The 45,676-nt window shown below is 58.2% G+C and carries 39 protein-coding genes, 1 other RNA gene and 1 pseudogene (1 of these 41 running past the window's edge); 33 read left to right on the forward strand and 8 right to left on the reverse strand.

Annotated elements, in window-relative coordinates:
* From RISK_RS19640 to trxA, 15 genes are all read left to right on the forward strand, one after another.
* Positions 1-10, forward strand: the final stretch of a protein-coding gene (locus tag RISK_RS19640; protein ID WP_047816025.1) for an SPFH domain-containing protein. It extends 1,115 nt beyond the left edge of the window; only the last 10 of its 1,125 coding nucleotides appear in the window; its start codon lies off the left edge, out of view; it ends in the stop codon at positions 8-10.
* A 59-nt stretch (positions 11-69) separates the two neighbouring features.
* Positions 70-510, forward strand: a complete 441-nt coding sequence (locus RISK_RS19645; protein WP_047816067.1) for an S-adenosylmethionine decarboxylase family protein — start codon at positions 70-72, stop codon at positions 508-510.
* A gap of 62 nt (positions 511-572) precedes the next feature.
* Positions 573-2,090, forward strand: coding sequence for a DUF4178 domain-containing protein (locus tag RISK_RS19650; RefSeq protein WP_083435063.1), 1,518 nt, complete (start codon positions 573-575; stop codon positions 2,088-2,090).
* Complete coding sequence (locus RISK_RS32680; protein WP_053061238.1) at positions 2,090-2,257, forward strand: hypothetical protein; 168 nt, start codon at positions 2,090-2,092, stop codon at positions 2,255-2,257. The genes RISK_RS19650 and RISK_RS32680 overlap by 1 nt, the downstream gene beginning before the upstream one ends.
* A gap of 107 nt (positions 2,258-2,364) precedes the next feature.
* Positions 2,365-2,637: a DUF350 domain-containing protein gene (locus RISK_RS19655; protein WP_047816027.1), complete on the forward strand. Its 273-nt coding sequence runs from the start codon at positions 2,365-2,367 to the stop codon at positions 2,635-2,637.
* Between the two features lie 944 nt (positions 2,638-3,581).
* Complete coding sequence (locus RISK_RS19660) at positions 3,582-4,403, forward strand: flagellar hook-basal body protein (RefSeq protein WP_047816028.1); 822 nt, start codon at positions 3,582-3,584, stop codon at positions 4,401-4,403.
* A gap of 40 nt (positions 4,404-4,443) precedes the next feature.
* Positions 4,444-5,250, forward strand: coding sequence for a flagellar basal-body rod protein FlgG (gene flgG, locus RISK_RS19665; RefSeq protein WP_047816029.1), 807 nt, complete (start codon positions 4,444-4,446; stop codon positions 5,248-5,250).
* A 6-nt stretch (positions 5,251-5,256) separates the two neighbouring features.
* Positions 5,257-6,717 carry a flagellar basal body P-ring formation chaperone FlgA gene (gene flgA / locus RISK_RS19670; protein WP_047816030.1) on the forward strand — a complete coding sequence of 487 codons (1,461 nt, stop codon included), beginning with the start codon at positions 5,257-5,259 and terminating at the stop codon, positions 6,715-6,717.
* Positions 6,714-7,604 carry a flagellar basal body L-ring protein FlgH gene (locus RISK_RS19675; RefSeq protein ID WP_047816068.1) on the forward strand — a complete coding sequence of 297 codons (891 nt, stop codon included), beginning with the start codon at positions 6,714-6,716 and terminating at the stop codon, positions 7,602-7,604. The genes flgA and RISK_RS19675 overlap by 4 nt, the downstream gene beginning before the upstream one ends.
* On the forward strand, positions 7,604-8,743 hold the full coding sequence (locus RISK_RS19680; RefSeq protein ID WP_047816031.1) for a flagellar basal body P-ring protein FlgI: 1,140 nt from the start codon (positions 7,604-7,606) through the stop codon (positions 8,741-8,743). The genes RISK_RS19675 and RISK_RS19680 overlap by 1 nt, the downstream gene beginning before the upstream one ends.
* 86 nt (positions 8,744-8,829) lie before the next feature.
* Positions 8,830-9,195 (forward strand): rod-binding protein, encoded by a 366-nt coding sequence (locus RISK_RS19685; protein WP_047816032.1) that lies wholly within the window; start codon positions 8,830-8,832, stop codon positions 9,193-9,195.
* A gap of 108 nt (positions 9,196-9,303) precedes the next feature.
* Complete coding sequence (locus RISK_RS19690; RefSeq protein WP_047816033.1) at positions 9,304-9,807, forward strand: hypothetical protein; 504 nt, start codon at positions 9,304-9,306, stop codon at positions 9,805-9,807.
* Between the two features lie 141 nt (positions 9,808-9,948).
* A complete protein-coding gene (locus RISK_RS19695; protein WP_047816034.1) occupies positions 9,949-10,728 on the forward strand; it encodes a sugar phosphate isomerase/epimerase family protein in 780 nt (259 codons plus the stop codon).
* A gap of 19 nt (positions 10,729-10,747) precedes the next feature.
* Positions 10,748-11,587 (forward strand): NUDIX hydrolase, encoded by an 840-nt coding sequence (locus tag RISK_RS19700; protein ID WP_047816035.1) that lies wholly within the window; start codon positions 10,748-10,750, stop codon positions 11,585-11,587.
* A 250-nt stretch (positions 11,588-11,837) separates the two neighbouring features.
* Positions 11,838-12,164: a thioredoxin gene (trxA, locus tag RISK_RS19705; RefSeq protein WP_047816036.1), complete on the forward strand. Its 327-nt coding sequence runs from the start codon at positions 11,838-11,840 to the stop codon at positions 12,162-12,164.
* Positions 12,165-12,291: 127 nt separating this feature from the next.
* Here the strand turns inward: trxA and RISK_RS19710 are convergent, their stop codons facing one another.
* Positions 12,292-13,779: a DUF1501 domain-containing protein gene (locus RISK_RS19710; RefSeq protein WP_047816037.1), complete on the reverse strand. Its 1,488-nt coding sequence runs from the start codon at positions 13,777-13,779 to the stop codon at positions 12,292-12,294.
* Positions 13,776-17,036, reverse strand: coding sequence for a PSD1 and planctomycete cytochrome C domain-containing protein (locus tag RISK_RS19715; protein WP_102017635.1), 3,261 nt, complete (start codon positions 17,034-17,036; stop codon positions 13,776-13,778). The genes RISK_RS19710 and RISK_RS19715 overlap by 4 nt, the downstream gene beginning before the upstream one ends.
* 325 nt (positions 17,037-17,361) lie before the next feature.
* On the opposite strand from RISK_RS19715, the gene RISK_RS19720 reads away from it, so the two are divergent.
* The 9 genes and pseudogenes from RISK_RS19720 to RISK_RS33665 all read left to right on the forward strand — a co-directional run bounded on the left by RISK_RS19720 (position 17,362) and on the right by RISK_RS33665 (position 23,611).
* The gene (locus tag RISK_RS19720; RefSeq protein WP_047816038.1) at positions 17,362-17,880 is read left to right on the forward strand and encodes a gamma-glutamylcyclotransferase family protein; all 519 of its coding nucleotides are present in this window, start codon (positions 17,362-17,364) and stop codon (positions 17,878-17,880) included.
* Positions 17,881-18,130: 250 nt separating this feature from the next.
* Complete coding sequence (locus RISK_RS19725) at positions 18,131-20,266, forward strand: carboxy terminal-processing peptidase (protein ID WP_047816039.1); 2,136 nt, start codon at positions 18,131-18,133, stop codon at positions 20,264-20,266.
* Between the two features lie 28 nt (positions 20,267-20,294).
* Positions 20,295-20,699: RNase P RNA component class A (rnpB, locus tag RISK_RS28370), an RNA gene on the forward strand.
* 127 nt (positions 20,700-20,826) lie between these two features.
* Positions 20,827-21,867: a ThiF family adenylyltransferase gene (locus RISK_RS19730; protein ID WP_047816040.1), complete on the forward strand. Its 1,041-nt coding sequence runs from the start codon at positions 20,827-20,829 to the stop codon at positions 21,865-21,867.
* Between the two features lie 284 nt (positions 21,868-22,151).
* Positions 22,152-22,409 (forward strand): annotated as a pseudogene (locus RISK_RS33655) (hypothetical protein); the annotation flags it as partial.
* A complete protein-coding gene (locus RISK_RS32825) occupies positions 22,297-22,755 on the forward strand; it encodes a DUF1589 domain-containing protein (protein ID WP_236696488.1) in 459 nt (152 codons plus the stop codon). The pseudogene RISK_RS33655 and the gene RISK_RS32825, both read left to right, overlap by 113 nt.
* On the forward strand, positions 22,643-23,101 hold the full coding sequence (locus tag RISK_RS33150; protein ID WP_390173952.1) for a DUF1589 domain-containing protein: 459 nt from the start codon (positions 22,643-22,645) through the stop codon (positions 23,099-23,101). The genes RISK_RS32825 and RISK_RS33150 overlap by 113 nt, the downstream gene beginning before the upstream one ends.
* Entirely contained in the window at positions 23,014-23,274 is a 261-nt protein-coding gene (locus RISK_RS33660; RefSeq protein ID WP_390173953.1) for a hypothetical protein, read from the forward strand. Before RISK_RS33150 ends, RISK_RS33660 begins: the two co-directional genes overlap by 88 nt.
* A gap of 85 nt (positions 23,275-23,359) precedes the next feature.
* Complete coding sequence (locus RISK_RS33665; RefSeq protein WP_390173954.1) at positions 23,360-23,611, forward strand: hypothetical protein; 252 nt, start codon at positions 23,360-23,362, stop codon at positions 23,609-23,611.
* Positions 23,612-23,623: 12 nt separating this feature from the next.
* Here the strand turns inward: RISK_RS33665 and RISK_RS19735 are convergent, their stop codons facing one another.
* The 3 genes from RISK_RS19735 to RISK_RS19745 form a co-directional block, all read right to left on the reverse strand.
* Positions 23,624-23,977: a nucleotide pyrophosphohydrolase gene (locus RISK_RS19735; RefSeq protein WP_047816041.1), complete on the reverse strand. Its 354-nt coding sequence runs from the start codon at positions 23,975-23,977 to the stop codon at positions 23,624-23,626.
* A gap of 103 nt (positions 23,978-24,080) precedes the next feature.
* Positions 24,081-25,391 carry a tRNA (N(6)-L-threonylcarbamoyladenosine(37)-C(2))-methylthiotransferase MtaB gene (gene mtaB, locus RISK_RS19740; RefSeq protein WP_047816042.1) on the reverse strand — a complete coding sequence of 437 codons (1,311 nt, stop codon included), beginning with the start codon at positions 25,389-25,391 and terminating at the stop codon, positions 24,081-24,083.
* Positions 25,392-25,423: 32 nt separating this feature from the next.
* Positions 25,424-25,774 (reverse strand): ATP-dependent Clp protease adaptor ClpS, encoded by a 351-nt coding sequence (locus RISK_RS19745; protein WP_047816043.1) that lies wholly within the window; start codon positions 25,772-25,774, stop codon positions 25,424-25,426.
* Between the two features lie 183 nt (positions 25,775-25,957).
* On the opposite strand from RISK_RS19745, the gene RISK_RS19750 reads away from it, so the two are divergent.
* On the forward strand, positions 25,958-27,376 hold the full coding sequence (locus tag RISK_RS19750; protein WP_047816044.1) for a dipeptidase: 1,419 nt from the start codon (positions 25,958-25,960) through the stop codon (positions 27,374-27,376).
* Positions 27,377-27,443: 67 nt separating this feature from the next.
* Here the strand turns inward: RISK_RS19750 and RISK_RS19755 are convergent, their stop codons facing one another.
* Together RISK_RS19755 and thrS are read right to left on the reverse strand one after the other, a co-directional pair.
* A complete protein-coding gene (locus RISK_RS19755; protein WP_047816045.1) occupies positions 27,444-27,701 on the reverse strand; it encodes a hypothetical protein in 258 nt (85 codons plus the stop codon).
* An 88-nt stretch (positions 27,702-27,789) separates the two neighbouring features.
* The gene (gene thrS / locus RISK_RS19760) at positions 27,790-30,027 is read right to left on the reverse strand and encodes a threonine--tRNA ligase (RefSeq protein WP_047816046.1); all 2,238 of its coding nucleotides are present in this window, start codon (positions 30,025-30,027) and stop codon (positions 27,790-27,792) included.
* 354 nt (positions 30,028-30,381) lie between these two features.
* On the opposite strand from thrS, the gene RISK_RS19770 reads away from it, so the two are divergent.
* The 5 genes from RISK_RS19770 (at position 30,382) to RISK_RS19790 (ending at position 41,265) form a co-directional block, all read left to right on the forward strand.
* Complete coding sequence (locus RISK_RS19770; protein WP_083435067.1) at positions 30,382-33,027, forward strand: PSD1 and planctomycete cytochrome C domain-containing protein; 2,646 nt, start codon at positions 30,382-30,384, stop codon at positions 33,025-33,027.
* 62 nt (positions 33,028-33,089) lie between these two features.
* Positions 33,090-34,589: a DUF1501 domain-containing protein gene (locus RISK_RS19775; protein ID WP_047816071.1), complete on the forward strand. Its 1,500-nt coding sequence runs from the start codon at positions 33,090-33,092 to the stop codon at positions 34,587-34,589.
* Between the two features lie 308 nt (positions 34,590-34,897).
* Positions 34,898-35,950 (forward strand): exonuclease domain-containing protein, encoded by a 1,053-nt coding sequence (locus RISK_RS19780; protein WP_047816048.1) that lies wholly within the window; start codon positions 34,898-34,900, stop codon positions 35,948-35,950.
* 236 nt (positions 35,951-36,186) lie between these two features.
* Positions 36,187-39,438, forward strand: coding sequence for a carbamoyl-phosphate synthase large subunit (gene carB / locus RISK_RS19785; protein WP_047816049.1), 3,252 nt, complete (start codon positions 36,187-36,189; stop codon positions 39,436-39,438).
* A 162-nt stretch (positions 39,439-39,600) separates the two neighbouring features.
* Complete coding sequence (locus RISK_RS19790; protein ID WP_236696486.1) at positions 39,601-41,265, forward strand: SHD1 domain-containing protein; 1,665 nt, start codon at positions 39,601-39,603, stop codon at positions 41,263-41,265.
* Between the two features lie 128 nt (positions 41,266-41,393).
* Here RISK_RS19790 and RISK_RS19795 read toward each other — a convergent pair whose 3' ends face one another.
* Positions 41,394-41,795 (reverse strand): four helix bundle protein, encoded by a 402-nt coding sequence (locus RISK_RS19795; RefSeq protein ID WP_236696487.1) that lies wholly within the window; start codon positions 41,793-41,795, stop codon positions 41,394-41,396.
* Positions 41,796-42,016: 221 nt separating this feature from the next.
* Between RISK_RS19795 and RISK_RS19800 the strand changes: the two genes are divergently transcribed.
* The 3 genes from RISK_RS19800 to RISK_RS31005 all read left to right on the forward strand — a co-directional run.
* The gene (locus RISK_RS19800) at positions 42,017-43,468 is read left to right on the forward strand and encodes a sigma-54-dependent transcriptional regulator (RefSeq protein WP_047816052.1); all 1,452 of its coding nucleotides are present in this window, start codon (positions 42,017-42,019) and stop codon (positions 43,466-43,468) included.
* Between the two features lie 73 nt (positions 43,469-43,541).
* Positions 43,542-45,047 carry a leucyl aminopeptidase gene (locus tag RISK_RS19805; RefSeq protein WP_047816053.1) on the forward strand — a complete coding sequence of 502 codons (1,506 nt, stop codon included), beginning with the start codon at positions 43,542-43,544 and terminating at the stop codon, positions 45,045-45,047.
* Between the two features lie 117 nt (positions 45,048-45,164).
* Positions 45,165-45,676: DUF1589 domain-containing protein (locus RISK_RS31005; RefSeq protein WP_236696489.1), on the forward strand; the 512-nt coding region annotated here is incomplete at its 3' end.

Raw genomic sequence — 45,676 nt, forward strand, 5'->3', positions numbered from 1 at the left:
AGCCAACTGATCCAGGCACCTGAATCTTCACGGCCGCCGTGATGGAACAATGACAACGGAGTGAACTGCGTGCCCGCAACGCCCCTCAATGCACCAGAAAACGCGACAAAACAACGATCTGCGGCTGCGCCCTCGATCAGCGTCGGCGGCCAGTGGATCGTGGATGCATCCGGATGCGATTCGAAAACACTGCAGTCTCTGAGCACCATCCAGTCGGTTTGCCAGGACGTGATCGCAGCGCTGGAACTGAAAGTCATCGGGGATCCGCCAGCCCATGTCTTTGGTCCGCCACACGGCGTCACCGCGTTGTACCTGCTTTCCGAATCTCATCTGGCTGTGCACACCTACCCGGAACATGGCGTCGCCACATTCAACCTGGTCTGCTGTCGCGAGACGGCGGTCTGGGATTGGCAGTCGCAATTGCAGTCCCGTTTGAGCGCGGCCCACGTGCGAATCCGGCATCTCCGCCGAGGAGCCTGGGCAGAAGCAGGTGACGAGGTCAACGAATGAAGGTTCGCCGCGCATCATGCCCCGGTTGCGGGGCGCCCGTTGAATTCCGCTTTGGAAACTCAATGGTCAGCGTCTGCGAATTTTGCCACACCGCCGTCGCACGCGGCGACAAAGACATCGAGGACTACGGCAAAGTCAGCGACCTCGTCGAAACCGACTCGGTCGTCCAGCTTGGTTCCACCGGATCGTTTCGTGGCAAGCCGTTCGAAGTCATCGGCCGCGTTCAGTACGACCACGCCGCCGGCGGAGTCTGGGACGAATGGTACCTGCGATTCCCCGGTGACAAGATGGCTTGGTTGGCCGAGGCTCAAGGCCAATTGCACCTGACGTTTGAACGCCCCGTCCGCGTCAAATCACCGTTGCCCGACTTTGATTCGTTGTCGCTCGGACAAATGGTTCACTACGGCGGTCAAGACCTCACGGTCGCGGAGACCGGCGTTGCCAAAGCCCGCTCGGCTCAAGGTGAAATCCCCTGGCAATTCCGTCCCGGCGATGATCATCGCTACGTCGATCTGCAAGGTGCTGCTGAACCCGATGGAGGGGCCTGGTTTGCCACGTTCGATTATTCGCGTGGCGAACAACACACCTACGTCGGCCGCACCGTCACCCAAGAGAAGCTGAACCTGTCGACTCCTGATTGGCAGCCCGATCCGGGGTCGGGAACCATCGCGGTCGCCTCGCTGCACCTGAATTGCCCCAAGTGCGGAGGTTCACTCGACCTGCATGCTCCCAGAGAAACCTTGCGAGTCGGTTGCCAGCACTGTGGCGCCTTGCTGTCCAATGACGACGGACGCCTCAAACTGCTGACCATGCTGGAGAAGCGTGAACTGCACTCCTCCTTGCCGCTCGGCGTTCGGGGCACGATCCAGGGCACGGAATACATCGTCATTGGAATCATGGCTCGCTTTGTCCGCTACGCAGGCACCACCTACCCCTGGACCGAATACCTGCTGTATGCACCTGGGGTTGGCTTCCGTTGGTTGGTGGAAAACGATCGCCATTGGTCGTTTGTCCAACCCGTTACCGGTCACGCCATGGACCCACACTCGAACCGGATCCATCACGATGGCGATTCCTTCCGGATCTATGACCGCGCCACCGCGATCGTCCGCCACGTGATTGGAGAGTTTTACTGGAAAGTCCAGCAAGGCGATTGTGTCGAAACCGCTGACTTCATCGCCCCGCCGCGCATGCTCTCAATCGAAGACAGTTTCGCGGGCCAAACTCACGAGCGGATTGTGTCACTGGGCACCTACATGAAGCCAGATGAAATCGAAGCCGCTTTCGAGGTTGAGGATTTGACGCGTCCCTGGGGCGTGGGAGTCATTCAACCTCCACCGACGATTTCATTTGGAGTCTGGGTTGCTTGGGTGGCCTTTTGTTTTTACATGTTCATCATTTACCTGGGCAACCATCGACCATCGACATCGGCAACGCCCGCCGCCGATGGATGGATGCTGTTTTACGCGTTGTCATTTGTCTCCGCGATTCCGATCGGTTGCCTGGTGTTCAAATACAACTTCGAAGTCTCCCGTTGGAAAGACAGTGACTTCAGTCCCTATGCCAGCAGTGATGACTGATGAAATTACTCCGTCTCTATCTGATCCTTGGCACGCTCGTCTGCGCCTGGTATTCCGTGGCGGCCTTCAAAGGTTGGCAAGCCATCAACTTTGGCATTGTCGACAACATGGGCAGCAGCGGTGGCGGAGGCCGCGCGTACGGCGGGTCGTGGGGCGGCGGAAAATGATGCCATCCAGTTGATCCCTCGGCACGCAACAGTCGTCCCGCATCGGATGCCCCTTCAACGAACACTCGACCACTCATCGAACCAAACAAATCCAAAAGGCAGAAACCATGATTGATCACCTCCGCGGATTGGCACAGGCGACGGAAACGCTTCCCACCAGCACCGGTCTGGAACTGTTGCTGCAACACCTGGTCGCCGCTTGTGTGTTTTCCGTTGTTGGGATCGTGGTCTTCCTAGGCTGCCTGGTGTTGATGGAAAAACTCACACCGTTCTCGATCCTTCACGAGATTGGCGAAGAACACAACTTGGCCGTCTCGATCGTCGTCGCCGCCATTGTGCTCGGCATTTCAATCATCATCGCGGCGTCCGTCATCGGTTGAGCCATCTCGACACGCTTCTTCGCATCCCAATTCCGCGTCCAACCGCCACGCCAGCCATCCAGACATTGTCCCCTGTCCCCCCGAAACGCGTTTCGGGGGACAGGGCAAGCGTTGGGCTGCTTGAACTGAAGGGGCGACACGGAAAATACGGCGTTGGTTTCTGTTCTGCCCTGCACCCCAACGGGCAGCACCTCAGCAGGTCGGCAGGAATGATCAGGCATAATCATGTGAGTTAGCCTGGACTGCTTCACCCTCGTAGCAAGTGCGGCAAGCAAAGCGAGCGTCCAGCCGAAGAACCAATTCACCCTCTTGGCAGGAGGGTCGAGCAAAGCGAGGGGAGGTCGAACGCAAACACCCCCGTCCATTGAAAAGGTGAAATTGACAATTGCAAATTGCAAAACGACTTGCCACTCCCCTGTTCAACGCCGCCGCGCCAGCAAGTCGGCCGCTCGTAGGCCAGGTCCCACCTGGCACTGGTTCTTTGGGGACGCTCGAAAAAAAATGGTGGCGGGCGTTTGGTTTTCGCCCCGGATGGGGCCGTCGTGCTTAGCTCGGGGCGGAAGCCCCGAGAGACCGATGCCGAAAAACAAACGGTCGCCCCGGATGGGGCCGTCGTGGGAGTTGGGGGAGTCCCTCGCTCACGCGTCGGGTTGTGATGGGTGGTCTTGGCCGACTCTGACGGGCAAGAGTGCCCATCCTCCATGCGTTGAGGACTGAGTCGACAAGCCATCACCCTTTGGCGTTGTGATTGCGGATGCCGACTTTATTCCTGGATTGCACGGAGGAGTCCTCGTGGATCGCTCGGGTGGTCGCGCGACGCCGTTCAGGCGAACGCGACGGCTGAGGAACGAGTTCCGGAAGCACGGAAAACTCAACGCCTGGAACGAATTTGGACATTCGGTGAACTTTGGCTCAAGAATTGGGCTTGAGGTTGGCTCCTCCGATTGCGTACCCCCAAAGGAACGTCGAGCGGTTCGGCGGAAGCGGAGTCACGTGATCCAAGCGAGCGATCCATGCCTTACGGAGTCTATCTCTCTGCAGCGGGTGCCCAGGCACAAAATCATCGCCTGCAGCAGATCAGCCATAACCTTGCCAACGTCGACACGCCTGGTTTCAAACCCAGCGAAACGATCCTGCAGGCGCGGTTCTCGGAACTGATCGAAGAAGGCATGGTCTCCCCCGGCCTGGGCGGCGCCGACGACATCGGTGGTGGCGTCACCATCCAACCCGAACAGACTCAGTTCAGCGTGGGAGCGATTCGAACCACCGGCCGCGAAACGGACTTTGCGTTGCATGACAAAAAGAGTTTCTTTGTCCTGCAACGCGGCGATGAACAGCTGCTGACTCGGGCCGGTGACTTCCTGTTTGATTCCACTGGGACGCTGGTCAATTCCGGTGGCGATGCCGTCGTCGGAAAAGACGGTCGCCCAATCCAAATCGACCCCCGACTTCCGCTCAACGTTGGTCCCGAAGGCACATTCACGCAAGCGGGCGAGACTCAACAGTTGATGCTTGCTCAACCGGCCAGTTACGGCGACTTGGCCAACATCGGCGGCAACCTGTTTCGCCCCTTGGCCGGGTTCAATCTGGCTGCCGACAGCGATCGAAATGTCGTGGCCGGTTCGTTGGAACAATCCGCCGTCAGTCCCACCGGCACGATGATGGAAATGATTGAAACGTCGCGCGCCTATGAAGCCAACATTCAAATGATCAAGAACCAAGACAGCGTCTTGGGATCCTTGATCGGTCGCGTCCTCCAAGGCTAACCGCGATGCAGTTGTCGCTCTCTCACAAGGAAAATTTCGCATGAGTGTTCAAACGCTGTACACCGCCGCCACCGGCATGGAGGCGATGCAAACCAAACTCGATGTGATCGCCAACAACCTGGCCAACATCAACACGACCGGTTTCAAAAAGGACCGCGCCAACTTCGAAGACTTGTTGTATCGAACCGAGGTGTACCCCGGCGTGCAAGATGCAACGCAAACCCCCACCGCGGTCGGCACCCAAGTCGGCTTGGGAGTTCGCGTGACCAGCACGCAAACCGATCAACGGCAGGGCACCTTGCAACAAACGGGACGTGACTTGGATGTCGCCATCCAAGGCAGCGGCTACTTCCGTGTGGTGGATCCATCAAGCCAAGACACGATGTACACCCGGGCGGGCAACCTCGACATCAATGCGGATGGCCAATTGGTCATGGGGTCCGCGCAGGTCGGTCGTTTGCTCGATCCGCCGATCACGATTCCGAATGATGCCACCGCCCTCGTCATCACCAGCAACGGCGAAGTCATGACCCAGCAACCGGGGCAAACCGAACTGACCAACCAAGGCCAAATTCAGCTCGCCCAGTTCATCAACCCGGACGGGATGCTGAAGACAGGCGAAAATCTGTACATGGAAACAGACGCGTCTGGACCGGAACAAATCAACAACCCGGGAACCGACGGAATTGGTGTGCTTCGACAAGGAAACTTGGAAGCGTCCAACGTCGAACCGGTCCAAGAACTGATCGACCTGATCACGACCCAGCGGGCGTTCGAACTGAACAGCCAAGCGGTCCAGGCAGGCGATCAAGTCATGCAAAACATCTCTCAACTGCGACGGTTTTAAACCTTGATGGATTCGATCCCGAAAACGTCGTTCCGATCCGCCTTCGCAAGAGGGTGGTTGTTCGCGTGCGCAGCGGCGTGTTCGATTGGATTCTCCTTGCACCTGCCGGCACAAACACCGAGCGATGCCAACTCCATCGCCGACGCGGCGATGCGGACACCCTTCCATGGGGTCGACCCAAAGTTCAATCTCAATCCTGCACCGCGAATTTCGCCTGCCTCGATGCGGTCCTCCGACCAGCCCGAACAGCACGCAGGATTCCAGCCGACCAAGCCTCGTTCGAGCGGCCCACACAGCCAGACGATTGACGCGGACACACGTTGGCAATTCACCGCCATTGAAAACGCCAGCACGGATTCCCCTATCATCCGGCTCCGTGATGTCGTGCGTCCCTTGCATTCGAACATGGCGGCTTGGCCCCGCCTGGCCGATGCCACCGTGGGTCTGATGCCACTGGATGGAACGCCCGCCAGAATTTCTCGAGATCGATTGGCGGATTTGATCGTCGGCGGGCAAGCCACAGCGGGTCGCATCAAGATCTATGGGAATCCAACGATCTTGGTGCATGCCGTTCAGGACAGCAGTCCATCCCCAACGGGCAACACGCACTCCATGGCCGCACAACCCGTTTCGGCGTTTCGAGAGTCAATCGACAACACCTACGTTGCCCACGCGATGCTAGAAGCCCCGGCCGCCTCTGAATTCGCCTCTGCCCCAACCTCTGCCCCAACCTCTGCCCCGCAGGATGAATTGGATTTTGAAACGCGAGAGCGGCTCAGTCACTGGGTCCATCTCGGATTGAAAAACCAATTCCGCGACCTGTCCGACGCCTTTGACTACGAAGCCTTCTTCATTGCGCAGGAAGTGGGCCCGCTGACTGAAATGCAAGGCATTCGAGAGATTCGGTTCCTCGACCCGATCCCAACTTGGTCGGCCGAGAGTTCCTCTCCCACCACCTGCCGTGTCAAAATCGATGCACGCTCCAGGGTCGACGATTGCGAAGGCGTTGTCCGAGTCACCTTCACGCCCAAACCCGCCGTGGTCGTCGCGCGACGTCCGTTGCAACGCGGGCACCGAGTGGGTCCCGGTGACGTTCACTTGCAACCATCCCCCGTGACCGATCTTTCGGGCGACCAGGTCATGGACGTGAACGAAGTGATCGGGATGGAAGTCGTGGGGCTGATTCGAGCCGACGTGCCGCTTCGTCCGAGTGACTTTGCAGCACCACGATTGGTTCGCCGAGGTGACTTGGTCGAGGTTCAAGTGACCGGCGGCGGTATCCGCGTGACGACCACTGCCAAGGCTCTGGGCGACGGCGCCCAAAATGAACTGATCGAGATCGAAACACTCTCGCCCAAACGACGTCTGCTGGCCAAGGTCGTCGAACCGTCAGTCGTCGAAATCGTGACCCAGCCGAACCGCGTCCTCGCGAATCAACCCACTCGCAAATGGCAACCGCAACCATGACTTTCATGCCTCGCTCATTGGCCGCCACTGCGATGTCGTTGCTGTTCGCCAGCGGTATCGCCAGCGCTCAAAACTCTTCGTTGTTGCATGCCACGCCGCCGTGGATGCCCAACGCGCCCGCCAGTCGTCCCGGCATGGTGGCTCCCGCCAGCAACACACAAGCACGCGCGGTTCCCGGCGTGGGGGCGGACGCTGCCGTGATGCCACCGGAGTTCCTTCCACCGGGCATGGCAGAACGCGTCCCCAACGGTTCAGCAGCCAATGGCGGCGGTCCATCCGCTCCCAATCCGAACGCCGCCCAACCGGCCTACAACCAATCGCTTCCGCCTGCCGTTGGATTGGCAGGAGTCAGCTGGACGTACCAGCCCGCTCCTCCGATGCGAGCCTTTCGGATCCAAGACATCGTCACGATTCGGGTCGATGAAATCGCCCGCATGATGGCCGAAGGCGACACGGAAAAACGCCGCGTGTCGTTGTTCCAAGCCACCCTGGCGGACTGGATCAACCTTGGTAGCGGAGGTTTGATCCCCGACCCGCAAACCGAGGGTGACCCAACCGTGGACGCCCAAACCACCGCCAACTCACGAGCCGAAGCGTCGGTCGAATCGCGGGAATCGATGTCGTTCAACATTGCGGCTCGGATTGTGGACATCCGCCCCAACGGCAACTTGGTCGTGGAAGCTCGCAAGCAATATCGGGTCAATGACAACCTCTGGGAAACGTCGCTGTCAGGCATCTGCCGCGCCCAAGACATCGGGCCCGACAACGTCGTGCTCAGTCGTGACCTGATCGACCTTGAAATCAACAAACAAGACCAGGGCCAATTGCGAGACGGTTACCGTCGCGGATGGTTCCAACGTGCCTTTGATCGTTTGAAACCATTCTGATGAACAACCAATCCATTTCTCGAGCTCCATTTTTCTTCGCTGCGATCCTGTGGGTCGCCGCTTCGTGCGGTGTCTCCTCCTCGATGGCAGGTGGATTGAAACTGGGCGACCTGTGTCGCTTGAAGGGTCAAGAAACCAACACGCTGCAAGGCCTGGGTTTGGTCGTTGGCCTTCAAGGCACAGGCGATGGTGACGCCGCCCCCAAGGGTCGTGCGCTGGCTCGGATGATGCAGTTGATGGGTGGTCCCATGGCCGTGGACGCCGCCGGACGACTGAACATCGAAGACGTTGGCGACGCCAAGAACGTGGCCATGGTTTTCGTCAGTGCGACCATTCCAACGGTCGGTGCACAGCAGGGTGACGTGCTGGATGTGACCATCAATGCGATCAGTGCCAAAAGCCTTGACGGCGGTTACTTGATGCTGACCCCGATGCTTGGGCCTCGCGCCGACAACCCCACCGTGTACGGCATGGCCGAAGGGCGTGTGTCCGTGTCGGCGGATGCCCCGCCCACTTCGGCGAGTATCCAAGGCGGCCTGAAAATGGAAACCACCGTGCGAGCGTCCTACGTTGAAAACGACCGCATCACCTTGATCATCGACCGAGACTTCGCGGACTTCAACACCGCGCAACGGATCGAAGACGAGGTCAACAGTTTGACTTCCCTGACGATGGGTGACCGCAATGCTTCGCGTTTATCCAGCCCCAACCACAATGCCGGCGCCGACCTTCGCGAGCCCGCCCACGCGCGTGCCATCGATCAATTGCACGTCGAAGTCATGGTGCCGCCGCTGTACCGCGACAACCCGATCAAGTTCATCGCGTTCTTGTTGGACATCCCCATTCAGTTGGCCAATCGCAGCAAACGCGTTGTGATCAATGAAGCCGACGGCGTGGTGGTGATCGGCGAAGACGTTGAGATCGCACCGGTCTTGGTCACTCATCGGAACCTGCGAATCGAAGCCGGTGGCGGAGGCCAATTCGTCGAAGTCGGTCCGGACGGAACACCGTCGGCCGCCAAGCTCAAAAGTTTGGCGGATGCACTGGGCGCCTTAGACGTCCCCACGGAAGACTTGATCGCCATCATCAAAACACTGAAAGCGAAAGGTGACTTGTACGGCGAAGTCATTTTTCGGTAGAGACAACTGAGTCGTCACATTGACTGACACTCGGTTTTTGAGCCGCCCTCCCATCGCCGACTTTCGTTTCCGAGGTCGAACCTGCCATGTCACCGCTTTCGTCTTCCCGACTTTCATCCCTGCAAACACCTTCGTTGCAACTGGGGCCCAGTGCAGAATCGAAGTCCACCTTGGACGCCCTTTCAAACTCCTCGTCCAATGAGACGGGCACCGAAGAGGCGGAACCACTGAAGGAAGCCTTTGGCGATTTTGTCGGGCAAACCTTGTTCGGAAGCATGTTGTCGACCATGCGTGAATCGGTCGGCAAACCCGCCTACTTCCATGGCGGGCGAACCGAAGAGGTCTTCCAACAACAGATGGATCAGCACCTCGTGGCGGCCATGTCAGAAGCCTCCGCCGACACGATCGCCAATCCCATGTTTGAACTGTTTCAAATGCAACGTCGAGCTTGATTGAACCACCGGATCAGTACTCGCTCATTGCCATCCATCACTTGCATCCCCATCCGTCCCCAGCATCTTTTTTCTCAACCGTCTTCCATCTGAAATATGACCAACGCTATGTCTGCTCATGAATCTTGGACTCAACGGGTCTCCGATTATGTCGACGATCTGGTTCAAATCACCGAGGCGATGGACCTGATACTGGACGAAACTCGCGTCCGCACAATCGCCTTGCAGCCCAACCAAGTGGATGAATCCACTGTGAAATTGGCGGAAACGATTTCGCAATTGGAAGCCATGGTGGAACGCCGCGACGTTTTGCTTCGCGATCCCGAGGCCCCCGAGGCTGGGCTCAGCCTATCAGAGAAACTCCTGGCGTCTCGACGCATTGAGGACGCTCGCCTGGCACGACGCTGCGGCGAAGCGGCGGAGCAAATCAAAACCACACACCAACGCGCCAATGCGTTGTTCGTGTGCCAGTACCACCTTTCGCAGTTTCAATCCGAGATGCTCGACCGATTGGCTGGCGTTGCCGCCCCCCCCACCTACGAAAAACCCAATGCCAAGGGTGGTCAAAAATCAAACCGCGGTGGTGGGGAACTGTTCAACGAAGCTGCCTGAAGAAGCCGCTCAAAACGAATTGACATGGTGACTCTGCGAAGACTACACCAGTGACGCAGGCTTTCCTGAATAGGTAAACTTGTCGTGGTCCCACCGTGCGGCCACTGACTTCATTGATTTTTTTGTTGAAAGGATTCCCACGTGTTTGTTGCTGCTTCGACCCGATGCTGGCCAGACCTTGAATTGCAGGCCTCGATCGAACTGCTTCAGGATTTGGATTTCACCGCGATTGAGATCGCGATTCATGAATCGTCCGCTCACTGCCGTCCCAGTGACGTGTTGAGCGATGAAGACCGCGGCATTCAGTTGCTCCGGCACACCCACCGTTTAGAAATCAGTGGGTACAGCGTCGAGTTGGACTCCACCGGCGAACAACACTACACCGATTTTGAAGGCATTTGCCGGATCGCGAAGGCGACCAAAGTCGTCAACATCGCAGTGCCCTCCAGCGAAAAAGGCACCCCGTTCAACGAGGAAGTGGAACACCTGCGGCGATTGGTTGCCATCGCGGAAGGCGAAGGCGTGCGAGTCAACGTGCGGTCGATGCTGGGCTGCCTGAGCGAAGATCCCGACACGCTGCTGGTGCTTTGCAACAATGTCGATGGGTTGGGCGTGACGCTCGATCCCAGCGTGCCCTTGGTGGCCGCTCATGAAAATCCCGCTGCTGGCAAGACAATGGCCGGTGGAAAGGGCTTCGATCAAATCCTGAAGTTCGTCCACAACGTTCACCTTCGCGACACCCGCAAAGACGCTTTCCAAGTCAGCGTGGGCCAAGGCGAAGTCGATTACGGCAAACTGGTCACCCAACTGGAACGTGAAAAGTACACCCGTGCGTTGACCGTCGACATGACACCGATGGAAGATTACGACCACCGCGTGGAACTTCGAAAACTGCGTCGCTTGCTCGAAACGTTGATCTAAGCCACGCGACTTCACCCCCATGTCTGATCGCGTCCTGTCGCGATCCCCCCGGCCCACGGAGGTTTCGGTGCTGAGCCCCCAATCGACTTCCTGGACGACCGAACTTCCAACCGATGCCGACCAATTGGCCGATGGGCTGACCCGACATCTGCTGCCGAATGATTCGACGCCATCGACCACCCAGGCCCTCCCACCGTGGTCGCTCAATCGAGATTTTCGATGTGTGATGGCGCCGCATTTGGCATACGGTCGACACCGTGGCCCTCACCGTTGCCATTCGCGACACGCGGCTGTCGCGGTTTGCTTGTTCCAAGATCCCACCACGGGTTCATGGATGATTCCGTTGACCCGGCGTCCCACGACACTGCGTCATCATGGCGGCCAAATCTGTTTCCCCGGTGGCCGGATCGAACGCGGAGAAACTCCCTCGCGTGCGGCCCTGCGTGAGTTTGAAGAGGAACTGGGCGGCCCCGCTCACGTTCACCGATGCTGCGGTGATTTGCCGCGGCAGTACGTTTACGCCAGCGATAATTTGGTCACCCCGATCGTGTTCGTGATCGATCCGCCGGCCCCCGATTGGCACCCCGATCCCGCGGAGGTGGACGAAGTCATCGACTTCCCGATCGAAGCCGTTTTGAATCCCACGCAAGACGCGACCTCCCGGCAGTCGCAGGCTGAGAAAACATGTCAAATTGACATGATTCAGCAAACCAAATCACTGCGTTCAGGAATCCACCCGGACTGCGTCGCCGGCCACCTGACCTTCGCGGTGCCCGCATTTCGGCATGGTTCGGTGAATGTTTGGGGAGCCACTGCCATCATTCTGGGCCAATTGGCCCAGGCTTTGCATTCCCTTTAGCCTCCAGCCACTCCCATCGTTCAGATTCCGCTGGATCCCATTTGGCGAGACATTCTGCAAAACGGTCATTTCACTAAGAGAGACGGCCCCCTCCGGAAAACCGCATTTCGGCCGCGTTTTACCAATCAACTCGTCCTGAGCGGCAGGTTGTCCCACCGACTCCAAATCAACCGTTAGGCAAATTGACAGTTTCCCGACGGTTCCTAAAATCACTCTTCCAATAACACCGTAACGTTCAAGGACCTTGGCCATGGCCTCAGAAGCAGTCAAAGAATTCAACGACGACAATTTCGATTCCGAAGTCCTCCAAAGCGACGGCCCTGTGCTGGTCGATTTCTGGGCTCCATGGTGTGGTCCTTGCCGTCAAATTGCCCCCATGATCGACGAACTGGCTTCCGAGAATCCTGGCGTCAAGATTGGCAAAGTCAACATCGACGACAACCCAGGTGCCGCTCAGAAGTTTGGCATCAACAGCATCCCGACTTTGTTGCTGTTCAAGAACGGCGAAATCGCGGACACCTTCGTTGGCGTTCGCCCCAAAGCCGCTCTGCAAGACGCCCTGACCTCGGTCAGCTGAATTCAAAACCGAATTCAACTTGAACCATTCGATTCACCTCGCGTTCCTTTCGGGCCGCGAGGTTTTTCAATGCGCTGGTCCTGAGCGGGAAAGCACGGTGGGGCACACCGTTCGACTCCGCCTTCGCTCACGCCAGAATATCGTTCACCAATTCGCCGTGCACATCGGTCAATCGATAGTCTCGGCCCTGGAAACGATAGGTCAGTTGTTTGTGATCAAATCCCAGCAGATGCAAGATCGTGGCGTGCAAATCATGCACGTGCACCGGGTTCTCCGCGACATCGAAACCGAGTTCATCCGTCTGCCCGTAAGCCAAACCGGACTTCAATCCACCGCCAGCCATCCACATGCTGAATGAGTTGGGATGATGATCGCGACCGTCATTGCCACCTTGAACCATGGGGGTCCGACCGAACTCACCGCCCCAAATCACCAGCGTCTCATCCAGCATGCCTTGCTGCTTGAGATCTTTGACCAACGCGGCGCAAGCCTGATCGGTATCGGCACAGTTCCGCTTCAAGCCTCCCGTCAAACCACCGTGCTGATCCCATGATTCATGGAACAGTTGCACAAAGCGAACACCCCGCTGAACCAAACGGCGAGCCAACAAGCAATTGTTCGCGAAGGACATTTTGCCAGGCTCGGCACCGTACAACTTCAGGATGTGCTCCGGTTCCTTGGCGAGCGACATCGCCTCAGGTGCACTCGATTGCATCCGGTAAGCCATCTCATAGCCGTTGATGCGGGTCGCAATTTCAGGGTCCCCGACCACATCCAATCGCCTCCGGTTCAACTCGTTGACCGCTTGCAGCGAATGACGCTGCGACCAATCGCTGATGCCAGGCGGATTGGACAGGTACAGCACCGGATCGCCACTGCTACGGAACTCCACCCCGGAATGCAACGAAGGCAGGAAGCCTGAATTCCAATTCCCAGACCCGGCACTGGGGCCCTTCTGCCCGCTGTTGAAAACGACAAAGGCAGGCAGATCACGCGATTCGCTGCCGAGTCCATAAGTGGTCCAGGCCCCCATGCTGGGTCGTCCAAATTGCTGGGACCCCGTGCTCATCATCAACTGCGCAGGAGCATGGTTGAACGCGTCGGTCTTCATCGAGCGGATCAGACAAATGTCGTCGAGCACACCGCCGGTGTGAGGCAGTAATTCACTGATCGGAGTTCCAGCCGATCCCTTCTTTTCAAATTTGAATTTCGGTCCCAACAGTTTGGAGTTCGGATTGATGAACGCCGCTCGGTAACCGTCCAGCAATTCAGGCGGCGGCAGCGTTCCATCGAGACGCTCCAAATCCGGTTTGTAGTCGAACATTTCAAACTGGCTGGGACCGCCGCCCATGAACAACAAGATCACATTCTTGATTTTCGCGGGAAAGTGCGGGGCTTTGGGCGCCATCGGATCCACCTGGGACCGGTCCGTCTCGGCGACGCCCAATTCACCGGCATCGGCCATCAAGGACGTCAGCGCAATGTGGCCCAAACCGAGACCGCATTGCTGCAGGAACCAACGTCGCTTCATCAAATCCAACCCCTGCGCGAAGTGCGAGGGATTGGTGAAGTCAGAAGGGGCGGATTGCAAGAAAGGCATGTTGAAAGACTTCATGATTTGGTGATCGTTTCGTCCAGGTTCAAAATCGTTCGACTGACCGTCATCCAGGCCGCCAATTCAGCCGCCTCGAATCCGGTGAGTTGCTGGCACAATCCTGCGGGGACACCCAATAACTCCGGCAGATTCAAATTTCCGTCGGCAATGTGGTCGCGTTGTTGCTGAAGCAAACGCAGCAGGATTTGAACTTCCTCGGCATCGGGTTCGCGACTGGTGCACCATCGAAACGCAACCTGAATTCTTTGAGCGTCATCGGCGGATGCTTCCCGCAGAATACGTGCCGCCAAAGCTCGTGCCGCATCGACAAATTGAGGTTCGTTCATCAACACCAGCGACTGCAACGGTGTGTTGCTTTGCTCGCGACGAACACAAGCCGCATCGCCCTTGGGTGCATCGAAGACTTGCAGCGGCGGGTAGGGAACGCTGCGGTACTGATGCACGTACAGACTCCGGCGGTATTGGTCGGACCCTGTCGACGTGTTCCAGATCTTGGGCCCGTAGCTGGTCGGTGGTTGAAACAAAAACCCTGGGGCCGGCGGGTAAATGCTGGGGCCACCGACGGACGTGTTCAGCAAACCACTGACGGACAGCGCCAGATCGCGAATCATCTCCGCTTCCATGCGGTGTCGTGGCCCGCGTGCGAGCCACTGATTGTCGGGGTCATCTCGCCAGGCCTGATCCGGGACCGTGGACGATTGGCGGTAGGTTGCCGAGTCAACAATCAAGCGATGAATGTGCTTCAACCGCCAGCCATTTTGCATCAGTTCGGTGGCCAAGTAGTCCAACAACTGAGGGTGACTGGGAGCGGCGGATTGAAACCCAAAGTCCTCCGGCGTCGAAACCAAACCGCGACCAAAGTAGGCCTGCCAGATTCGGTTCACAATCGCGCGCGCGGTCGTTGGCGAATCCTTGGACACCAACCACTTGGCGAATCGCAGACGGTCCGGTGCGTCATCGCTTGGCATCTCGTGCAAAAAATCGGGAGCGTTGGGCTGGACCGGGTCGGTCGGATTCAAGAAGTCTCCACGCGCGAACACAAACGTCTCGCGAGGGTGCTGAGTGGCTTGTGCGACAAGCTGGGTCGTTGTTTGGGGGAACTGTTGCCACAGCGATTCCACCTGGGCATCAAGCGTCAACAATTCCTTTTCGATCGCTGTCGTCGATGGGTCGTCATTGCTGGACGGGTCATCACTGTTCGCCGCGTCATCGTTCTTGGATGCGTCATCGTTCTTGGGTGCGGCGGTCGCCAGCGAACGATGCCATGCCGTGAATGCGAGTTGGGCTTGGGAACTCGTCCAATCATTGGGATCCATTGCCAAAACGGATTCCGCTTCGGTGGGAACCGAGGAAGCAGGCAATTCAGCCGCGTCGGTGATGCTGACGCGATAACGTCCGATCAAGAAGTTTTGATTGTCGTCGCTGTTCCAGCCCCCGTGCTTTTGCACCAGCGTGAACGTGACTTCGGCTTGGTCGTTGATCGTGACGGGGGTTTCGGGAACGAACACGATGTGGCGAGATTGGTTGCTGCGTCCGGGCCCGATGTCCGTGGTCCACGCCGTGGCTTCGTCACCATCGATTGCGTATTCCGGCGGTCCCACAACCCGTTTGTCCTGTTCGGGATCACGATTGCGGTATTGCGGCTTCAAGGTCCGCCGCGACGGATTGGCATCGCTGAACGCACGATGAAACTTCACCCAAACGGCCGGCTTGGGATCACCCTTCTCATCTTTGGTCAGCGGGGTGATCTTGAGTTTGAATTCGGACAATGCCCCCGTGCCATCAATGCTGCGACCGGGGCCACCCCGAGGCAACTGCGGGTGCGTGAGCGCGTCGAGCCGAACCGCGGTGATTGTGCCCACGTGAGTTTCCAGCGTGAAGTCGTTGCTGACTTTCGTGGGTGCATAGCTTTCGCTGACAATCGATCCATCTTCCAAGACGTTGAATTTCTGGCCCTCGAACGGAACCTGGGTGGGATGCAACACTTGCCAGGCGACGTTGTTGCCAGGTCGCGACCGAGCCCACTCAGCCACCTGCTCACGCCACTCAGGATGTTCGCGTTGAAACACCTTTTCAGCCGCTTCGATCGACGCCAACACTTCGTCGCGTTGTTTCGTTTGCTCGGGTGTGAAGACGGTGATGCAGGCTTCATGAAAATCATTCAGGGCCGCGAACATTTCGTAGTATTCGTGGTGACTGATCGGATCGTATTTGTGCGTGTGACATTGGGCACACTGGGTGGTGATGCCGAGCACTGCCTTGCCGATCACATCCATCCGATCGAACATGCCTTCGATGCGAAATTGTTCGGGGTCGGCCCCGCCTTCTTCGTTGGTCATCGAGTTCCGCAGAAACCCGGTCGCGACGCGTTGACTTTGCGTGGCACCGGGCAGCAGATCACCGGCGATCTGTTCCAGGATGAATTGGTCGTAGGGCATGTCTTGGTGCATCGCATCGACGACCCAGTCACGATAGAACCACACATTGCGTTGCATGTCCTTTTCGTAACCCGCTGAATCCGCGTAGCGTGCCGCGTCGAGCCACCAACGCGCCCAACGCTCACCGAACGAAGTGGATTCCAGCATGCTGTCGCTGAGTTGCTGCAACAGCAACTCGGGATCATCCGACGAGGCGAGTTGATCCAACGTTTCCAGCGTGGGAGGCAACCCCGTCAGATCCAAATGCAATCGACGCGTCAACGTTGCGATGTCGGCGGGCTGGTTGGGGGAACGCTGGGTGGCTTCCAATCGCGACAGCACAAATCGATCGATGTCGTTGCGGCACCACTGCGAATTGGAAACGCTCGGTATTTCGGGAACACGTGGCGGAACGTACGCCCAATGCTCTTCATAAATGGCCCCCTGATCGATCCACCGCTGAATCGCGATTCGCTCCTCGTCTGTGATTGTCTTGCCAGTGCCGGGTGGTGGCATGACCAAATCAGGATCATCACTGGTGATCCGCGCCATCAACTCGCTGGCATCGGCGTCGCCGGGATCGATTGCCCCACCTTCGATCGCTTCGGCCCGCAGATCCAATCGCAGACTGGCTTCTCGGGTGGATTCATCGGGTCCGTGGCAAAGAAAGCACTTGTCCGACAGCACGCTGCGAATGTCTCGATTGAATGAAACCTCGTCGGCAAAGGTCGGCCGAATTGCGGATCCCAGTGACCACACCATCCCCACAAGCAAGACTGGCAGGGAAGTTCGACAGCAAGCGCTTCGAAGACAAAACGATTCGGCAGCCATTGGCTTCATTCAATTTGTTCGGCGGGACCAACCAAGATCCGCTCGCTGTGATCGCACCTAACCGACCGCTGACAAGCGAACGGGCAAGGGTGCTCCAGCAAGTGAAGTCTCGTCGGCGACAGTTCCGCCATCGCGGGTGGGCAGGGGAGGGTGCTGAGACAGCAACGGAAGGGGATCCCCCATTGTATCAGCGATGAATCCCGCCTGCCAAAATGAACCGATTCCTTTTCAAAGGCCCGTTCCAGGAACAAGGCAGCCCTGGGAGAATGCAGCGAGTTCATGCCCGACGCCCTTCCGCATGGCCATTCCCTTCGTTGATACAAGTTCGAACCGAATGAATCCGATTTCCTATGCCGGCACGATCCCGGAGAACCCCGACGAGGTGGTTGTTTACTTTGTCTACGGGACGCTGTGCCGAGGTCAGTGCCGGCAACATTGTTGGCCGATCACCCCGCTGGGCGTTCACCCGGCTTGGGTACAGGGGACCTTGTTCGGCCGAGCAGACTACCCAGCCTTGCGACCGGGAAACCAGCGTGTGGGCGGCGAATGTTGGTTCTTTTCGAAGCCAGACGCTGAGCGAGTGACTGCAGTCCTGGATGAAATTGAGGTGACAAATCAACCGGGACACCCCAATTTGTACGACCGCGTTGAATTGCAAGCCAATCTGGTCGCACCATCCCATCTAAAACCAGTCAATCAATTTGGTTTGCCGCAAACCTGGGTGGCGTCCGCCTATCACTACGCCACCGATCCGCTGCGGGACGGGTTCGATCGCTTGACCGAGCGGGAGACTGGAAATGGAAAAATAGTCGTTTGGCCGCCAGAAAAATGGCGATCATGGCGTGACCTTTGAACCACCGGCGGTGTTCAACCGAATTAACAAGGTGAAATCAGCCGCCCCCTGCTTGAGATCGTAGGTCGTTCCGAACGCCACAAGCGGGACCAGGTCCTGTTGGGACATTAGGAAATCAAGGTTGCCGTTTTTTCGCCACACTCCTAACATCGAACTGGACGGACGCGCGCAAGCTGCCTGAATGCCCTATTTTGGTATGCACGCATCCCTCCAACCTCTGTCGGTTTTTCCTTTTACCCGATCGTGATCTATGTCGTTTCGTCAAATCCTTCCCGTCGCGTTCCTCGCGGTGGGGTGCATTGGTTCCACCCCGCTTCAACAACCCGCCGTTGCGCAGGAACAAGTCGTCGAGCGGGCTGCAGCGGAACAAGCCGCTCCTCCGCAGCCCACGCCTCAGGACAAAGTGATCGCGAAGCTGATCGCCAAACTGATGCCGAGCAATCATGTTTCGGGCCGAGAACTCAATGACGAAATCAGTCGTCGAGCTTTGGATTTGTTTCTCGAATCCTTTGACCCGATGAAGCTGTATTTCTTGCAGAGCGACGTCGACGAATTCAAACGTTACTCCGAAGTGGTGGACGACCAAGTTCGCTTGGGCGACCTCAGCTTGGCCTATTACATCTACGGCCGCTTCACTCAACGTGTGGATGAACGCGTTGCCGTGGTGATGGAATTGCTCGACAGTGACTTTGATTTCACTCGCGACGAACAAATCATCATCGACCGCGACGCCACCCAATTCGCTCGCAACGCGGATGAAGCCCGCGACCGCTGGCGTCGTCAGATCAAATTGGCGCTGTTGGATTTGCGGAACGAAAAATCGGACTCCAAAGACGACTCAGAAGCCGATGAACCCGAGTTGACCAAGGAAGAAATCACCGCTGACGCCAAGGATCAATTGCGTCGCCGCTACGCACGTTACGCTCGCCGTTGGAAACAAACCAGCTCCGATGATTTGTTGGAACTGTTCCTCACCTCGGTGACCAACGGTTACGACCCACACTCGACTTACATGTCGCCTGCGACGCTGGAAGACTTTGCGATCAGCATGCGTCTGAACCTCGATGGCATCGGTGCCTCCTTGGGCGAAAAAGATGGCAACACAGTTGTGCGTCAAGTCATCCCAGGCGGGGCGGCTGATTCGCACGGCAAACTGAAACCAGATGATGTGATCGTCGCCGTTGGCCAAGACGCCGAAGGCGAGATGGTCGACATCGTGGAAATGCCACTCAAGGAAGTCGTCAAGCTGATTCGTGGTCGCGCTGGCAGTGTCGTTCGCTTGGCCGTTCGCCCCGGTGGCACAGGCAACGAAGAGATTTTCAAAATCGTTCGCGCCCGCATTGAACTCGAAGACTCCGCTGCTCGCGGCGAAGTGATCGATCACGAAATGCCAGGGCAGGGAAAAATCAAGCTTGGCTACATCAATCTGCCCAGCTTCTACATGGACATGGAAGCCGCTCGTCGCAACGAAATTGACTACCGCAGCAGCACCCGTGACGTCGAACGAATCCTGCGAGACTTCAAGGAACAAAACGTCGGTGGCGTGGTCCTCGACTTGACTCGCAACGGTGGCGGTAGCTTGACCGAAGCGATCAGCCTGACCGGATTGTTCATCGATCGTGGCCCTGTGGTTCAAGTCAAGAACTCAGACGGGTCGGTCCAACAATACGCAGACGACCAAAGCGGCACCGTTTGGGATGGCCCCTTGGTGGTTGTGACCAGCAAACTGAGTGCGAGTGCCAGCGAAATCTTCGCCGGTGCCATCAAAGACTATCATCGCGGGATCGTCGTCGGAGACCCGGCCACCCACGGCAAGGGAACCGTCCAAACGCTGATGGACATCGGGCAAAGCCTGTTCCGCAGCAACAATGCCAACTACGGGGCTCTCAAAGTCACGTTGCAACAGTTCTATCTGCCCGACGGTGAGAGCACTCAGCTCAAAGGCGTCGAAGCGGACTTGGTGCTGCCCAGCATGACCAGCAAACTCCCCGTTGCCGAAGGCGACCTCGAATACGCGTTGGAATTCGACAAGGTCCCGTTGGCGAAACACAACCTGTACGCGATGACGCCAGACAGCCTGCTCAATCAAATGCGAATCAATTCGGCAAACCGAGTCCAACAGGACAAGGAATTCAGCGAGCTGATGCGTCGGATTGAACTCTACGTTCGCGAAAAAGACCAGAAGAGCATTTCGCTGAACGAAGAAGAGTTCCTGCGTCGCCGGGCCGAACGTGAAGCCCAAACGGAAGCCGAAGAAGAGGAACTCGATGATGTTCTCAACAACGAGGAGATCTTCCGTGACACGTATTACAACAAAGAGGTCATGAACGTGGCCCACGAATACGTGACCGGACTGCGTTCGCAGAACTTGGCTGTTGCAAAGTAGCCGGCATGCTATCCTGGTCGTTGCAAGACGAGTGGGCGGGGTGATCGCTGGCACGGTTCGCGGTTCCCGCGTTTCCGGCTGGAGGAAAGTCCGGGCTCCAAAGGGCAGGATGGTCGATAACGTCGACCGGCCGTGAGGCCAGGGAAAGTGCAGCAGAGAGCAGACCGCCGAACGGTGACATCGCTTGCGGTGTCATGCGTGGTGAGGGTGAAACGGTGCGGTAAGAGCGCACCAGCGATCAGGGTGACTTGATCGGCTTGGTAAACCCCATCCGGAGCTAGACCAAACAGGGTGCATCATCGAGGCGGCCCGCCTCGTTATCGACACCCGGGTAGGTCGCAGTGGAGGCGACGAGCAATCGTCGTGCACAGATAAATGGTCACCGTCGATGTTCGCATCGGCACAGAACCCGGCTTACAAGCCCACTCGTTTTGCATTCTTTGTGCTTGAAAGCCATTCTGGAAAGGGGCCTGCTCCCTTTGGAAGCGGCTCATTTCAGACGGTTCTTCACAGGCTCACGGGAGAGGGCCAGCCCCTTTTCGGATAGGCACTTTGATTCCATGGCGATCTCCGACCCAAACGATCGATACGTCCGCCAAGCACAATTCGCCCCCATCGGCGAAACGGGTCAAGCCAAAATCGAATCCGCTCGCGTTGCGATCCTTGGCTGCGGTGCCCTTGGCTCCGTCGCTGCGGAGTTGCTGGTTCGCGCCGGTGTCGGTCACATTCGTCTGATCGATCGTGACTTGATCGAATGGAGCAACCTGCAACGTCAAAGCCTCTACGTGGAGACCGACGCCGAGCAAGCCCTCGCCAAAGCCGAGGCCGCCGCCAGTCATCTTCGCGAAATCAATTCCCGCGTCGTGATCGAAGAAGTCGTCGCGGACATCCACCCGGCGAATATCGCGGAACACCTTCGCGACGTCGACTTGGTCCTCGATGCCGCCGACAACTTCACGCTGCGGCTGCTGCTGAACGATTGGTCGCTCTCGACCGGCACACCTTGGGTTCACGGCGGCTGCGTTGGTGCCAATGGACAAGTCCGGTTCTTTGCGGGGGTGTCACCCTGCTTCCGCTGCCTCGTCCCCGAGGTTCCCGACCCCAGCGAAGTGGCCACCTGCGATACCGCGGGAGTGATCGGCCCAGCCACGCACCTGATCGCCAGCTTGCAATCGTCCGAAGCACTGAAGTATCTCTCGGGCAACGCGTCGGCGATCAACCCGCGTGTTCTCTCGATTGATCTGTGGCGCAACCAAATTCGAGAGGTCGCGATCGACGATCAGCTGTCCAGCCAATGCCCGGCTTGCTCGGGTGGGCAACGGGAATTTCTCGCTGCAGCCGAAGCGGGCGTTTCGCAAGCCGAAACGTTGTGCGGCCGCAACGCGGTTCAGATTCCCGGCGGAAGTCGCCGCATTGACTTGGCCAAAATTGCCGAGCGTTGGAACAGCGTTGCCCCGGTCCAAGCGACGCGATTTTTCACGCGTCTGCAATTGCCTGACGACCAAACCCTGACGCTCTTTCGCGACGGCCGAGCCGTGATCAGCGGCGTCCGTGACATCCCTCATGCCCGATCGATTTACGATCGCTACGTCGGTTCGTAAGCCAAGCCGACAAACCAACCGTAGCCGGATTCGCCAGAATTCGGTTGACGCCCGTAGGCCATGTCCCACATGGCGTCCACGCCGACGCTTTGGAACAAAGCGAGGCGTCAACGAACTGCCGTCGCGAGACCAACGCTCACCGGCCAAGAACCATCGCCAGGTAAAACCTGGCCTACAGCAGCCAAGTCAATTCGTAGCCGGATTCGCCAGAATTCGGTTGACGCCGTAGGCCATGTCCCACATGGCTCCCACGCCGATGCTTTGGAACAAAGCGAGGCGTCAACGAACTGCCGTCGCGAGACCAACGTGCACCGGCAAAGATCCATCGCCAGGTGGAACCTGGCCGACAGCAGCCACGTCAATTCGTAGCCGGATTCGCCAGAATTCGGTTGGCGCCCGTAGGCCATGTCCCACATGGCGCCCACGCCGATGCTTTGGAACAAAGCGAGGCGTCAACGAACTGCCGTCGCGAGACCAACGTGCACCGGCAAAGAACCATCGCCAGGTGGAACCTGGCCTCCAGCAGCCACGTCAATTCGTAGCCGGATTCGCCAGAATTCGGTTGGCGCCCGTAGGCCATGTCCCACATGGCGCCCACGCCGACGCTTTGGAACAAAGCGAGGCGTCAACGAACTGCTTTCGCGAGACCAACGTGCACCGGCCAAGAACCATCGCCAGGTGGAACCTGGCCTACTGCAGCCACGTCAATTCGTAGCCGGATTCGCCAGAATTCGGTTGGCGCTCGTAGGCCATGTCCCACATGGCACCCACGCCGATGCTTTGGAACAAAGCGAGGCGTCAACGAACTGCCGTCGCGAGACCAACGTGCACCGGCCAAGAACCATCGCCAGGTGGAACCTGGCCTACTGCAGCCACTTCAATTCGTAGCCGGATTCGCCAGAATTCGGTTCACGCCCGTAGGCCATGTCTCACATGGCGCCCACGCCGATGCTTTGGAACAAAGCGAGGCGTCAACGAACTACCGTCGCGAGACCAACATGCACCGGCCAAGAACCATCGCCAGGTGGAACCTGGCCGACAGCAGCCACGTCAATTCGTAGCCGGATTCGCTAGAATTCGGTTGGCGTCCGTAGGCCATGTCCCACATGGCTCCCACGCCGACGCTTTGGAACAAAGCGAGGCGTCATCAAACTGCCGTCGCGAGACCAACGCTCACCGGCCAAGAACCATCGCCAGGTGGAACCTGGCCTACAGCAGCCACATCAATTCGTAGCCGGATTCGCCAGAATTCGGTTGGCGCTCGTAGGCCATGTCTCACATGGCTCCCACGCCGATGCTTTGGAACAAAGCGAGGCGTCAACGAACTGCCGTCGCGAGACCAACGTGCACCGGCAAAGATCCATCGCCAGGTGGAACCTGGCCTACAGCAGCCACGTCAATTCGTAGCCGGATTCGCTAGAATTCGGTTGGCGCCCGTAGGCCATGTCCCACATGGCTCCCACGCCGACGCTTTGGAACAAAGCGAGGCGTCATCAAAATGCCGTCGCGAGACCAACGCTCACCGGCCAAGAACCATCGCCAGGTGGAACCTGGCCTACAGCAGCCACGTCGATTCGTAGCCGGATTCGCCAGAATTCGGTTGGCGTCCGTAGGCCATGTCCCACATGGCTCCCACGCCGACGCTTTGGAACAAAGCGAGGCGGCAACAAACTGCCGTCGCGAGACCAACGCTCACCGGCCAAGAACCATCGCCAGGTGGAACCTGGCCTACCGAGTCCGGTGACGAGAAACTGGCCTACGCGTCTTCCGGGACCGGGTACTTGACCGCGTTGCGGATCATTTTGGCCCGCAGCGTGGTCGACAAATCGATGTCCAACTTGTTCGCGATCGCGAGCAAATACGCCAGGCAATCCGCAACCTCTTCACCGACCTCGTGAAGCTTCTGTTCGTCGTCCTTCACGCGGGCGGATTCCTCCGGCGTCAACCACTGAAAATGCTCCATCAGCTCAGCGGTTTCAATCGCCAGCGACATCACCAGGTTCTTCGGCTGGTGGAATTCATGCCAGTTTCGTTCATCGACGAACTGATGCACGATCGCTTTCAATTCATCAACGGTGGCAACGTCGTCTTTGCGAGGCGGTGAATTCACGCGAGTGCTGCGTCTCAAATAGGAATGGGGGTTCTGGCCGAAGCGGAAGTCGTCAAGACTTTCGGCAACACAGGATGCAAACCGAAACTCTTGACGAGTTTCGCTACCCGAAGACTTCGCTGCGACGCAGCGCGAGTTGCAATCGATCGGCTTGGATGCCAACGACTCGAGCCGTGACGAGATCATGTTCGCGAAGCGTGTCCCCGTCAGCGACCTGCGTTGGACGATCAATCGATCCAAGAGCGTAGCGACACGTCGTGCCTTGCAATCGTCCGTCGGGGGTCACTTCCTCGACCAACAGCTCCAAATCAGAACCGACCAATGACTGGTAGTACTCGTCTCGCAGCTCGGCCTCGACTTCCCCCAACCGGTCGACTCGCTCGGAGATCAAGCCTTTGTCGAGTTGGTCCTCTCGTTCGGCAGCGGGAGTGCCGCGACGAGCCGAAAACGGGAACGCATGAATCTTTGAGAAGCCGGCTTGGCGACACGTCTGCAATGTTTGTTCGAATTCCTCTTCGGTTTCACCTGGGAATCCCGCGATGATGTCCGTCGTGATCGCGGGTCGGTCCAACGATTCGCGGAGCAGACGGCAACGATCAAGAAACATTTTGGTGCCCCAACGACGTCGCATGCGACGCAGGACGGAATCGCTTCCCGATTGCAAACACAGGTGCAGGTGCGGCACAACCTTGTCGGGGAACTCGGCCATCACGCCAATCAGTTCCCGAGTGACCTCGGTTGCCTCGATGCTGCTCATTCGAATTCGGAATTGGCCGGGGATCTGGCACAGGTCTTTGACCAAGTGCGCCAGCCGCACCCATTCTTCACGAGGCTTGTTGCGGTTCCAGTCGACGCCGTAGTGCCCCAGGTGAATGCCGGTCAGGATGACTTCGCGGTGTCCCGCGTCGATCAAACGAGTGACCTCGTCAACAATCTCTTGGCTGGGTCGCGAGTGCAGTTTGGGACGCACCATCGGAATGATGCAGTAACTGCAGCGAAGCAGGCATCCGTCTTGGACTTTGACATAGGCCCGTTTGCGGCCAGCGAATCCAGACAACCCGGTGGGCACATCGATGACGCCGAAGCGGCCCATCAAATCGCCGAGCTCCCGCTTGTCGGTCAGGACTTCGACGACGCCCGGCAGAGCACTGACTTCCTCGGGTGCCCGGGTGGCGTAGCACCCCATCACGACGATTCGAGCGTCCGGGTTTTCGCGATGCAACCGCCGGACAACTTGCCGACTTTTCGCGTCGCCGGTTTCCGTGACCGTGCAAGTGTTGACGATGCACAGATCGGCCGATTCACCATCACTGGCGTCTTCGTACCCGATCGTTTGCAAGCCCTGTCGCACCAGTTCGGTTTCGTACTGGTTGACCTTGCAGCCCAGTGTGCGGGTTCGAATTTTCGCCGTCATCAGAAAAGAATGCCTGTCAGCCTCGGGCTCGTTCAGCCACGAGCAGGTTCAATGGTGGCAGTCATGCTGCCTTTGCAACGGTCCAACTGTTCGTCTTTGCCAAACGCGTGGATTTGATCGCGTTTCAGTTCCGCCAGTTCCAACGTGGTGGTCATACAAATCGCACGGCCACTTTTGTCAACCTCTTTTGCGACTTGATAGCCTTTTTCGATGGGCATGCGGAACAAACGCTTCATCATCGAGATCACATAGTCATAGCTGTGGTCGGTGTCGTCCCACAGAATGACGTGATAGGGCGGTTGCCGTTTTGGCTTGCGGTCGCTGCATTGTTCTTCTTCCGTGACCACATCGGGCTCGGCAACGGCGGCGGAATGATCGGACATGCTTCCAACAGCTCCTCTTGAAATCTGGTGCAATCAGCGGCGTGTTACCCTGCCGCTTGGTGGTCCTGTTTTGGTTTGCGAAGTGCTATTGTAAGGACGTCCAGATAGACCTGTTAGTCCTCAATTACGGATTTTTCCGTATTCGAGGGCACGCCGCTTGATTCTCTTTCGCAATGCAAATCGATGTCCCAACCCGAACAATCTGCCACCCCTGGCTCTCCCTCCGCCTCCCCCTTGCCCACGGAGGTTCAGTCGCGACTGGACGACGGAAAGCAGCGTCACGAAGCCGAGTTGATTGAGTGGCTGAAGATCCCCAGCATCAGCAGCGACTCGTCTCGCCGCGACGACGTGCATCGTGCCGCCGATTGGCTGCTTGACAAAATGAACGCGGCCGGCCTGCAAACCGAATCCATCTCCACCAACGGGTTCCCACTGCTGGTCGCCTCCACCCCACCCGTTCCCGGAGCCCCCGTGGCCCTGGTCTACGGGCACTACGACGTTCAGCCACCGGAACCGCTGGAACTGTGGACCAGCCCACCATTCGAACCCGTCGTCCGCGATGGCAAAGTCTTCGCTCGCGGTGCAACGGACGACAAAGGGCAAGTCCTGACGCACATCCAAAGCGTTTGCGACTGGGTCGCCACTGGCCAACCGCTTCCGCTGCAAATCAAATTTCTGATTGAAGGGGAAGAAGAAGTCGGCAGCCAGAACCTGGACGATTGGTTGCCCCAACTCGCCGAAAAATTGGCCTGCGACGTCGTTGTGGTCAGCGACAGCAGCCAGTACGGACCGGGTCGCCCCGCCGTCACGTGCGGCCTGCGAGGGATCGCGACGTACGAATTGTTCGTCGATGGACCGAGTCACGACCTGCACAGCGGCAGCTTCGGCGGCGCGGTCGCCAACCCCGCCATGGCCCTGTGTCAGTTGCTGGCCAGCATGAAGAACGCGGATGGAAAGATCGCGATCGATGGAATGTATGACGATGTCGCACCGATTCCCGAGATCGAACGCGAGGCTTGGAAGAAGCTCGGTGCCGACGATGCGGAATTCGCCAGCAGCGTCGGTGCATCCGAACTGCACGGCGAAGCAGGCTACACCACCGATGAACGACGCTGGGCTCGTCCTTCGCTCGACATCAACGGCTTGACCTCCGGACACCAAGGCGAAGGCGTGAAGACGGTTCTGCCAGCCAAGGCTTCCGCGAAGTTCAGCTTCCGATTGGTGCCCAACCAAGACCCGAAACGACTGACTGGGCTGATCGAATCCCACCTCGAGCGTCATTGCCCGCCGGGCATTCGTTGGACACTGAAACCAGATCACGGTGCCGGTGCCATGCTCGCGGACGCAAACAGCCGCTACGCCAAGGCAGCCAGCGTCGCGATCGAGAATGCCTTCGGAACACCCCCCGTGATGATTCGCGAAGGCGGCTCGATTCCGATCCTGGCTCGGTTCCAAGAAGTTCTAAAGTGCGATTGCTTGCTTCTCGGTTGGGGCCAAAACGACGATGCCGCGCACAGCCCCAATGAAAAGTTCTCACTCGAGGATTTCCACCGCGGCATCCAAGCCTCGGCCTCGCTCTGGCAAGCCATCGCCTCGGCGTAAAGCGGGAAGATGTCACCGCTCCGCGGTTCCGTCCCCGGCCGACCGGTCGCGATCAGACCAGTCACGATCAGATCCAACGCAACCAGTCGCGGAGCGACGGCATCCGATAGCCTTGGGTTTCAACCCAAGGTCTCGTGACGCCACCCGCGCCACCCAAGTCGCGGAGCGACGACAGCCGGAAACACCTCGCAATCACCTGTCGCCACTCCGCGGCTGGCCGATGTTTGTCGTCGCCGCCCAAGACCTCGGGTTGAAACCCGAGGCTGGCAAATGTCACCGCTCCGCGGTTCAGTCCCCCGCACAACCAGTCGCGGAGCGACGGCATCCGAAAGCCTTGGGTCTCAACCCAAGGTCTTGTGATGCCACCCGCGCCACCCAAGTCGCGGAGCCCGCCTGCGGCGGCAAACCCGCGATCAATAATCCGTCGCGGCGCCGCCGGATTCGGCGATCGACACCGTGCTGCCTTTGACGGCCTGACGAACCTGACGCGTCTCGACTTCTTTTTGCAGACGCGCGATCGCTTCCTTGATTGGCATCGATCCCAGGTCGCCTTCGATTCGGTCACGCAACGCAACCTGTCCCGACTCGGCTTCCTTCGGCCCCACGACGGCCATGTAGTTGACCAAGTCGATTTGGGCGTTGCGGATCTTGGCTTGGACCTTGCCATCGGACGCATCGACGGTGACCTTGAACCCGGCTTCGTCGAATTGCTTGGCCACCGCGGTCGCGTATTCGACCGATTTGTCCGACAACGGCAACACACGAATTTGCTCGGGTGACAACCACATTGGGAACGCACCGGCAAAGTGCTCGATCAACATCCCGGTGAATCGTTCCAGCGAACCAAATGGGGCCCGGTGGATCATCACGGGACGGTGAGTCGCGTTGTCGTTGCCTTTGTATTCCAGCTTGAAGCGATCGGGCAGGTTGTAATCCAACTGCACGGTTCCCAACTGCCACGAACGACCGATGCAGTCACGCACCATGAAGTCTGCCTTGGGGCCATAAAACGCCGCTTCACCGGGCTCTTCATTGAACGACAAACCGGAATGCTCCAGCACGCCTCGCAGAGCACCTTCGGCATGATCCCAGTTTTCTTCGCTGCCAACGTACTTGCTGCTGTCCGGATCCCGGAGTGACAACTGCACGCGGTAATCATCCAGCCCAACGGACTCAAGAACGAACTTGGTCAGCTCAATCGTCGCACGGAATTCCTCTTCGACTTGATCGGCGGTGCAGAAGATGTGCGCGTCGTCTTGCGTCAAACCACGCACTCGCATCATCCCGTTCAGTTCGCCAGTTTGCTCGTGGCGATAAACGGTTCCGAACTCGAACAACCGCAACGGCAACTGACGGTACGACCGCGGCTGGGCAGCAAAGATCTGACAGTGGTGCGGGCAGTTCATCGGTTTGAGCAAGTACCGCTCATGATTGAGTTGCCAACGATGCAGCACGTCCTTTTTCGCGTCGTTGGATGCCGACGGTTTGTACTCCGGCAACTTGACGCCGAACACTTCCGCGGCGGCAACCAACTTGTCTTCGTCATCCTTGGACAAATCATCTTTGTCCAGACGAGTGCTCCAGGCATCCAGCAACCCACCGACTTCGCTGCCGAACAACGGAGCAAACTGGCTGTCGCGGTAGTAAGGGAAGTGACCGCTGGTTTCGTACATTTCCACGCGACCGATGTGCGGGCTGTAGACCGGGTCGTAACCGCGTGAAAGCAATTCGCGACGCAAGAAGTCTTCCAGCGTGACACGAACGCGAGCTCCCTTGGGCAACCACAGGCACAGACCTTGGCCGACTTCGGGGTTGATCGCGAACAAGCCGTGTTGTTTGCCGAGCACGCGATGGTCGCGACGCTTGGCTTCCTCGAGCTGTTCGAGGTAGCTGTTCAGTTCTTTCTTGTCAAAGAACGCGGTGCCGTAGACTCGTTGCAACTGACGTCCCGAGGCATCGCCTTTCCAATACGCCCCAGCAACGCTCAGCAGCTTGATCGCTTTGATCATGCCCGCGTGAGGGATGTGAGGTCCGCGGCACAGGTCGACGAACTCGCCTTGGCGATAGAAGCTGACCGTGGCTTGGTCGCCCAAACCGGTTTCGATGTGTTCGACCTTCAAGTCTTGATCGAGGTCATCGCAAAGCTTGCGAGCTTCGTCGCGATCGAGCACAAAGCGTTCGAACGGTTCTTTGGCTTTGATGATCTTTTTGATTTCCGCTTCGATCTTTGGAAAATCATCCTCGCTGATTTTCTCCGGCATATCGAAGTCGTAATAGAAACCACCCGAAGTGGTCGGACCGAACGCCAGCGAAACGCCTTTGTAGATTCGCATGATCGCGCGAGCCATCACGTGGGCCGCCGAGTGACGCAGGACATCCAGCGCCGATTCATCACGCGTGGTCAGCAAACGAAGCGGAACCACATTCTCCTCGTCGGCCATTTCGCCGAGAGGACGGAATGAATCGACGATCGTGCCGTCCACTTCGGCCGCCACGACACTGCGGGCAAGGCCTTCGCTGATCTCTTTCGCGACGTCCATCGCGGTGGCGTCGGCGGGTTGGGTCTTCAGCGAACCGTCCGGCAAACGGACTTGAACTTCAGCGGCCTGGGAGGAGGGGGAGACGGAAGGCGAGGGGGAATCAGAGGACATCAGACAATTTTCTTTCTGAACAAGGATGGGTCGCGAGATACGAAGTCGCGAATCGACCGTCAAGAATAGCGGGTCAGGGGGGGACAGCAGAAGTTCAGTTCGAGTTCGCCCTGAGTTTCACGGTTCTTTCGTCCGACGTCAGCCATCGCCCGTGCCCCCATTTCCCGAGCAAAACCCTGGCCGAACCCAGGCGGCCCGTCCCCTCTGCAGGCTGCGAACCAGCCTCCCTGAAACACGGCAATCCTCGCCACTTCGCACGGCCAGAGCACCTGATTCAGTTGCGACATGGCGGCCCGTGGACCAAAATGCAATTCCTGCCCTCCCAATTCGCTCCTCGCCACCCCCGCCTTGCGAATGCCTGCGTCCTCGCTCTCCGTGGTTTTCCCGACTGCCAATCCGATCGCACTGACGCTCGGGGCGGCAATCGTTCTGGCCTGCTGCACGACGGCCCAAGCAGAACAAACGGTCGCCCATGAGGTTTCCTTCCAAGAAGACGTGCGTCCGATCCTTTCGAACCACTGCTTCGCTTGCCACGGCCCCGACGAGAACCACAACGCCGCAGGATTCCGCTTGGATGTCGAGGGCGAAGCCGACCTGGATGAGGTGCTGGTGCGGATCGATTCGGAGGATCCCGATTCGATCATGCCACCGCCGGACATGCACAAACCGCTGAAGCCCGAGCAAGTCGCGATTCTGAAACAATGGATCGAACAGGGTGCTCCCTACGAAACACATTGGTCGTTCGTCGCTCCGACCCCACCTGCGCTGCCCGAGTTGGTGGACGCCGACTGGACCTCCCCCATCGATCGCTTTGTGCGTTCCAAGATGGAATCGAAAGGACTCTCACCTCGACCGACAGCGGATCGTCGAACTCTGATCCGCCGACTTTCGCTGGACCTCACCGGGTTGCCACCGACCGCCGAAGAGATCGACGCGTTCCTGAACGACGACTCCGAAACCGCCTACCCGGACCTCGTTGACCGCCTGATTGCGAAACCCGCGTTCGGCGAACACATGGCCCGCTACTGGCTGGACCTCGTCCGATTCGCGGACACCAACGGGATGCACCACGACCACTACCGCGAGATGACGCCGTATCGCGATTGGGTGATCCGTTCGTTCAATGAGAACTTGCCCTTTGACCAATTCATTGTGGATCAACTTGCCGGCGATCTGCATCCCGATCCCAGCGTCAATCAACTGATTGCCTCGGGCTTCAACCGATTGCACTTGATCATCGATCGCGGGACAGCCTTGCCCGAAGAAAGCTTCATGAAAAATGTCGTCGACCGGGTTTCGGCGGTGGGCACGGCTTTCATGGGGCTGACCCTGCAATGCGCCGTTTGCCACGACCACAAGTACGACCCGATCTCACAGAAAGACTTTTACTCGCTGTACGCATTCTTCAACAACTTTGATGGCGGCCCTGAAACGGGTGGACGTCGCGGCACCGATTTCCAGCGCGGGCTGCAACCGCCGTTCATCGAACTCCCATCGGACGAACAAGCACAAACGTTGGCTCGTTTGAACGACGAGATCGCCCGTTTGCAAACCGAAGCCAAAGACTTGCAACCCAAGCCCAAACCGGAACCTCCCAAGAAAGAAGAACCCGCTGCCGAGAAGGTCGAGAAAGAAACGAACGGCAAAGAGAAAGAGACCGAACCGTCTCCGAGCGTTGCGAACCCGGATGCAACCAATTCCCACCCTCCCTCTGGGACGGTCGAGCCAAGCCAGGAGAAGGCTGAGGAGGAAAGCCCCACGCCAGCCGAACCGGAAATGTCACCGGAAGAACGCAAGCAAAAACTGCAACAGGTTCAAGCCGCGATCGCGAAACGGAACCAAGAACGTGATGGCATCTTGGTCAATGTGCCCGCAACCTTGGTGATGAAAGAACGAGCGGAAATCCGTCCGGCTCACATCCTGATCCGTGGTGCTTACGATGCCCCCGGCGAAGTGGTCAGCCGCGACACGCCTTCGTTCTTGCCACCGATGCCAACGACCGATGACCCAAACGCCACCAAAACGCGGATGGACCTGGCACGCTGGATGGTCGATCCTACCAACCCGTTGACCGCACGCGTCGCGGTCAATCGTTTTTGGCAACAATTGTTCGGCGTGGGGTTGGTCAAAACCTCCGAGGACTTCGGCGCTCAAGGGCAGCTGCCGTCGCACCCCAAGTTGCTCGATCACCTGGCCATCGACTTCATCGAATCTGGGTGGAACGTGCAAGCGTTGATGCGTTCGATGGTCAACACGCAGGCGTACCAGCAAACGTCGATCGCACCGTCGGACGACTACAAGTCCGACCCGCAGAACCGGTGGCTGGCTCGTGGGTCACGTTATCGACTAGATGCCGAAGTCATTCGCGACCAAGTGCTTTCCGTCTGTGGACTCCTCAGCCCCACGATGTACGGCAAGAGCGTCAAACCACCGCAACCGGAAGGCCTGTGGAAGATCGTTGCGATGCCAACTTCGTATCCCAACAGCTACGTCCCCGATTCGGGCGAAAAAACAGTTCGCCGAAGCGTCTACACGTTTTGGAAGCGAGGTTTGCCACCGCCACAAATGACCATTTTCGATGCCCCCAACCGTGACAGTTGCATCGCCAGGCGAGAACGCACCAACACGCCGCTGCAAGCGTTGATGATGATGAACGAGCCTCAGTTTTTCAGCGCGTCGACGACATTTGCCAAACGCTTGCTCGATGATGAATCGCTGAATGCCGACGAGGGCGGCAATCAAAAACGCTTGGCCGCTGCCTACGAGACGATCACGTCGCGTCCGCCAACCGACGCGGCTCTCGAGTCGTTGTCACAATCGCTCGACACCTTTCAAGCGTTGTATGAATCACAGCCGGCCGAAGCCACCTCGCTCGTGCAACGATGCACGGACCCAGCCGTCCAGTCCGTGACTTCCGTGCCCGACCAAATCCGCTTGGCCGCATGGACGATGGTGGTCCATTCCATCTTGAATCTGGATTGTGTTCGAACCAGGGAATGACCTCCCGCTTCGCCCCGCAAGCCAAATCGCCGAATTCGACCTGCCTCTTCAATGACCTCGCCATGAACGTCTCTCAAAACCACGCTCTTCCAACCCTCGCCAACCTGTCCGGTCGGCGACAGTTCCTGCAGCACGCCGGGATGGGACTGGGAGCGGCAGCGTTGGGTTCGATCGTCGCGCGGGCACAAGCCAACGAAGCCGTCTCGGCGGAGAAGCCCGTGGCAGCGGATTTGAAAGCGGGCGAAATGGCGGGACTGCACTTTCCCGCCAAAGCCAAACGGGTGATCTTCCTGTTCATGGCGGGGGCTCCCAGCCAAATGGATTTGTTTGATTACAAACCCGAGCTCGCCAAGCAGTTCAAACAGCCGCTGCCGCCCAGCGTCAGCAACGGGCAACGCGTCACCGCGATGACTCGCGGCCAGGAACAAATCATCGCGCCATCGATGTTTGAATTTTCGCGACATGGAGAAAACGGCGTCCACCTCAGCGAACTGTTGCCGCACCTTGGAACCGTGATCGATGACATTTGCCTGATTCGTTCCACGCACACCGACGCGATCAATCACGACCCTGGCAAGACGCTGTTCTGCACCGGATCCGAGATCCCCGGCAAAGCGAGCCTGGGATCCTGGCTGAGCTATGGCCTCGGCCGGATGAACGAAAACCTGCCCGACTTCATCGTCCTCAATTCGGCGTTTTGGAGCGGTGACAAAGCCAACATCCAAGCACTCTACAGTCGCCTGTGGGGATCGGGTTATCTGCCTTCCAAACATCAAGGCGTCTCGTTCCAACCCTCCGGTGATCCCGTCTTGTTTCTCTCCAATCCCCAAGGAGTGAACCGCGAAAGCCGGCAGAAGATGCTGGACCTGGTCACGGATCTGAATCGCCAACACATGCAGCAAAGCGGTGACCCTGAAATCCTGACCACCATTGCGCAGCAAGAGATGGCATTTCGGATGCAAGCGTCTGTGCCCGAACTGACTGATCTGAGCCAAGAAACCGAAGACACCTTGGCGATGTACGGCCCCGAAGTTCACAAGAGCGGCTCGTTCGCACGCAACTGTTTGATGGCACGCCGCATGGTCGAACGCGACGTGCGGTTCGTGCAACTGTTTCACCGCGGTTGGGATCACCACTCGCACCTGCCCAAGAAAATTCGTGGCCAGGCGTACGACGTGGATCAACCCTGTGCCGCACTGATTCGCGACTTGCGGCAGCGGGGGATGCTCGATGACACCCTGGTCGTGTTCGCGGGCGAGTTTGGACGCACGACTTACTGCCAAGGCAAACTGACGCACAAAGATTACGGACGCGATCACCATCCACGTTGCTTCACGACTTGGATGGCGGGTGGGGGTGTCAAAGGCGGCATCGCCCACGGGGTCACCGATGACTTCAGCTACAACGTGGTCGAGAACCCGGTTCATGTGCGCGATTTCAACGCCACCATCCTGCATCAACTGGGAATCAACCACGAACGACTGACGTTCCCATTCTTGGGACTGGATCAACGTTTGACGGGTGTGGAAGAAGCCCATGTCATCCACGACATATTGGCCTGATGCCAAATCGCGAATCGCACCCCCTCGACGATTCACCGTTGTTTGAAATCGGTCGAAGACGGTGTTGCCCAAACCAAGTCGAGACGCGTCCTTCATTCACGACGGCCCCGTCCGGGGCGAGGTTGCATGCATGGCTCCGGCGGAGTTCTCGTGGATCGCCCGGTTCGGAAGCCTCGAGAACACTGACGCATTGAGAGATCGAGCATGGTCAATTTGTTCCGCCGGCACTAGGATTTTGAAGCACACGCCAGGCTGGATTGCGGAGCAATCCAGGACACTCCCAATGCGAGCGGACTTAGAACTGCGTCATGGATTTCACCGCAATCGATTTTGAAACGGCGACGCGTCGCTCCGACAGTGCTTGCCAATTGGCGGCGGTCCGTGTTCGCGGCGGTGAGATCGTTGACTCGGTAAGTTGGCTCATTCGGCCGCGACCGTTTGTGTTTTCACCAGCCAACATTCAGATTCACGGCATCACCCCCGGCATGGTGCGTGACGAGTCCGAATTTGGCGAGCTTTGGCCGGACATCCAATCCACGCTGGGCGATGATTGCTTGATCGCTCACAACGCCAGTTTTGATCTCGGCGTGTTGATGGCGTGCTTGGAATCGCATGATCATCCCGTTCCGGAAATGCAATACAGTTGCACGCGAGCGATCGCTCGGCGGACTTGGCCCCAGCAACCTCGGTTTGGTTTGAAACCGCTGTCGGATTGGTTGGGCATTCGGTTCCGTCACCACGATGCCCTCGAGGATTCAGTCGCCTGCGCCAAAATCGCTTTGGCGGCAGCAGAAGACTCGGGCGTGACCAGCCTCGAAGAATTGGAATCCAAGCTCTCCCTTTCGCGAGGAACGGCCGGCGAATGGGGCAAGAAAGGCCCGACGACGCGACGTGCTTCCAGCAGACGAAAATCGTCCGCGCGACGCCCGTCCACGCCAGCCTCCGCCGTCGCGATCGCTGGGTCAACGGTCGCCACCGCAACCATCCCATCCCCCTCGCTCTCATCCGCCCCGACGCGAACCTGCGGGATCAGTGACAGCGGCGTGGATCTGCAGCGGTTGATGATCCGGGCGGATTTCATTCGTCCGTTGGAAGGTCGAAAAGTCGTCTTCACCGGCCTGCTGACCAAACTGCAGCGAGAAGAGGCCGAATTGCTGACTTCGCGTTGCGGCGGAAAGTGCCAATCCAGCGTTTCTCGAAAAACGGACTTGGTCGTCGTTGGTGAACTGGATTCGCGAACGATCCAGGCCGGGCGCACGATGAGCACCAAGGAAGCCACCGCTCGGCAATTGGCCGCCGAGGGAACTGCTCTGAAAATCATGACGGAGCAGGAGTTCTTGGAAATGATCATCGCAATGTGAACATTCGTCCTAAGGATGAATTCCCCACCAATTCAGGCTCGCATCGTGAATCGGGCCGCGACTTCGCGACGAATCGATTTTGATCGGATCCCGGTCCTCTGCGCCGAGGACAAACCGTGTTATCCTTCCCGAAATTTTCACGGCAGGCGTCGTTGAATCAGGGCCCCCGCAGCCGGTGGCTCTCAACCGAATCGCCCGCCATTCGAGCCCCTCCGCCCTCTTTTGGGATCGTTTCCGTGCCGCGTCGCGACGACATCAAGAAGATTCTGCTCATTGGTAGTGGCCCGATTGTGATCGGCCAAGCTTGCGAATTCGATTACTCCGGAACGCAAGCCTGCAAAGCATTGCGTGAAGAGGGTTATGAGGTCGTGCTGGTCAACAGCAACCCAGCGACGATCATGACCGATCCGGCAACCGCTGACGCAACGTACATCGAACCGCTGACTTGGCAGATGGTCGAAAAGGTCATCGCCAAAGAACGCCCGGATGCCTTGCTGCCGACCCTCGGCGGCCAAACCGGCCTCAACGTCGCGATGGACCTGGACGCCAACGGTGTGTTGGAAAAATACGGCGTTGAAATGATCGCCGCCAACGCCAAGGTCATCGCCAAAGCGGAAGAACGCGAGCAGTTCAAACAGGCGATGGACAAAATCGGTCTGGACGTCTGCAACGGCTTCACCGTCCGAACGCTTGCCGACGCTCGCAAAGCCCTCGCAGAAGTGGGCTTGCCCGCCGTCGTCCGACCATCGTTCACAATGGGCGGCAGTGGCTCAGCGATTGCCTACAACAAAGACGACTTCGACTCGTTGGTGCAAAACGGGCTGGACCAATCGCCCGTGACGGAAGTCTTGATCGAAGAATCGATCATCGGCTGGAAAGAGTACGAGATGGAAGTCATGCGTGACCGCGACGACAACGTCGTGATCATCTGCGCCATCGAAAACTTTGACCCCATGGGTGTTCACACCGGTGACTCGATCACCGTCGCCCCCGCTCAAACGCTGAGCGACAAAGAATACCAACGGATGCGCGACGCCTCGATGGCAGTCATCCGGGAGATCGGTGTCGAAACGGGCGGCAGCAACATTCAGTTCGCCATCGAGCCTGACACCGGCCGAATGATCGTGATTGAAATGAACCCGCGGGTCAGCCGCAGCTCGGCTCTGGCCAGCAAAGCGACGGGGTTCCCAATTGCGAAAATCGCGGCGAAGTTGGCCGTGGGGTACCGGTTGTGGGAATTGCCCAACGACATCACCCAGAAAACCAAAGCCTGTTTCGAACCGACGATCGACTACGTCGTCACCAAGATGCCGCGATTCGCGTTCGAGAAGTTCCCCGAAGCCGACGCGACGCTGACCACGCAAATGAAATCGGTCGGCGAAACCATGTCGATCGGCCGCACATTCCAGGAATCCTTCCAGAAAGCTCTGCGAGGACTGGAAGTCGGTGCGTTTGGATTCGGCAGCGATCCCAAGGATCTCTGGGGAACCGAAGACCAACCCAGCCGCGACGAAATCCGATCGAAGCTGTCGATTCCTGGTTCAGAACGCGTTTTCTACATCCGCTACGCGTTCAAAGACGGGATGACCGCGGCTGAGATTCACTCGCTGACCAACATCGACCCGTGGTTTCTGGATCACCTGCAACAACTGATCGAAACCGAAGACAACCTGCGCTCGATTGGCAAGCTGGACGCAATCGATGCGGACACCATGCGAGACGCCAAACGTCGAGGGTTCTCGGATCGTCAAATCGCGACAATCACGTCGAAGACGGAATCACAAGTGCGTGCCAAACGCCTGGAGTTGGACATTCGTCCGGTCTACAAGAGTGTCGATACCTGTGCGGCTGAATTCGAAGCCTTCACACCGTATTACTACAGCACCTACGAATCCGAAACCGAAGTGCCAGCCAAGGGCGACAAAAAACGGGTCGTGATTTTGGGTGGTGGCCCCAACCGAATTGGCCAGGGCATCGAGTTTGATTACTGCTGCTGCCACGCGTCGTTTGCCCTGCAAGAGATGGGCATCGAATCGATCATGGTCAACAGCAACCCAGAAACCGTCAGCACGGACTACGACACCTCGGACATCCTGTTCTTCGAGCCGTTGACGATCGAAGACGTGCTGAACATCTGCGATGCGATGCAGCCCGACGGTGTGATCGTTCAGTTTGGCGGTCAAACCCCACTCAACTTGGCGCGTGGATTGGAACAAGCCGGGGTGCCGATCATCGGCACCAGCGTCGACACGATCGACGCGGCCGAGGACCGCGAATTGTTCAGCAGCCTGATCGACGAACTCGGTCTGCGGCAACCGCCATCGGGCATCGCTCGCAACATGGACGAAGCACGCGTGGAAGCCAAACGAATTGGCTATCCCGCCCTCGTCCGTCCCAGCTTTGTGCTCGGCGGCCGCGCGATGGAAATCTGCTACGACAATGCCCAATTCGCTCGCTACGTTGCCGAAGCTTTCATCGTCGCCGATGGACAACCGGTGCTGATCGACCGATTCCTCGAAGACGCCACCGAAGTCGACGTCGACGCCATCAGCGACGGCAACGACTGTGTGATCATGGGGATCATGGAACACATCGAAGAAGCCGGTGTTCACTCCGGCGACTCGGCGTGCTGCATCCCACCGTTCAGTTTGACCCAACCGGTGCTGGCCGAAATTCGCGATGCAACTCGCAAACTGGCCGCTCGGCTGAACGTGATCGGCCTGATGAACATCCAGTTTGCCGTCAAGCTCGAAGGCTCCCAGCCAACACTTTACATTCTTGAAGTGAACCCGCGAGCCAGCCGCACCGTGCCGTTCGTCGCCAAAGCGACGGGTGTTCCCGTGGCGAACATCGCGACCAAAGTCATGGCCGGCCAAACGCTGAAAGAACTCGGCGTCACCGAGGAGCCGATCCCACGCCACGTCTCGATCAAAGAGAGCGTGTTGCCGTTCCGGAAATTTGCCGGCGTCGACATTGTGCTCGGCCCCGAAATGCGGAGCACGGGCGAAGTCATGGGCGTCAGCGAACTGTTCTCAATCGCATTTGCGAAGAGCCAACTGGCTGCGGGAACCGTGCTGCCGGAATCTGGCAAGATCTTCTTGTCGCTGTCCGCCAACCACAAAGAATCCGCCGAATCGCTCGGCAAGTCGCTGATCGACTTGGGTTTCGAATTGCTGGCCACCGAGGGCACCGCCGTCCGGTTGGAAGAATCTGGCGTTGCGGTGACCCGCGTCAAAAAGCTGTCCGAGGGTCACCCGAACCTGATCGACTACCTCAAGAACGACGACGTTCAGCTGATCCTGAACACACCGTCGGGCAAGGGTGCTCGAACTGACGAGGGCAAGATCCGAGCTGCCGGGGTTCAACACGGGGTGCCATGCATCACGACGCTGGCCGCCGCCGAAGCGGCCGTCCGAGCCATGGTGGCGATGCGAGACACGCCGATGGAAGTTGAGTCACTCCAACGTCGATACGCTCAGAACATCTGAAGCGAAATGGAAACGTTTGAGGAAACAGTCGCCCACCGGCGGCTGTTTCCGTTCCCAGACGATGCTTTGCGCCATTAAGATGGGGGCCTCATCCCCCATTGTTCAGGCGACAAAGACATGGTTCATCGGAAAAATCTTTTCAGAGGCATCCTGCTTGCAGCGATGTTCCTGACTGCCCCCACGTTTGCTGCTGATCCAGTTCACTTCAGCAGCCAAGCAGGGGCGACGGTCACCTACAAGATCAACATTCAGATCGGCATCGGCAAAGACGCGGGCAAGTATCCCGGCACGTTGACCTATCAAGTCAAATCAGCCACGCCTGAGCTGATTCAGTTGACCGCGACCGGCGACCTGCAGGGCAAAGCATCCCGCCCCTCGTCTTTCTTTCGCAGCAGCAACGACTCACCGTTGCCGACCCTCGAGTCGGCATCTTGTCGCGGAGCCTTGCTTGGAATCACGCCGCTGGGCAAAGTCGAAGTGGTCCAGCGTGACGACATGCTTGGGCTGGTGCTTGGCACCATCGGCCAACTTGCGATTGCTCCCCTCCCGCCTGCGGCCGCGGCTCCCGTCAATCCACGCGCCGCGCAAAAGGGTGCGGATGTCGCGGTGACTTGGGATGTCTCCGACACGACCACGATCGCTCGCGTTAGCAGCCCCTTCGGGATGACACCCTCATTCGCCAGCCGAGCGGGAATCGACAATAAAAAGCTTTCCATCGCGACTGAGAAGTGGAAGTATGTCGCTCATCCAGCGGTCCGGAACCGGATGAAGATCGACCACCAATACGAGTTGTCAGCGCCGGATTCGGATCCCCCACTCAAGATGCAAGGCGAGGGCATCGCGTTCTTCAACTTGGAAGATGGCTTCTATGAGCAACTGCAAATCAATCGCGTGTTGTTCCAGGTCGACGACGGCGTGGAAGTGAAGGTGCCGGTTTCCATCACGGTCGTTCGCGAAACGGAGCAAGAACGAGCCGCCAAAATTGCCGCGGCAAAGGAAGCGGCCCTCAAACGCACGCGTCCATTCACCGACATCGAACGCCGACAATGGCTACAAGCGTTGGCGCCAGGCTCGTCGGCTGCGGCAGCCCATCGTGCGATGTCAGATCTCAATTCTCGGAATCAACGCCAAGATCCCGAACTCGCCCAAGCACTCCTGAAACGCGCCGAGATCTCTGACAAAAACATGCAGCCGTTCTACTACTCAGCGGCGGGTCGTTTCGACGAATCGATCAAGCAAATGGCGGAGGACCGTCGCGATTACAGCCGTGGGATTGGGACGGTGAAGCGGACCGGCGCCCCAGTCACGACCGCCAGTCGTTTGGTTGTCGGCCAGATTCTGGCGAAATCGCGAGAACGGTTCAGCGGCCACGAAGCGGTGGAAGTCAAAGAGATCCATGACCGCAACGAAGTTTCAGTGCAGCCCGTCGGTGGGCACGGCCGGGTGGAACGCGTCAACGTCTCGCTGCTGCGTTATCCCCCTGACACGGTTCCACAACCCGTCCATGTGCGGGCGGCACCACGGGCCCGGCGTGTCGCTCCCAAACCCCGGGTGGTGATGGAGGAACCGGAGGAGAACGACGAAGTGGAAGATGAATCCGAACCGGAAATGGATGCCATCCGAACCTGGACCGACAAAACGGGGAAATTCAAGATCGAGGCGTCGTTCCTGGCGGTGAAAGACGGCAAGCTTCGCCTGAAATCCGCCGATGACAAAACGATCGAAATCCCGCTGGCGGCCCTCTCGAAGAAGGACGTGGACCTCGCGGAACAATTCCAAGAGGAATCCGAAGCCCCCGCCAATCCGTTTCAAGTTGTGACGGAATAGCAATCAGCGTCAGGACGCCAGGCTGCCCCCTCACCTTGCGAGCTGCCTCGGTCAACCCAACCGCGGAGAAGGCAATTGAAAAAGTTAAATTGACAATTGTAAATTTCAAATTGTTGGTTGAAGGGCAGCTACTTCGGGTTTTGGAGATTTGCCTTTGCCGTCACAACAGATTTCCCAATGATGTTGCACAGTTGGATGCACTCATCGAGAAGCGGTTTGATGCGGTCATCGGAAAGCATCTCCGACCTTAGAATTAGCTTGACCCAAGTTCGCGATTCACGAAGTTCCTTCAACGCGATCCCCAGCTTGTGAACAAAGTCCTTCTTGCTTTCAGCGGCACACGCTTCGGCATAGTTTGGTGCGGGCGAAGTGCCACTTCGCACCAGCTGGCCAGCGATGTGCCGCCCCAGGCGGGTCTCCGGCAACGCTTCGACCAATTTCCCGACGCGTGTCGCGAAATCCAGTAGCCGATCTTCTAAATCTTCACCACGCTGATCCATTGGGTCGCTCGCCGGCTGGAGAACAAACAAATTTACAATTTCCAATTGTCAATTTAACTTTTTCAATGACCCAGATTGGCGGGTAGCGGTTCCTTCATTTTGCACCGCTTCCCCCGACAACTTCCGAGGGCGAAGAAAACGGGTTTTGGAGACATGGTTCCCAGGAAACTGGACTGGCTTAGAATCTAGGGCTCACGGCCACGAAATGGGGTCGTTTTTCGCCAGCCTTTCTCGTCATCCGTCTGATTTGAATGACTTCCGATCTCACTGCTGCCACTGATTCTCCCGCCGAGCCGCTTGATCGTTCCAAGTATCGGTTGTTGGTCGTCGACAACGAGGCTGCTCATGCGCGAGCGATGACGGAGAGCCTGGAAAAAGTGGGCTACGTTTGCGAGGTCGCGACCAGCGGCCCCGATGCCGCCGCTCTGATCCAGCGAGAAACGTTTGACATCATCATCACGGACATGGTGATGAACGACGTTGACGGAATGAAAATCCTCGCCTTGGCCAACGAACGGTTGCCCGAATGCGAAGTCGTGATGGTCACCGGCCATGCGACCGTGCCGATCGCTGTCGAAGCCATGCAGCTGGGCGCGTTCAACTTCCTCGAAAAACCGATCACGCCGAGCCGGTTGCGAGCCATCGTTGAAAAGGCCGCCGAGAACGTCGAACTGCGACGCCAAAACACCGAGTTGATGCAGCGACTCGATGAGCGATTTGGCTTTGAAGGCATCATCTACACCAGCAAGAAGATGCAGACGGTCATCGATCGTCTGCGTCGAATCGCGGCCACCGACGCAACCGTGCTGATCACCGGGGAATCCGGAACCGGCAAAGAGATGGTGGCGCAAGCGATCCACCAGAACAGCCCTCGGAAGAACAAACGGATCGTCGCGCTCAATACCCGGGCCGTTTCCGAAAACCTGGTCGAAAGCGAGCTGTTCGGTCACGTCAAAGGCTCGTTCACCGACGCGGTGTCCGACCGGGAAGGGGCGTTCGAATACGCCAACGGAGGCACTCTGTTTCTGGATGAAGTCGGCGACATGCCGATGAGCACCCAGATCAAACTGCTGCGAGTGCTGGAAGAAAGCCAGATCACTCGCGTCGGTGGCAACAAATCCATCAAGGTCAACGTTCGCCTGATCTCGGCCACCAACCGACCGCTCGAAGAGATGATCGATGCAGGAACGTTCCGCAACGACCTCTACTTCCGACTGAAAGTCGTGACGATCGAACTGCCGCCGCTGCGTGAACGCCGCGACGATGTGATCACGCTGATGGACCATTTCCGCAAGATGTTCCTGCGGCGGCACGGGAAGTCCTCTGCCCATTTCACCCCTGCGGTGACCAAGAAGTTCTTCGCCTATGACTGGCCCGGCAACATCCGTCAGCTCCGGAACTTTGTCGAAACCATGGTGGTACTGGACACCGATGGGTCGCTCGACGAAGACGACTTGCCACCTGAACTGATTGATGAGACTCCCCAGGAAGGCAGCGACGCGACAACCCCAGCCTTGATCGAAGGCTCCATGAGTTTCGTTGGAAAGCCGCTTGCCGAGATTGAACGCTGGGCGATCGAAGAAACGCTGAAGATGACCGGCAACAATCGCGAAGAGGCCGCCAAGATCCTTCAGATCGGCGCCCGGACCCTCTACCGCCGTCTCGACCAATACAAAAAAGATGAAGACGAAGCGAATTCCTAGACCAGCCTCTCGTCGCATCAACCAACTCTGACTGAAAACATTTCTCTCACTTCCAACTGACATCGGATCCAACATGCAACCTTTGCCTTTCCCTTCGTTGACGCTGACCGCCGAAGCAAAACTTGACCTCGCCAAAGCAGGTGTGTTGGTCCTCGGCGTCGAACCGGCCGGGGATTCGGAGGATTCATCCGACGGCAAAGCAACTGCGAAGTGCGTCGCGCTCTCCACGCTGCCTGAATCGCTCGCCAAGACCGTGCAAAACGCGTGTGACTCCGGTCAAGTGAATGGCAAACCGGGTGAGCTGACCAGCTTCGCCACCGGCGACCCTCAAACACCTTGGATCGTGCTCGCTGGATTGGGTGCGAGCGACAAACGCACTCGCGGATCCGCCATCGAACTGGGCGCTGCGGTGGTTCGTAGCTTGGTCAGCAAACCTCGCCCACAAATCACATTTGCCTTGGGCGAGGGTGTCGCCGCCGACAATCACGATGCGGTCGTCGCTGGTGCGGTCTCCGGTTGCGAAGGTCAGCACCTGTATCAACGCGAACCAGCCGTCTCGGTTCCCGACGCGATCGCGTTCGTTGGTTACTCAACCGAAGCCGTTTCGCGTGGCGAAAAACTCGGCCAATCGATCAATCACACCCGGCGTTTGGTCAACGAGCCACCATCGATCATGAACCCAACGGGGTTCGCTCAGTACGCTGAAAAGATCGCCAGCGACTGCGGACTGAAGTGCGAAATCTGGGACGAGAAAAAACTGGAAGCCGAAAACTGCCGCGCGATTTTGGCCGTCGGCCGAGCGTCAACCAGCCCACCGCGTTTGGTGATGCTGCGTCACGATGGCGGTGACGACGAAGCCCCCCTCGTGATCGTCGGCAAAGGCGTCACGTTTGACTCCGGCGGTCTGTCACTCAAACCCAGCGATGGCATGGTCGACATGAAGTGTGACATGGCTGGTGCAGCAACCGTTGTCGGCGTGATGAACGCTCTGGCGAAACTGAAGGTTCCCCGCAACGTCATCGGGCTTTGTGGGCTGGCCGAAAACATGGTCAGTGGCGACAGCTACAAACTCGGCGACGTGATCGAAACCCGCAGCGGAAAAACGATCGAGATCCTCAACACCGACGCAGAAGGCCGCGTGGTTTTGGCCGACACCTTGGACGTCGCGGTCCAACAAAATCCCCAAGCGATCGTCGACCTGGCCACGCTCACCGGAGCTTGCATGGTGGCACTGGGAATCGATGTCGCTGGATTGATGACCAACAACCAAGCCCTTTGCGACGCGGTTCAAAGCGCAGCGGAATCCGAGTGCGAACCCGTTTGGCAATTGCCGATGTTCTCGCTGTACGACGACAAAGTCAAAAGCAAGGTGGCCGACATCAAGAACGTCGGCGAAGGTCGCTGGGGCGGCGCCATCACCGCCGCGAAATTCCTGGAGAACTTTGTCGCCGACGTGCCTTGGGTTCACATCGACATCGCTGGCCCAGCCTTCGTCGACTCGCCCAAACCTCATCGTGACGCAGGTGCCACCGGCGTGATGGTACGAAGCCTGGTCCGCTGGATCGAAAACGCTTCGTAGGCAAAGGCCTCCGAGTCGTTCGGATGATCCCCGTCGCCGTGAAGCTTGCAACGTAGCCGGATTCGCCAAGAATTCGGTTCACGCCCGTAGGCCATGTCTCACATGGCGCCCACGCCGATGCTTTGGAACAAAGCGAGGCGTCAACGAACTGCCGTCGCGAGACCAACGTGCACCGGCCAAGAACCATCGCCAGGTAAAACCTGGCCGACAGTAGCCACGTCAATTCGTAGCCGGATTCGCCAGAATTCGGTTCACGCCCGTAGGCCATGTCCCACATGGCACCCACGCCGATGCTTTGGAACAAAGCGAGGCGTCATCAAAATGCCGTCGCGAGACCAACATGCACCGGCCAACAACCATCGCCAGGTGGAACCTGGCCGACAGCAGCCACGTCAATTCGTAGCCGAATTCGCCAAGAATTCGGTTCACGCTCGTAGGCCATGTCCCACATGGCACCCACGCCGACGCTTTGGAACAAAGCGAGGCGTCAACGAACTGCCGTCGAGAGACCAACGTGCACCGGCCAAGAACCATCGCCAGGTGGAACCTGGCCGACAGCAGCCACATCAATTCGTAGCCGGATTCGCCAAGAATTCGGTTCACGCTCGTAGGCCATGTCTCACATGGCG

This window comes from Rhodopirellula islandica (assembly GCF_001027925.1).
In the GTDB taxonomy this organism is placed as follows: Bacteria; Planctomycetota; Planctomycetia; order Pirellulales; family Pirellulaceae; genus Rhodopirellula; species Rhodopirellula islandica.

Bases quoted from the DNA above. Each gene is read 5' to 3' on its own strand.
- RISK_RS19755 (WP_047816045.1), bottom strand. From the start codon at position 27,701: ATGCCGTCGCTCCGCGACTGGTTGTGCGGGGGACTGAACCGCGGAGCG.
- RISK_RS19775 (WP_047816071.1), top strand. From the start codon at position 33,090: ATGAACGTCTCTCAAAACCACGCTCTTCCAACCCTCGCCAACCTGTCC.
- RISK_RS19710 (WP_047816037.1), bottom strand. From the start codon at position 13,779: ATGAAGTCTTTCAACATGCCTTTCTTGCAATCCGCCCCTTCTGACTTC.
- RISK_RS19770 (WP_083435067.1), top strand. From the start codon at position 30,382: ATGCCTGCGTCCTCGCTCTCCGTGGTTTTCCCGACTGCCAATCCGATC.
- mtaB (WP_047816042.1), bottom strand. From the start codon at position 25,391: ATGACGGCGAAAATTCGAACCCGCACACTGGGCTGCAAGGTCAACCAG.
- RISK_RS19780 (WP_047816048.1), top strand. From the start codon at position 34,898: ATGGATTTCACCGCAATCGATTTTGAAACGGCGACGCGTCGCTCCGAC.
- RISK_RS19750 (WP_047816044.1), top strand. From the start codon at position 25,958: ATGTCCCAACCCGAACAATCTGCCACCCCTGGCTCTCCCTCCGCCTCC.
- RISK_RS19655 (WP_047816027.1), top strand. From the start codon at position 2,365: ATGATTGATCACCTCCGCGGATTGGCACAGGCGACGGAAACGCTTCCC.
- RISK_RS32825 (WP_236696488.1), top strand. From the start codon at position 22,297: ATGCTTTGGAACAAAGCGAGGCGTCAACGAACTGCCGTCGCGAGACCA.
- RISK_RS19745 (WP_047816043.1), bottom strand. From the start codon at position 25,774: ATGTCCGATCATTCCGCCGCCGTTGCCGAGCCCGATGTGGTCACGGAA.
- RISK_RS19650 (WP_083435063.1), top strand. From the start codon at position 573: ATGGTCAGCGTCTGCGAATTTTGCCACACCGCCGTCGCACGCGGCGAC.
- RISK_RS19680 (WP_047816031.1), top strand. From the start codon at position 7,604: ATGAACAACCAATCCATTTCTCGAGCTCCATTTTTCTTCGCTGCGATC.
- RISK_RS19690 (WP_047816033.1), top strand. From the start codon at position 9,304: ATGTCTGCTCATGAATCTTGGACTCAACGGGTCTCCGATTATGTCGAC.
- flgG (WP_047816029.1), top strand. From the start codon at position 4,444: ATGAGTGTTCAAACGCTGTACACCGCCGCCACCGGCATGGAGGCGATG.
- RISK_RS19685 (WP_047816032.1), top strand. From the start codon at position 8,830: ATGTCACCGCTTTCGTCTTCCCGACTTTCATCCCTGCAAACACCTTCG.
- flgA (WP_047816030.1), top strand. From the start codon at position 5,257: ATGGATTCGATCCCGAAAACGTCGTTCCGATCCGCCTTCGCAAGAGGG.
- RISK_RS19805 (WP_047816053.1), top strand. From the start codon at position 43,542: ATGCAACCTTTGCCTTTCCCTTCGTTGACGCTGACCGCCGAAGCAAAA.
- RISK_RS19720 (WP_047816038.1), top strand. From the start codon at position 17,362: ATGAATCCGATTTCCTATGCCGGCACGATCCCGGAGAACCCCGACGAG.
- RISK_RS19730 (WP_047816040.1), top strand. From the start codon at position 20,827: ATGGCGATCTCCGACCCAAACGATCGATACGTCCGCCAAGCACAATTC.
- RISK_RS32680 (WP_053061238.1), top strand. From the start codon at position 2,090: ATGAAATTACTCCGTCTCTATCTGATCCTTGGCACGCTCGTCTGCGCC.
- RISK_RS33150 (WP_390173952.1), top strand. From the start codon at position 22,643: ATGCTTTGGAACAAAGCGAGGCGTCAACGAACTGCCGTCGCGAGACCA.
- RISK_RS19790 (WP_236696486.1), top strand. From the start codon at position 39,601: ATGTTCCTGACTGCCCCCACGTTTGCTGCTGATCCAGTTCACTTCAGC.
- RISK_RS19800 (WP_047816052.1), top strand. From the start codon at position 42,017: ATGACTTCCGATCTCACTGCTGCCACTGATTCTCCCGCCGAGCCGCTT.
- trxA (WP_047816036.1), top strand. From the start codon at position 11,838: ATGGCCTCAGAAGCAGTCAAAGAATTCAACGACGACAATTTCGATTCC.
- RISK_RS19725 (WP_047816039.1), top strand. From the start codon at position 18,131: ATGTCGTTTCGTCAAATCCTTCCCGTCGCGTTCCTCGCGGTGGGGTGC.
- RISK_RS19715 (WP_102017635.1), bottom strand. From the start codon at position 17,036: ATGAAGCCAATGGCTGCCGAATCGTTTTGTCTTCGAAGCGCTTGCTGT.
- RISK_RS19675 (WP_047816068.1), top strand. From the start codon at position 6,714: ATGACTTTCATGCCTCGCTCATTGGCCGCCACTGCGATGTCGTTGCTG.
- RISK_RS19700 (WP_047816035.1), top strand. From the start codon at position 10,748: ATGTCTGATCGCGTCCTGTCGCGATCCCCCCGGCCCACGGAGGTTTCG.
- thrS (WP_047816046.1), bottom strand. From the start codon at position 30,027: ATGTCCTCTGATTCCCCCTCGCCTTCCGTCTCCCCCTCCTCCCAGGCC.